Annotated in this window: 48 protein-coding genes and 1 other annotated feature (2 of these 49 only partly in view); of the genes, 31 read left to right on the forward strand and 17 right to left on the reverse strand. The window is 46.6% G+C overall.

What is annotated here, in order from left to right; genetic code table 11:
* The 6 genes from FS373_RS03180 to FS373_RS03205 all read left to right on the forward strand — a co-directional run.
* Positions 1-943, forward strand: the 3' portion of a protein-coding gene (locus FS373_RS03180) for a GMC family oxidoreductase N-terminal domain-containing protein (RefSeq protein ID WP_322619454.1). Its footprint begins 410 nt before the window's first position; 943 of the gene's 1353 nt are visible here — the last part of the coding sequence; the start codon falls outside the window, past its left edge; it ends in the stop codon at positions 941-943.
* A 377-nt stretch (positions 944-1320) separates the two neighbouring features.
* Positions 1321-1836 carry a DUF1097 domain-containing protein gene (locus FS373_RS03185; RefSeq protein ID WP_144047143.1) on the forward strand — a complete coding sequence of 172 codons (516 nt, stop codon included), beginning with the start codon at positions 1321-1323 and terminating at the stop codon, positions 1834-1836.
* Positions 1837-1897: 61 nt separating this feature from the next.
* The gene (locus tag FS373_RS03190; RefSeq protein WP_152829021.1) at positions 1898-3346 is read left to right on the forward strand and encodes a methyl-accepting chemotaxis protein; all 1449 of its coding nucleotides are present in this window, start codon (positions 1898-1900) and stop codon (positions 3344-3346) included.
* A gap of 312 nt (positions 3347-3658) precedes the next feature.
* Positions 3659-4297, forward strand: a complete 639-nt coding sequence (locus tag FS373_RS03195; RefSeq protein WP_144047142.1) for a hypothetical protein — start codon at positions 3659-3661, stop codon at positions 4295-4297.
* Complete coding sequence (locus FS373_RS03200; RefSeq protein ID WP_144047141.1) at positions 4297-6633, forward strand: EAL domain-containing protein; 2337 nt, start codon at positions 4297-4299, stop codon at positions 6631-6633. Before FS373_RS03195 ends, FS373_RS03200 begins: the two co-directional genes overlap by 1 nt.
* 67 nt (positions 6634-6700) lie before the next feature.
* Entirely contained in the window at positions 6701-7927 is a 1227-nt protein-coding gene (locus tag FS373_RS03205) for a hypothetical protein (protein WP_152829022.1), read from the forward strand.
* A 58-nt stretch (positions 7928-7985) separates the two neighbouring features.
* Here the strand turns inward: FS373_RS03205 and FS373_RS03210 are convergent, their stop codons facing one another.
* On the reverse strand, positions 7986-10004 hold the full coding sequence (locus tag FS373_RS03210; RefSeq protein WP_152829023.1) for an NADPH-dependent 2,4-dienoyl-CoA reductase: 2019 nt from the start codon (positions 10002-10004) through the stop codon (positions 7986-7988).
* Between the two features lie 128 nt (positions 10005-10132).
* Between FS373_RS03210 and FS373_RS03215 the strand changes: the two genes are divergently transcribed.
* Positions 10133-11224: an AraC family transcriptional regulator gene (locus tag FS373_RS03215; protein ID WP_144047138.1), complete on the forward strand. Its 1092-nt coding sequence runs from the start codon at positions 10133-10135 to the stop codon at positions 11222-11224.
* Positions 11225-11254: 30 nt separating this feature from the next.
* Here FS373_RS03215 and FS373_RS03220 read toward each other — a convergent pair whose 3' ends face one another.
* The 5 genes from FS373_RS03220 to FS373_RS03240 all read right to left on the reverse strand — a co-directional run bounded on the left by FS373_RS03220 (position 11255) and on the right by FS373_RS03240 (position 15806).
* Positions 11255-12985 (reverse strand): AMP-binding protein, encoded by a 1731-nt coding sequence (locus tag FS373_RS03220; protein ID WP_152829024.1) that lies wholly within the window; start codon positions 12983-12985, stop codon positions 11255-11257.
* A gap of 341 nt (positions 12986-13326) precedes the next feature.
* Entirely contained in the window at positions 13327-14133 is an 807-nt protein-coding gene (gene xthA / locus FS373_RS03225) for an exodeoxyribonuclease III (RefSeq protein WP_144047136.1), read from the reverse strand.
* A 28-nt stretch (positions 14134-14161) separates the two neighbouring features.
* Positions 14162-14461, reverse strand: a complete 300-nt coding sequence (locus FS373_RS03230) for a YciI family protein (protein ID WP_013052083.1) — start codon at positions 14459-14461, stop codon at positions 14162-14164.
* Positions 14462-14533: 72 nt separating this feature from the next.
* Positions 14534-15085 (reverse strand): septation protein A, encoded by a 552-nt coding sequence (locus FS373_RS03235; protein WP_144047135.1) that lies wholly within the window; start codon positions 15083-15085, stop codon positions 14534-14536.
* A gap of 355 nt (positions 15086-15440) precedes the next feature.
* On the reverse strand, positions 15441-15806 hold the full coding sequence (locus FS373_RS03240; RefSeq protein WP_144047134.1) for a hypothetical protein: 366 nt from the start codon (positions 15804-15806) through the stop codon (positions 15441-15443).
* A gap of 255 nt (positions 15807-16061) precedes the next feature.
* Between FS373_RS03240 and FS373_RS03245 the strand changes: the two genes are divergently transcribed.
* Both FS373_RS03245 and FS373_RS03250 read left to right on the forward strand, forming a co-directional pair.
* A complete protein-coding gene (locus FS373_RS03245) occupies positions 16062-18131 on the forward strand; it encodes an alpha/beta hydrolase family protein (protein WP_144047133.1) in 2070 nt (689 codons plus the stop codon).
* 486 nt (positions 18132-18617) lie between these two features.
* Positions 18618-18992 carry a DUF3592 domain-containing protein gene (locus FS373_RS03250; protein ID WP_152829025.1) on the forward strand — a complete coding sequence of 125 codons (375 nt, stop codon included), beginning with the start codon at positions 18618-18620 and terminating at the stop codon, positions 18990-18992.
* 104 nt (positions 18993-19096) lie between these two features.
* On the opposite strand, the gene trpA is transcribed toward FS373_RS03250, so the two are convergent.
* From trpA to FS373_RS03280, 6 genes are all read right to left on the reverse strand, one after another.
* Entirely contained in the window at positions 19097-19915 is an 819-nt protein-coding gene (trpA, locus tag FS373_RS03255) for a tryptophan synthase subunit alpha (RefSeq protein WP_144047131.1), read from the reverse strand.
* Positions 19902-21128: a tryptophan synthase subunit beta gene (gene trpB / locus FS373_RS03260; protein WP_144047130.1), complete on the reverse strand. Its 1227-nt coding sequence runs from the start codon at positions 21126-21128 to the stop codon at positions 19902-19904. The genes trpA and trpB overlap by 14 nt, the downstream gene beginning before the upstream one ends.
* Positions 21129-21234: 106 nt before the next feature.
* A complete protein-coding gene (gene trpCF, locus FS373_RS03265) occupies positions 21235-22725 on the reverse strand; it encodes a bifunctional indole-3-glycerol-phosphate synthase TrpC/phosphoribosylanthranilate isomerase TrpF (protein ID WP_416221746.1) in 1491 nt (496 codons plus the stop codon).
* A gap of 10 nt (positions 22726-22735) precedes the next feature.
* The gene (gene trpD / locus FS373_RS03270) at positions 22736-23791 is read right to left on the reverse strand and encodes an anthranilate phosphoribosyltransferase (RefSeq protein ID WP_144047128.1); all 1056 of its coding nucleotides are present in this window, start codon (positions 23789-23791) and stop codon (positions 22736-22738) included.
* Positions 23788-24405, reverse strand: a complete 618-nt coding sequence (locus FS373_RS03275) for an aminodeoxychorismate/anthranilate synthase component II (protein ID WP_144047127.1) — start codon at positions 24403-24405, stop codon at positions 23788-23790. Before FS373_RS03275 ends, trpD begins: the two co-directional genes overlap by 4 nt.
* Complete coding sequence (locus tag FS373_RS03280; RefSeq protein ID WP_152829027.1) at positions 24402-25958, reverse strand: anthranilate synthase component 1; 1557 nt, start codon at positions 25956-25958, stop codon at positions 24402-24404. The genes FS373_RS03275 and FS373_RS03280 overlap by 4 nt, the downstream gene beginning before the upstream one ends.
* A 92-nt stretch (positions 25959-26050) precedes the next feature.
* Positions 26051-26159, reverse strand: a sequence feature (Trp leader region).
* 299 nt (positions 26160-26458) lie between these two features.
* Between FS373_RS03280 and rnm the strand changes: the two genes are divergently transcribed.
* The 6 genes from rnm (at position 26459) to FS373_RS03310 (ending at position 31888) form a co-directional block, all read left to right on the forward strand.
* A complete protein-coding gene (gene rnm, locus FS373_RS03285) occupies positions 26459-27334 on the forward strand; it encodes an RNase RNM (protein ID WP_144047125.1) in 876 nt (291 codons plus the stop codon).
* Positions 27335-27434: 100 nt separating this feature from the next.
* Positions 27435-28055, forward strand: a complete 621-nt coding sequence (locus tag FS373_RS03290; protein ID WP_144047124.1) for an L-threonylcarbamoyladenylate synthase — start codon at positions 27435-27437, stop codon at positions 28053-28055.
* Positions 28056-28297: 242 nt separating this feature from the next.
* Positions 28298-29086: a segregation and condensation protein A gene (locus FS373_RS03295; RefSeq protein ID WP_144047123.1), complete on the forward strand. Its 789-nt coding sequence runs from the start codon at positions 28298-28300 to the stop codon at positions 29084-29086.
* Between the two features lie 27 nt (positions 29087-29113).
* A complete protein-coding gene (gene scpB, locus FS373_RS03300) occupies positions 29114-29740 on the forward strand; it encodes an SMC-Scp complex subunit ScpB (protein ID WP_144049031.1) in 627 nt (208 codons plus the stop codon).
* Positions 29733-30599, forward strand: coding sequence for a 23S rRNA pseudouridine(2605) synthase RluB (rluB, locus tag FS373_RS03305; protein ID WP_144047122.1), 867 nt, complete (start codon positions 29733-29735; stop codon positions 30597-30599). Before scpB ends, rluB begins: the two co-directional genes overlap by 8 nt.
* A 371-nt stretch (positions 30600-30970) precedes the next feature.
* On the forward strand, positions 30971-31888 hold the full coding sequence (locus tag FS373_RS03310; RefSeq protein ID WP_144049030.1) for an exo-alpha-sialidase: 918 nt from the start codon (positions 30971-30973) through the stop codon (positions 31886-31888).
* Positions 31889-31940: 52 nt separating this feature from the next.
* Here the strand turns inward: FS373_RS03310 and FS373_RS03315 are convergent, their stop codons facing one another.
* On the reverse strand, positions 31941-32678 hold the full coding sequence (locus FS373_RS03315) for a YciK family oxidoreductase (protein ID WP_144047121.1): 738 nt from the start codon (positions 32676-32678) through the stop codon (positions 31941-31943).
* Between the two features lie 265 nt (positions 32679-32943).
* On the opposite strand from FS373_RS03315, the gene FS373_RS03320 reads away from it, so the two are divergent.
* Both FS373_RS03320 and sohB read left to right on the forward strand, forming a co-directional pair.
* Complete coding sequence (locus FS373_RS03320) at positions 32944-35427, forward strand: VolA/Pla-1 family phospholipase (RefSeq protein WP_152829028.1); 2484 nt, start codon at positions 32944-32946, stop codon at positions 35425-35427.
* A gap of 144 nt (positions 35428-35571) precedes the next feature.
* Positions 35572-36603 (forward strand): protease SohB, encoded by a 1032-nt coding sequence (gene sohB, locus FS373_RS03325; RefSeq protein WP_152829029.1) that lies wholly within the window; start codon positions 35572-35574, stop codon positions 36601-36603.
* Positions 36604-36724: 121 nt separating this feature from the next.
* On the opposite strand, the gene FS373_RS03330 is transcribed toward sohB, so the two are convergent.
* Complete coding sequence (locus FS373_RS03330; protein WP_144047118.1) at positions 36725-37081, reverse strand: TraR/DksA family transcriptional regulator; 357 nt, start codon at positions 37079-37081, stop codon at positions 36725-36727.
* 197 nt (positions 37082-37278) lie between these two features.
* On the reverse strand, positions 37279-38211 hold the full coding sequence (gene dusC / locus FS373_RS03335; RefSeq protein ID WP_152829030.1) for a tRNA dihydrouridine(16) synthase DusC: 933 nt from the start codon (positions 38209-38211) through the stop codon (positions 37279-37281).
* A gap of 439 nt (positions 38212-38650) precedes the next feature.
* Between dusC and FS373_RS03340 the strand changes: the two genes are divergently transcribed.
* The 13 genes from FS373_RS03340 (at position 38651) to FS373_RS03400 (ending at position 53105) form a co-directional block, all read left to right on the forward strand.
* Positions 38651-39145 carry a hypothetical protein gene (locus FS373_RS03340; RefSeq protein ID WP_144047117.1) on the forward strand — a complete coding sequence of 165 codons (495 nt, stop codon included), beginning with the start codon at positions 38651-38653 and terminating at the stop codon, positions 39143-39145.
* Between the two features lie 139 nt (positions 39146-39284).
* A complete protein-coding gene (locus FS373_RS03345; protein WP_152829031.1) occupies positions 39285-40121 on the forward strand; it encodes a DUF692 domain-containing protein in 837 nt (278 codons plus the stop codon).
* Positions 40121-40864, forward strand: a complete 744-nt coding sequence (locus FS373_RS03350) for a DNA-binding domain-containing protein (RefSeq protein ID WP_144049029.1) — start codon at positions 40121-40123, stop codon at positions 40862-40864. Before FS373_RS03345 ends, FS373_RS03350 begins: the two co-directional genes overlap by 1 nt.
* Before the next feature lie 512 nt (positions 40865-41376).
* Positions 41377-41745: a YbaN family protein gene (locus FS373_RS03355; protein WP_144047115.1), complete on the forward strand. Its 369-nt coding sequence runs from the start codon at positions 41377-41379 to the stop codon at positions 41743-41745.
* Positions 41746-41946: 201 nt separating this feature from the next.
* Positions 41947-42498, forward strand: a complete 552-nt coding sequence (apt, locus tag FS373_RS03360) for an adenine phosphoribosyltransferase (protein WP_144049028.1) — start codon at positions 41947-41949, stop codon at positions 42496-42498.
* A gap of 143 nt (positions 42499-42641) precedes the next feature.
* Positions 42642-45419 (forward strand): DNA polymerase III subunit gamma/tau, encoded by a 2778-nt coding sequence (gene dnaX / locus FS373_RS03365; protein ID WP_144047114.1) that lies wholly within the window; start codon positions 42642-42644, stop codon positions 45417-45419.
* Positions 45420-45503: 84 nt separating this feature from the next.
* A complete protein-coding gene (locus tag FS373_RS03370) occupies positions 45504-45833 on the forward strand; it encodes a YbaB/EbfC family nucleoid-associated protein (RefSeq protein WP_144047113.1) in 330 nt (109 codons plus the stop codon).
* 18 nt (positions 45834-45851) lie between these two features.
* The gene (gene recR / locus FS373_RS03375; RefSeq protein ID WP_144047112.1) at positions 45852-46451 is read left to right on the forward strand and encodes a recombination mediator RecR; all 600 of its coding nucleotides are present in this window, start codon (positions 45852-45854) and stop codon (positions 46449-46451) included.
* Positions 46452-46671: 220 nt separating this feature from the next.
* On the forward strand, positions 46672-48588 hold the full coding sequence (htpG, locus tag FS373_RS03380; RefSeq protein ID WP_152829032.1) for a molecular chaperone HtpG: 1917 nt from the start codon (positions 46672-46674) through the stop codon (positions 48586-48588).
* A 156-nt stretch (positions 48589-48744) separates the two neighbouring features.
* Positions 48745-49590: a tetratricopeptide repeat protein gene (locus tag FS373_RS03385; RefSeq protein ID WP_144047110.1), complete on the forward strand. Its 846-nt coding sequence runs from the start codon at positions 48745-48747 to the stop codon at positions 49588-49590.
* 196 nt (positions 49591-49786) lie between these two features.
* The gene (gene adk / locus FS373_RS03390; protein WP_152829033.1) at positions 49787-50431 is read left to right on the forward strand and encodes an adenylate kinase; all 645 of its coding nucleotides are present in this window, start codon (positions 49787-49789) and stop codon (positions 50429-50431) included.
* A gap of 121 nt (positions 50432-50552) precedes the next feature.
* Positions 50553-51554 carry a ferrochelatase gene (gene hemH / locus FS373_RS03395; protein ID WP_416221747.1) on the forward strand — a complete coding sequence of 334 codons (1002 nt, stop codon included), beginning with the start codon at positions 50553-50555 and terminating at the stop codon, positions 51552-51554.
* A 246-nt stretch (positions 51555-51800) separates the two neighbouring features.
* Positions 51801-53105, forward strand: a complete 1305-nt coding sequence (locus tag FS373_RS03400; RefSeq protein ID WP_152829035.1) for an inosine/guanosine kinase — start codon at positions 51801-51803, stop codon at positions 53103-53105.
* A 286-nt stretch (positions 53106-53391) separates the two neighbouring features.
* Here FS373_RS03400 and FS373_RS03405 read toward each other — a convergent pair whose 3' ends face one another.
* Positions 53392-54708 carry a dicarboxylate/amino acid:cation symporter gene (locus FS373_RS03405; RefSeq protein WP_144047106.1) on the reverse strand — a complete coding sequence of 439 codons (1317 nt, stop codon included), beginning with the start codon at positions 54706-54708 and terminating at the stop codon, positions 53392-53394.
* A gap of 216 nt (positions 54709-54924) precedes the next feature.
* Between FS373_RS03405 and FS373_RS03410 the strand changes: the two genes are divergently transcribed.
* Positions 54925-57450: a hypothetical protein gene (locus tag FS373_RS03410; protein ID WP_152829036.1), complete on the forward strand. Its 2526-nt coding sequence runs from the start codon at positions 54925-54927 to the stop codon at positions 57448-57450.
* Positions 57451-57554: 104 nt separating this feature from the next.
* On the opposite strand, the gene astB is transcribed toward FS373_RS03410, so the two are convergent.
* Positions 57555-57671: the 3' end of an N-succinylarginine dihydrolase gene (gene astB / locus FS373_RS03415; RefSeq protein WP_152829037.1), read on the reverse strand. 1221 nt of this gene lie beyond the right edge of the window; 117 of the gene's 1338 nt are visible here — the last part of the coding sequence; its start codon lies beyond the right edge, outside the window — the gene reads right to left on this strand; the stop codon is at positions 57555-57557.

Below are 57671 nucleotides of genomic sequence, written 5' to 3' on the forward strand. Positions count from 1 at the left end.
CCGGATCCATCAGGGGGCGTTGTCTCTAGGACACGATTGGCAGAAATTGCAGAAATTTGTCCATATAGATAAATGCCGTGCATCTTGTTATCGCTGTACCTATGGTTGCCCCTTTGATGCCAAATGGACGGCGCGTGAATTTGTCGATTCAGCCATAAAGAGCGCAGCGGCCTTAGTGACGAAAGCTAAGGTGACGCGGGTATTACAAAGAGATGGGCGGGTCCTAGGCGTCGAATATCATCAAGCTGGCAGTGTGCATACTCTGCTTGGGGACAAGGTCATTCTTGCGGCGGGTGGCGTGGGCTCGCCGAGAATATTGCAGAACTCATGTTTAGCATCAGTGGGTTTAGATACATTCGGTTTTGATCAAGCTGGTAAAGATTACTTTGTCGACCCTGTGATTGCCGTGATGGGAACGGTGAATGATCTGGAGTGCAACCCAGATCAGATGGGCGGGCAAGAGATCCCCATGGCCGCAGGCATGCATTTGAGCGATGAAGGTATAACGCTTGCGGATCTCACCTTGCCTAAGCCTTTGTATCTGGCGTTTGCGACGCAAGTGGGTCGCGTAGACAGGCTTATGGCACACGACAAAACCTTAAGTATCATGGTGAAGGTTAAAGATGAGCTGGGCGGGAAAATAAGTCAGAAATGGCTCAATAAATCACTGACCTCAGATGATAAATTCAGGCTGGCTCGTGGTACTGAGCTTGCCCGAAGTATTCTGACTGAGGCGGGGGCGACTAAGATATTTAATAGTCATCACTTTGCTGCACATCCCGGGGGCGGCGCCAAGATAGGTGAACTGGTGGATGAAAATCTGGAGACGGGAGTCAAAGGCTTGTTTGTCTGTGACGCCTCGGTCATTCCTGAGTCCTGGGGGCTTCCTCCGAGTTATACGCTTCTGTGTTTAGGCCATCGTTTAGGTCGATACCTATCATGAAACTAGGAAGCCAGGAACTAATGATAAAATCCTATTTGTCTGTGGTTGCATTGGTGATCCCCGAGCCTAGGGGCTATCGCCTAGTTCTACGTTTTTGTGTTTAGGCAATCGTCTATTTCTTTGAATGCTGCAGCGAATGAAATTTAGTCTTATTACTACAAATTTCATTTTAGTCATGAGTAAAAGCATGCTGTAAAATGGTCTTAATGTTAACTTTATGCTTGATTAGTGCGACATGAGCCCAATTAAACAGCAGTTAATACTGAGTTTATGTCCTAGATCCTATTTTTGTTTTACAAAAGGGAGTAATTTAATCAACAAAATGGTCAATCAAAAATAAGAATTGGCCTTCTTCCTATGTAATGAGGGGTCAATACATGGAAAATCGTTGGCAAGTCGCCATTTCGGCGGGTCTACTTGCGGCTGTTTGGGCCGGCGTCGCCGATTCATTCAGTCTAGTCACTTGGATAGGCTTTCTAGCCTGTAGTACCTATTTCGCTCAACCTAAACCAGGTTTTCAAGGCGTACTCATGAGTTGGGCAACTAACCTGTCGGGTGTGTTTTGGGCCTGGATCGTGATCAGCGGCAGTGGTTATTTTGAGTCGGCTTTTGTGGGGTATTTACTCACAGGTATCGTCACATCTGGCATGTGTCTTCAAGCAAGCTATCATAAACTCGCCTTCATTCCCGGCGCCTTTATCGGTTGCTGTATTACTTTCGCTATGGTTGGTGATATTTCCAATATTTTGCCAGCATTAATACTGGGCGCACTGCTTGGTTACTCCATGGTCTTATTAACCGGACAACTTGTTAGTCTGACTCAGAGATGGCGCGCGTTTATGGGGACATCAACTGCAAATAAAGTCACCGCTCAAACGACCACTAACGATTAACAGCATTAGATATGGTCGCCTATAAAGAGTGATTATCCGAACTAGGACCTAGGTAAAAAACATGAAACAAATTGAATTTAGAAAGATTGACGCCTTGATGATCAAGCTGAGCCTGAACGGTAAGTTTTGGCTGGTTTGTTCTTTGGTAGCACTGATCACTGCCAGTATTGCTCTGGTTAATTTGAATGATGCAAGAGAGCACGCTGTGCAGGCGAGTCAAGCCAAGGCGCAAGCTATGGTGGATACCTTTGCGGCTGTGGCCAATTCACAGGGCATTAAAGGTAATGAGCTGAGTCAATTTGCCACAGAGCAAGGTCTGCAAGTGGTAAGCCGTGTGAACTCATCTCGCCGGGGGGATAATGTCACAGTCACCTCAGCCGTTGGCAATCAGTATCTGCAGCTCAACACTCATGTGGCCGACTGGGAAGCCGAATCTCAGAGTGATGCTAACTTCATGTTCTGGATCGCTCTAGCGGGTCTACTGCCCCTGTTCCAGTTGAGTTACTGGACCTCCACTTCCTTAGGCGGTGGCTTGTGGGATATGTATATCGCGATTAAACGTTTGGCCGATGGCGATCTAACTCAAAGGCTTAATTTCTTCGGTAAAGATGATTTCAGTATAATCGCCACCGAGATAGATCGCAGCGCAGATAATATGAGTGAGATGGTCACTGCGATTGGCAGAAATGCCGCGACTCTGGCTCAAGCTGCCGATGAATTTAATCAGCAAGCAAAACAGAGTGATGAGTTAATAGGTTTCCAGCATCAGTTTTTAGATACTGTGGCTGTGGCCATGGATCAGATGACCGCCGCTATCGAAGAGGTATCAAGTAATGCTGCCAATACTTCTGAGCAGACTAAGGCTAATTCACATCAAGCACAAGAGAGTAAACTGCGGATCACAAATGCGGTTGAGCGTATCTCTGGGCTGGTGGCTAAGATTGGCTCTGCATCAGACTCGGTCTCTCAGTTGTCGCATAATGCCTCTGAGATTGGCGCGGTAGTGACCACCATTAATAGTATATCTGAGCAGACTAATCTACTCGCTCTCAATGCTGCCATTGAGGCTGCCCGTGCAGGTGAACAGGGGCGCGGATTCGCCGTGGTCGCAGATGAGGTGAGAACCCTTGCAGGGCGAACCCAACAGGCCACGGTGGAGATTCAGTCTATGATTGAAGGCTTGCAGTCTGGTTCGACTAAATTGACTCGGGTGACAGAGGAGATAGTCGAACAGGCCGATCAGGGTCGAGGCGCTATCGTCTCAGTGGGGGAAGATGTGGACTCTATGGCGGCATCGACTAATGATGTGTTCGATATGAGTTCACAAATTGCCGCTTCTGCCGAGGAGCAGAGTGTCTCTGCACGCGATATAGCCATGCAACTCAATGATATACGCGAACAGTCGGAAACGATAAAGCAAACAGCGCAGCGTTCGGTGTCATTGGCGGAAGAACTGCGCAACTCATCTACCGAGTTAGAGGGGATTTTGCAGCAGTATCGAACCAGCTAATCTCACCATTGAGCACGAATTTAAAAAGCAAAACCTTGGTTTTGCTTTTTTATTGCCTATTATTTATCTCATAAGCTCGCTATTTCTACATAATCACTATTTGTTAGTGGTATGTGAAATTTATTATTGTTTATTCCGTTCTTTTATAATCGTGGCTCCCCGCGGGCGAAATGAAACCTGGTAGTTTTCTCCTGTTAGCGTTTTTTGGTGATGACTAATTCTGTGATGACTAATTCTGTGATAAGAAGACTTGAGGTAGATGTGAAAAATAGAGGGATAGCATTATTATGCGGGCTGCTTTTAAGCCTGTCGATGACGGTAAGTTTTGCTGTGAGTGCAGAAACAATCAAGCTGGTAAATTCGGCCGGTGAGGCGATGAAAAATATGGTGGTCTATCTGCAACCGAAACTCCTTGTTGGGTCTCAGTCAGAACTTGCTGGGGAGAGTGTTGATAACATGGCTGCGCCGCTAGAAGTCCATCAGAGAAATAAGCAATTTACCCCTTATATTACAGTGGTGCAAAAAGGCTATGAGTTGCAATTTGTCAACGATGACGATATCACTCACCACATCTATTCCGCGGCGGGGCCCAAGCGCTTCTCCTTTAAGTTACGCAAAGATAACGCCACTAAAAGCATGGTGTTTGATCGGGTAGGCCATGTCTCCATGGGATGTAATGTTCATGATTGGATGAGTGGCCATCTGCTGGTGGTTGACACGCCTTACTTTGGTTTAACCGATGAGAAGGGACGGGTTAGCTTCGCCAATACACCTGATGCCGATTATACTTTAGTGATCTGGCACCCTCAGCTATCAAGTCAAGACAACAGCTTGTCACAGGGGGTGACTCTGCCGCTGACACAGGCGTTAACCATCACAGTTTCAGCCCTTATGGGGGATATTCCGTCCCAGAAGAGCCTGGATGACTTTGAGTTTTTGGAAGGTTATTGATGTTCGGTCTATTCAATCGAATACAGACGCGCATATTTGCCTTCTTCGTGATCTTATTGGTCGCGGTACAGGCTATCTCATTCTCCATCACTTTTTACGCCAATAAACGCTTGGAGCAAGAGCAGTTAAAAAATCAACGCTCGGTGGCCGAATTGGTGTTTAAGTCCGAGTACAACGACCGAAATTATTACCTCTCGGCCTTCGCGGAAACTGCGGCCAAAGACTTCGGCCTCAAAGATATCTTTATCGATGGCGACAGACGCAGCTTCCTGGTGGCATTGAATAATCACAGGAAGCGTATCAATGCGGATATTGCTATCGCCGTGGACAAGGAAGGTGAAATTATCGGTGAGCTGATGCTCAACACTAAAGGGATGGAGAAGGGAAAGGTGAGAGTCGGACCCGAGCAAGGCGAGGTATTTCGCTATCAGTTGGGCAGTGAATTTCAGGGAGCCAATCCTTTTTATCCCCTGGAAGATAACATATATCAGATTAAATTCGCCCCGTTAACCAGTGGGGCCAACAATGTCATCGGTTGGGTGGGGTTTGGCTTCATCATTGGCGATGAATTAGCGCGTTCACTACATATGAAAACCGGACTCAATGCCGGTTTTATGGTGACATCTTCGGGGCAAACAAATCAGTTAATCAGCTTGTCAGCCGAACGGTTAAATACCTATGATTATCGGGCCGTGTCTGATTATATTCGAGATGGTCAACTGAATGACGAATATGTGTTGTGGCATCAAGCACTCGGAGAGGTAAACGAAAAACAGCTGCATGCTTTCATGTATCTGACCCGTTATGACGTGCTCGAGTCATTTCAGAAACAATGGCTACAGCAACTTGGCTTAATCGTCTTGATGTTACCCATCTCCTTGTTGCTGGCGTTCGTCATATCCAGTGGTGTGACTAAACCGATTAAATTATTGATTGAGCAGGCGAGATATATTGCCAAGGGTAATTACAACTCTAAGGTGCAGGTGGGCAATAGCATAGAGATGCAAGAGCTAGCCGAAGAGTTTACTGTGATGCAGCGGGCGATTCTCAGCCGGGAAAGCAAGATTGCCTTTCAGGCCTACCACGATCCATTGACTAACTTAGCCAACAAGAACGAGCTAGAACGTGTGACTCAGCCCTGGTTTGACGCTAAATCGGCCGTGGCTATCTGTTTGATCAACATTAAGCGCATGACCGAGGTGAATGGCACCTTAGGACATGTGGTGGGAGATGAGGTGATAAAAGAGATAGGGCGACGCTTGTCTTCTATCGATGATATCAGCCTAGTGTGTCGTATGAGCGGCGATGAATTCGTATTAGCCTTTAAAGACACTTTTCCTAAGGCTCTGCGTAGCTTACTGGCTAAGGTGCAGAAAAATATCGAAGCCGAATATCGCTATCAAGACATCTCCTTGCATCTACAGTTGACCATCGGCGTGAGCTTTGTTCATTATCCCAGTGATTTAGAAACCTTGCTCCGTCAAGCCGATACGGCGATGCAACATGCTAAGAAGAATAAGCTGGAGCAACAGATCTATAATCAACAAATAGATGTGAACACCTTAGAGCGATTGCAGCTGATCAACGAACTCAAATCTGCCATACAGCACGGGGAATTGGTGCTGTTTTACCAGCCTAAGTTAGATTTAACCTTGAATAAGGTGACCCATGTGGAGGCACTGGTGCGTTGGCAGCATCCCGACAGGGGAATGATCCCTCCCGATGAGTTTATTCCTATTGCCGAGCAGATGGGGCAGATGAACGCGTTAACCCGTTGGGTGATGAATGAAGCTATCGATCAATATCTGAGTTGGAAAGCCCAAGGTATAGATTTAGGCATAGCGATAAACATCTCGGCGGAGAACTTAAAAGATGCCAATTTTTGTCAATATGTGCTGGATGTTATCTCAGATAGAAATGTGCCAATAGAAGCGTTAACCTTAGAGATCACCGAAGATGCCGTGGTGTCCGATCCTGAGAATGCCATCAAGCAACTCAAGGTGCTGAAAAAGTATGGTTTGAAGTTATCTATCGATGATTATGGCACGGGTTACTCGTCTCTGGCTCAGCTTAAGCAGTTACCCGTGGATGAGTTAAAGATAGACAAGTCATTTGTGCAAAACCTGATGGTTAACTTAGATGACCAAATCATAGTGAACTCGACCTTACAGTTGGCCCACAGCTTAGGTTTACGTGTCGTCGCCGAAGGCATTGAAGATGAGGGCGCGCTGAAATGGCTCGCCGAGAGAGGTTGTGAAATGGGGCAAGGCTATTATCTCTCTAAGCCAGCCGATGCCGACACCTTAGTCGCTTGGTTGGCAAAGTCAGGTTACTGATCTATTTCCCTGTCGCTAATTAGGGATCGTGTACCAATCGAGAACAAGATAGAACAGAGGAGCATGGATGAAATATTGGGTATGGATACTGGGTTTGTACTCGTCAGTGGGACTCGCTGCCGAGCAGAGTATCTCTGGCATCATAGATGTCAGGGCCAGCTATACCGACGGCATCACCTCCTATGTCGATGGTGGGCTTGGCAAATTTAGATTCAACCCGGACGGCCAACTCTCTCTGGCTCAAATGGGTCTGAGTTATAATATCGATTGGGATAGTCCGCTCTCTGCCCATGTGGTGGCTAATGCCTATTGGGATGGGGTGCGGGATAATATCGGTATTACCGAGGCCTATTTGAAATACAAGGGTCTGCCCTGGGACAATGGATTACGTTTGAGTGGTAAACTGGGGTTCTTGTATCCTGAGATCTCCATGGAAAATATCGCTACCGCCTGGTCTTCTCCCTACACCTTAACTTATTCAGGGATCAACAGCTGGTTAGGTGAAGAGGTGCGCCATATTGGCGCTCAGATGAGTTTGGATTATCTGGGCAAGTTTCATGATTCCCGCCATGACTTTACATTTTCCGCCGAGTTGTTTCAAAATAACGATACCACAGGGGCCATGTTGGCCTGGCACGGCTGGACCAATAGTTCACGTCAGACGCTTGCTCAGGAAAAACTGCCCTTGAGCGAGCTTCCTAGCCTGGACGGCGGCTCATTGAGCTCTCAGGCAAAAGAGTCTGATCCTTTCTTAGAGCTCGATGATCGTATCGGCTACCATGTGAAAACCCAGTGGCGCATGCAGGGGCTGGGGCGACTCGAAGTGGGCTATTACGATAATGATGCCGATACGCGAATAGTGAAAGAGGGTCAATATGCCTGGTTGACTCAGTTTGTGCATATCGGCACTAAGTGGCGTCTGCCCTATAACATAGAGCTGATCGCTCAATACATGAAAGGGAATACCTTGATGCAGTCTCCCTATGGCATGGACATAGTCGATAATGGCTTCGATTCGGCATTTATCTTGTTTAGCCATAGATGGCAGAAACACAGGTTATCGGCTCGATTCGAAGATTTTAGTGTCACAGATAATGACCTTACACTCGATGACGATAACAGCGAGGAGGGTCAAGGGATGACAGTCTCCTATAGCTATCAATTCAGTAAAGGTTGGTTTATGCAAATGGAATATAACCGCATCGACTCAGAGCGAGCCGCTAGGGCCGAACAAGGTTACTCTAAGGACTTAGTCGAGCAGCAGTGGCAGCTGGCGAGCCGCTATTATTTTTAAAGAAGGTGCTAGTTCCTAGGAACTAGCACCTCAATCCTCCAGCACTCATACTTGGCAATTAAAGAGCTGCAGCAACCTCGGTGCCTTGCTTAATCGCCCGTTTCGCGTCTAGCTCTGAGGCGATATCTGCGCCGCCAATCAGGGTGACGTTCACCTTGTGTGCCTCAAGCTTAGTCTGCAGCGCCCTATGTGAGTCTTGTCCGGCGCAGATGATGATGTTATCCACCTCGAGCAGTTGCTCTTCACCATCGACAGAGATATGAAGTCCCGCATGATCAATCTTGTTGTACTGCACACCTTTGAGCATCTTCACGCCCTTGTTTTTCAGCACGGTTCTGTGGATCCAGCCCGTACTCTTACCTAGACCTGCTCCCACTTTCGATGTTTTGCGTTGCAGTAAAAAGATCTCTCGTGGAGAGGGCTCACATTGTGGTTCGATTAAACCACCCGGCGTCGAGCCGCTAAGGTCCACTCCCCACTCTTTCATATAGGCATCTTTATCTAGGCTGGTGGACGGCCCTTGATGTGAGAGGTATTCACCCACATCGAATCCTATGCCGCCAGCGCCTACGATGGCCACGCGCTTGCCTACCGGTTTTTTATCTCTTAGTACATCTAAGTAGTTCAGTACCTTGTTGCTAGTAATTCCTGGAATGTCTAATTGTCGAGGGATGATACCGGTTGCCAGTAATACTTCATTGAATCCAATCAAGTCCTCTTCGCGGGCTCTGGTATTGAGCCTGACATTGACGCCGGTGAGCTCGAGTTGTTTCTTAAAGTACCTGATGGTTTCGCTGAACTCCTCTTTACCCGGTACTTGCATGGCAATATTGAACTGACCGCCAATCTTGTCGTCGGCCTCGAACAGGGTGACATTGTGCCCACGTCTTGCTGCGGTCGTTGCCGCGGCGAGACCCGCGGGTCCTGCGCCAACCACGGCGATTTCCTTGCTTTGCTTGGTGGGCTTTATAATCAGTTCGGTCTCATGGCAGGCCTGGGGGTTCACCAGACAAGACACGAGTTTCATCTGGAAAATATGATCTAAACAGGCCTGATTACAACCGATACAGGTGTTGATCTCATCGGATTTTCCCGCTTGAGCCTTGGCCATGAAGTTAGGATCGGCAAGCATAGGCCGGGCCATGGAGATTATGTCGGCATTACCCCCGGCGAGGATCTCTTCGGCGACTTCCGGGGTATTGATGCGGTTGGTGGTACAAAGCGGAATGCTCACCTCTTTCTTCATGCGTTTGGTGAGTTCGACGAAGGCGCCTCTCGGGACGCTGGTGGCTATGGTGGGAACGCGGGCTTCATGCCAGCCAACACCTGTGTTGATAATCGTCGCGCCAACCTTTTCGATGCCCTTAGCTAGCTTGACTACCTCTTGCCAGGTACTGCCGCCTTCGACTAGGTCGAGCATGGAGAGCCTGAAGATGATGATAAACGCTTCACCGACCGCTTCACGGGTTCTGCGAACTATCTCAAGGGCTAATCGGGTGCGGTTTTCATAGCTGCCACCCCAACGGTCGGTTCTGTGATTGGTGCGCTTACAGATGAATTGATTGATGAAGTAACCTTCAGAACCCATGATCTCGACGCCATCATAACCGGCTTTCTGTGAGTTAAGCGCGCAGTTGACGAAGTCCTGGATCTGCTTTTCTATGCCTGCTTCATCTAGTTCTCTGGGAACAAATTGGTTGATTGGTGCCTGCAAGGGTGAGCAACTCACCAGCTTTGGATGATAGGCGTAACGTCCGGTATGCAAAATTTGCAAACAGATCACGCCATCTTCTTTATGCACGGCTCGGGTGATTAACTTGTGCTTTTCGATATCTTCATCTGTGGCGATCATGGTGGCATTGGGCATGCCGCCGCCTTCGATATTGGGGGCAAAACCACCGGTGACTATCATACCAATGCCGCCAGCGGCCCGCGCGGCGTAGTAGGTTGCCATGCGTTCGAATCCGTTGGGGGCTTCTTCTAAGTTAGTGTGCATCGAGCCCATCAAGCTGCGATTCTTAATTGTACGAAAACCTAAATCTAGTGGTGCCATTAAATGTGGATAGGAGTTGCTCATCTCTCTTCCCTTTTATTATTTATTCTTGGTTAAAGATAGAGCGAATGATAGGATTGGCCAATGACTAAAGATTACAAATTAATGACTGTTGTTTGCATTATGAAAGGTTTTTTACATGGTGAACGAGTATGAAGCTAGGTGACATTTCGGTTTCTTATATTGAGATCATGCTCAAGGCGATGGAGCACCTTAAGGTTGAGTGCGATGAAATATTGGATAAATATTCTATTGATTCAATCTCTTTAGCATCTCCCGATGCCAGGGTGAGTATTCCTAAATTTATGCGTCTGGGTCATGACTGTATACAAGCCTGTGAATTACCTTGGCTTGGGCTGGTTATGGGAGAGGTCACCACGGCGACCAATTTAGGGATTGCAGGCTTATTGGCGCTTAGCGCCCAAGATCTCAGGCAAGCCTGCCATCAGATAGCCACCTTTGAGCTCCTCAATAAATATAACTCCAGAGGTCAATCGCAATTTTTTGTGAGTCAGGCGTTTGGCATGGAGCAGGATAAGTATCTGGCGCTGAGTCGAGAGTATGGTGTTGCGCAAGGCCAAGGGGTGTTGATGTTTTATTCCATCAAGCCCTATAACGATTATAACTATTTCGTGGTCGATTCCGTCTTGTCTGGTTGGTGCCAGATAATTCAAGATTTGAGCGGCAGAGAGGATGGGATTGAGAAAGTCTGCTTCGAGTTTCCTGCTCCGGTTTATGCAGACAAATACCATGAGCTGTTTAATTGTCCGGTACTGTTTGAACAAGCGAGCAACTATATCGTTATCAAAGCCGAAGCATTAGCTTGGTCTTGTATCAATCGAAGTGCGCCAACTTTTGAGTTACTCAGAAGAGGCGCAGATGAAGAGCTGGAAAAAGTGCGTTTGGGATTGAGTTTTCATGAGAAGGTCAGCCGTGTCATTGGCCCTCTGCTAGACGGGAGTACACCGACACTGGAACAAGTCTCGGAGCAGCTGAACATGGCTCCCTGGACCGTCAGGCGCAAACTGGTGGAGGAGGGCGGCAGCTTTCAACAAACCTTGAATGATACTCGCCGTACCTTAGCCATAAGTTATGTACAGGATACGGCGTTAACCTTAGGTGAAATCGCTTACCTGCTAGGTTTTGGCTCACCTACTGCTTTTCAGCGAGCCTTTAAACGTTGGACGGGCGAAGCGCCTGGGCGCTTCAGAACGGCAAATATAAGTCCAAATAAAGAGAAATAGAAGATAGATACGGCTATAGAAACAGACACCCTAAGCGCTCTGTTTGCTCGCTTCCTCTGTTGTTCTATTGTCATCTTTTAGTTTGCGCCGAAGAATTTTTCCCACAGGCGACATGGGCAGTTCACTCCTGAATTCAAATTGACGAGGGATTTTATAACCAGTGAGCTTGTTCTTGCAGAACGCTCTGATCTCTTCTCCTGTCAGTGAGGCATTGTCTTGTATGACAACATAGAGCTTAACCGCCTCACCGGTTTTAGTATCTTCAACACCGATAGCGGCGCAGTTAACCACATCAGGGTGAGTCGCTACCACGCCTTCTATCTCATTGGGAAAGACGTTAAAGCCAGAAACTATGATCATGTCTTTGACCCGGTCGACTATGCTGACGAAACCATCTTCATCGATAATGGCGATATCACCGGTGAGCAGCCATTGCCCGTCTTGAGTGAATGACTCTCGGGTGGCCTTAGGGCGATTCCAGTAGCCTTTCATCACCTGAGGACCTTTGACGCAGAGCTCACCGCGCTCGCCAATAGGTACTTCTTCGCCGAGAGCATTAATACACTTGAGCGCCGTGTGTTGCAGCGCTTGACCCACGGTGCCTAATCGCTCTAAACCATTAATTGGATTCATACATACGGCGGGTGAACATTCGGTCAGGCCATAAGCCTCGGAGATACCAACGCCGGTGAGCGCTTTCCAGCGCTTGGCGGTATCGTCCATCAGCGCTGTGCCACCGGACAGGGTGAATTTCATTTCACTAAAATCGATTTGTTTGAAACTCGGACTTTCCATCAAGGAAACGAAAAGGGTGTTCAGCCCCATCAGGCCATTTATTTTAAAAGGTTTCATCGCCTTGATGAAGGTTTCGGTATCTCTTGGGTTAGCGATAAGTATGCTGTGCTGACCCAGTCTGAAAAATGCCATTAGATGCACAGTAAAAGAGTAGATATGGTACAGGGGCAAAGGAGCGACCATGATCGCTTGTCCATCATCCAGCATAGGCGCGCCGTGTTCATCATGCTGATGTGTCACTACGCCGGCTTGGAGCATATTTGCGATGATGTTGGTATTAGTGAGCTCGGCGCTCTTGGCGACACCTGTAGTGCCTCCTGTGTACTGTAGGACTATGGTGTCGTCTGGTTTATCGAGATGGGCAGGGGTAAATCCCTTGCCTAAATGCTGTTTCAGGACTTTCCTGAATGATACTGCCTGAGGAAGGTGGTAATTGGGGACCATCTTCTTGATGTGTTTGACGGTGGAGTTGATCAATACGCGTTTCACTGGGGGCAGCATATCGGCAAGGCTGGTGGTGATGATCAATTCGAGACTCGTTTCTGTCTGAATGTTCTCAACCGACTTGGCGAAGATATCCATACACAGAAGGGCTTTTGCGCCTGAATCATTAAACTGATGAATCATCTCAGGTTCGGTATACAAGGGATTGGTATTGACGATACGCAGTCCCGCCCGTAATGCACCAAACACGGCGATGGGGTATTGCAGGGTATTGAGCATCTGAATGGCGATAGCATCACCCGGGACGAGTGATGTTTGGTTTTGCAGGTAATGGGCAAACGCGGCGCTGTAATGGTTAATCTCTTGATAACTGAGAGTGTGCCCCAAACTGGTAAATGCCGGATTATCTGCGTATTTGGTAAAGGCTTCTTCGATGGCTTCAATAGCCGAGCCGTATTGTTCTAAGTCTATGGAATCAGAGATCCCCGGGGCGCGTTTACCATTCCAAAACGATGCTTCCATACTTGCCTCAATGCTTGTTCGCGTTCCTGTTTTCTAGTGAGACTAGTTAACACTTCGCGTATTTTAGTTTTTATTAGCGATTATTTAGCCGCTGCCTCTCGACTATTACTTACTTTTTAGAGAATGATAAGTGAACGATAGTGACTAAAGATGACAAACTAGTATCCCTAGGTTGCAAACTCAGCTATTGCTGAGCAAAAACTCTATTACTGTTCAATTGTTAATGGCGAATGGTGAGATATCAAGTGCGGGTTATGAGGGAACAAAAAGCCCATTGCAGCGTAGACTAGCAATGGGCCTTTAAATTTTATAAGTCGGCTCGTCCAGAGCTACCGATAGAGTTAGCTAAACGAACTCCAGATCGGGGCGTGATCCGATGGTTTCTCTATAGCGCGAAGATCGTAATCCACATCTGATTCGACCAGACGTTCATTGAGTGACTTAGTCGCCAGTACCACATCGATGCGCAGGCCACGGTTATCCAAAAAACCCTTGCTACGGTAATCGAACCAGGAGTAACGCTCAGTGCGATCCGAGTGAAGCTCGCGGAAGGTATCGAGTAATCCCCAATCCATCAGAGTCTTCAGCCATTCACGTTCTTCAGGCTGGAAGCTACACTTACCGGTTCTTAGCCAACGTTTAGCGTTTGGCTCGCCTATGCCTATGTCAAGATCCACTGGTGAGATGTTGATGTCACCTATAATTGCGATATCTTCATCTGGCGTGTGGTGCTCGTTCAGGTAAGTCATCAGGTCTTTATAGAACTGACGCTTGGCCGGATACTTAGTCTCGTGGCTGATGTTGTCACCCTGAGGAAAGTAGCCATTGAGCACAGTCAACGGACGGCCATTTTCTTGGGTGAAGCTTGCCATGATCATACGGCGCTGAGCATCTTCGCTATCCGTTGGGAAGCCTTTCTGCACCTTGACAGGTTCGAGCTTAGATAACATGGCAACGCCGTAATGGGCCTTGCCACCGTGGTAATGTACCTTGTAACCCATGGCTTCGACATCGGCAGCCGGAAACACATCATCGTGTGCCTTGGTCTCCTGCAGACCTATGATATCAGGCTGGTGGGCGTCTATTAACGCCTGAAGTTGATGCAGTCTGGCACGAATACCATTGATATTGAAAGAAACTATTTTCATCTATTCAGAGTCCTTTACTAAACGTATGTTATGGCAGTACGCGCTTAAATGGCTTAACGATCACCTTGTCATATACGCCGGCGGCAATATAAGGATCCACATCGGCCCAGGCTTGAGCATCTTCTAACGATGGGAAATCGGCAACCACCAGTGAACCGGTAAAGCCCGCTTCCCCCGGATTTTCGTTGTCGATAGCTGGATGAGGACCAGCCACTAGCAGACGACCTTCATCGGCCAATTGTTGTAGGCGTGCCAGATGTTCTGGGCGAGCGGCAAGGCGTTTCTCTAAACTGTTTTCAACATCTTGTGATGAGATCATATACCACATGGTTTTAGTTCCTTTTATTAGGCTAGCTAAGCGCCCAGACCTGATGTCTTGTGACTCATTATCAGTGCCGGACTACTTCTTAGTTAACTCTTTCTTATGCTCTTCAGGCATGTGTTTGAATAGATAAAATACGGTAATTACGGTGTTCAATAGGGTAAGCGCGGTTAAGCCAAATACCTTGAAATTAACCCAAGTCTCCTGAGACAAACTGAAGGCCACATAAATATTGATAAGGCCGCAGGCGATGAAGAAGGTGACCCAATACCAAGTGACATGGGCCCAAATTCTGTCTTCGACGATTAATTCTTTGCCTAGCATGCTCTTTAGGATCGGCTTGTTGATGAACTGGCTGACTGCGAGAGCGATAGCAAATAGTGCGTAAACGACGGTTACTTTCCATTTGATGAAAGTGTCATCATGAAACACTAAGGTGAGGGTACCGAAAAAGGTGACCATCACGAAGGTGACCAGATGCATTTTCTCTATCTTCTTGTAGAGGGCATAAGTGACTATCAATTGTAGCGCTGTTGCGGCGATCAAGGCACCACTGGCTACATAGATATCGAAGAACTTATAGACAGCAAAAAAGATGACTAGAGGCAGAAAATCGAGCAGTTGTTTCATAGGAATATTATCAAAATGGCTATTCAAAAATGAGAGCCCGAGTGTAACACGAGCGGCGGGTTAAACAAGTAGCATTGGCGGCTTGGCCTAGCTGGAATAAAGCATAGATGATGTACATGAAATAAGGCTGAAGTCGGTAATATCTATTGCATCTAAGGTGATTTTTAACACCATCAAGCGGTTCCCTGCTTCCTCATTGAGTGGGTGCATTAGGTCTTGATGAAGAGTTAGCCTTAGATGACGCTGTGAAGTGAGTTGCAGCTAGCTATTTGCTGCTAGTCAAAGTGCGCCAACTCTTAGGCAAGTTGGAAAAAGGTATCGATTAAATAATCAGATGACAGCCAAGAGGCTTGAGCTACTCAAATAAAAAACGTTTGAGGTCTGTTATTTTTATCTCTCTTAGTATCATTACAGCAAAATAGACTATATAGCTGCCAATCACCAGGGAGAACATGAGTGATGATGTCTGTTTTTGCTGCAGGTAATAGCCCAACATAGTGCCAAAGTAAGCAAGCATCAATAAGTTAATTTTCGACCCATCCTTAAATACCGGATGTTTGGAGGCGATATCTTTAGTGATACGAACTTGACCAAGCCAGCCAGAGAGTTTGAAGGTTATTTCTCGAATGTCACCACTGCTGTCTTTCCTCGTAGAGTAATTCGTATGGTCAAAGCCATTTTTCTCTTGATACTGCTCAAGCTTTTTTATTATGGTTTCCATTTGTAACATCCTGTCACTACTCATCTCATCCAGCTGAAATTCTGCTGCAAACTGTATTTTTCTCTTTAAGTCTCTCGCTTTTCAGGCTCAATTCATAGTGAAAGTTTATAAGGTTAATGCTCATTGAGGTTTGTTTCCGTTTTACTGTCAATGAATCTATAATGCTGCGCCAATGCAATGCGAGAGCAGCAAAATAACAATAACAATAACAATAACAATAACAACATAATTATTAGATTGGAGTTTTTACAAAATATGAAGAGACAGTTGAATGCAGTTAAACATGCTATTGCTTTATCTCTTGGCCTGTTTAGCTTTACTGCGAGCGCTAGTGATACCTTAACTGCAGAAGAGGTGATCGGCTTACAACAAGTCGCTCAGGCGCAAGTTAGCCCATCGGGTGATAATGTTGCCTTTACCCGTTATGTTCCCCGTGGGCTTTACAAAGAAGAGAATGGCCTGCACTGGGCTGAGCTTTATCTCGTCGATGACAAAGGCGTCGAGCGTCCTTATATCACGGGCCAAGTGACGGTGAATAACATTCAGTGGTCTGCCGATGGTAGCTTGATCTATTTCCTTGCCAAGATGGGCGAAGATAAGCACACCTCGCTGTACCAAATTCCCTTTAACGGTGGTCAGGCGCAAAAGACCTTAGGGCTGAAAGAGACGGATCTTGCTAGCTATGCCTTAAGTAATGACGGTAAGCAGATCGCCATCATTGCCAAGCCTGCTAAAGATAAAAGTGTTAAAGACCTTAAAAAACTCGGTTTTATGGCCGAAGTTTACGAAGAGAATCTTGAGAACAAGCAGCTGTTCGTCATCGATCTGGCGATGAGCGATAAACCACTCACGCCAGTTGCCTGGAACATCGAAGATTACGTCTCGGATGTGCAGTGGTCAGCTAATGACTCGCAGCTGTTAGTGAAAACTCAGCCAACGGCCTTGATCGATGATAAGTACATGAAGTCACAGTGGCATATCGTCAATGTGGCGAGCCAAAAGATGGTTACCTCATTTATTACTCAAGGTAAGTTAGGTGGTGCCGAGTTTTCTCATGATGGTCAGTATGTCGCCATTCTAGGTGCAGAAGATATGCACGACCCAGCTGCTGGCCGACTATATCTTGCGGAAACTAAAACTGGCAAGATCAGTGAGTGGCTGCCAAATCACTTAGGCCATGTGAGTGATTTTGAGTGGAAAAATGATAAAAATGAACTCTATTTTATCACTAATATCGATACCGACTCTGTGCTTGGCTTAATCAAGCCTGGCAGCAATGATTACAAGGTGGTGGTTAAAGCGGGTAAGTTTATCGCTTCACAGCTGAGCATCTCAGATTCTGACAAGACCATTGCACTAAGAGCTAATACGGCACAGCATCCGAACGAAGTCTACATGCTCAGAGGCAGTAAGCTTAAGGCGACGCGCTTGAGTAACTCAAATACCTGGCTCGATGACAAGCGTCTCGGTAAACAAGAATCTATCTCCTTCAAGGCCAAAGATGGCGTCGAGATCGCGGGTGTACTTATCTACCCACTCGACTATAAAAAGGGTCAACGTTATCCGCTTGTCATGTCCGTTCACGGCGGCCCTGAAAGCCATGATAAAGACGGTTGGTTGACTAATTACTCACGTCCTGGTCAGCTGGGTGCGACTCAAGGGTACGCCGTCTTCTATCCGAACTACCGTGGTAGCACAGGTAAGGGGGTCGATTATTCTAAGCTTGGTCAGAATGATTATGCGGGTAAAGAGTTCGATGACTTGGTCGAGTTTAAAGATCACCTTGTCGATATGGGTTTAGTCGATAGCAAAAAGGTCGGTATTACCGGTGGTTCATACGGTGGTTATGCCTCGGCTTGGGCGGCGACTAAACTGACTAAGCATTTCGCTGCCAGCGTGATGTTTGTCGGTGTGACCAACCAGCTATCTAAGTTTGGTACGACCGACATCTCAAACGAGATGCATCTGGTTCATGCACGCTCTTACCCTTGGGATAAGTGGCAGTGGTACCTGGAACGCAGCCCAATCTACTGGGCGGGTCAGTCTGAAACGCCACTGCTTATTATGCATGGTAAGGATGACCCTAGGGTTCACCCGGCTCAGTCCATGGAGCTATACCGCTACATGAAAGTGCAGGGCAAGGTTGTACGTCTGGTGTATTACCCGGGTGAAGGCCATGGTAACCGCAAGGCTGCCGCTCAGTACGATTATCACCTGCGCCTAATGCGTTGGATGGACCATTACCTGAAGAATGACGGTAAAGAGATGCCAGCGAATGAGCTAGATCATAAAGCTAATCTCGAGGCTGTTAAGAAGGACGCTTAATACCATTCCATATAAGTATCTGGTCAGTTCAGAGGCTCTCAGTTTTTTCAATTTAAGGCGCATTGATGAGGAAATGGTTATTCCCTTTTAAGTCAATGCAACACAGAAGTGGAAACACTGAGAGCCTCACGCAGTGCGGGTTTCAAAGCCCTTTATGCTACGTTGAATGTTCTCGATATAGAATAACTATTAGCTTCAAACATTCGCCTTGCCTACAGTGCTTTGAACTCCCGCTGAATGATCAGATACTTACTCGGAATGGTATAATTCAGTCATTTCTTACCGCTAACAAATAAAAACGCCTGAGCATGCTCGGGCGTTTTTATTTGTCGTTATTACATTCTTAAATAGATTGGGATGACTAATCTCAACTATATGGTTTAGTTTTCTACATAGACATACATAAGAACAGATTTCAGTTAACAAATCAGTATCAAGTTTGCTAAAATATTAGGGGGTTCAATTCGTTGTAATATAAAGGGATTTATGAAAAATATTCTTGTGCTTTTTTTCGCCATTATTTTTGGTGTGGTCTTGATAAAAGGTTGTATGCGCGGTCAGGAGGTTTCTAAATGGCCGTCTGTTGAGGGGCATGTCACATCATCTGAAATTATTAAAAAGGTTGAGCAAAAGACTAAAACACAAAATGATAGAAAAGTTAGGTATACCGAGACTAAATACGTTTTAAAATTAACTTATGAGTATGAAGTCAATGGCACGCCTTATTCTGGAAGAGACTCATCGTTTGGTGAAAGTTCAAGCTTGAGCGCTAAGCAAAAACAGCAACGTTATCCGGATGGAAAATCGGTAAACGTTAAGTTTGACCCAGAAAATCCTTACGATAGCGTAGTAAAAATATAGTTGTTGGAGTTGTGTACCAGTAAATAAGAACGCCAACTCACAGAGTTGGCGTTCTGGTGTTTATTGATTTAATACCGATAGGTATAAGTCCTACAGTTTCAGCCTTAGGTTGCGGCCTTCATATTGCGGGTAAATTCACCAAGCTTAGCTAACAATGCAGTTTCATCATCTTTATTGGCTGCAATGATCTTCACTATTGCCGACCCAGAAATGACGCCAGCAGCGCCTGCTTCAATAGCTTCTTTTACTTGCGCCGGCTCTGCAATACCGAATCCTAGCAGTGGCGGCGCACCGTTAAATTCTTTGAGGCGAGATAAGATCTCACCGATTGGCATACCCGCTTTCGATTCTGTACCTGTGACGCCGGCGCGTGAAAGTAAGTAAGTGTAGCCTTCGCCTTTCTCACTCACCATCTTTAGTGTGTCACTATCGGCATTGGGTGGCGCGATAAAGATAGGCGCGACATCATGAGCCTTGGCCGAAGCGATAAAGGGCTCGGCTTCCTCTACCGGCACATCGGCGATAAGTACCGAGTCCACGCCAGCAGCTTGGGCCTTAGCGTAGAAGGTATCGATACTCTTGGTATAAACCAAGTTAGCATAGAGCAAGAGGCCGATGGGCAGATCTGGGTATTTGGAGCGAATTGCGGTGAGCATCTCAAAACACTGAGTCGGGGTAGTGCCAGCGGCGAGTGAGCGCAGGTTAGCGGCTTGGATGACCGGGCCATCTGCCAGTGGATCAGAGAAGGGGAAACCCAGCTCAAGGGCATCGGCGCCATTTTCGACTAAACAGTCGATGATCTTCAGTGATAATTCAGGGCTTGGATCGCCTAAGGTCACGAATGGCACAAACGCGCCCTGATTTTTTTCTTTCAATGCGGCAAATACTGCCTGGTAACGGCCTGCTTGTTTAGATTCGGTCATCGCCGCTCTCCTTATCTGCTGTTAGTTGCGCTTTTTCTCGCTCTTCCAGAATATCAGCGACGGTGAAGATATCTTTATCACCTCGGCCCGATAGGTTTACCACTAATATGGTTTCCTTGGTGGCTTTTTCTGCCAGCTTGAGTGCATACGCTATGGCGTGTGATGACTCCAGCGCCGGGATAATCCCTTCACAACGAGCCAGTAACTGGAAGGCGTCCAGCGCCTCATCATCGGTTGCCGACTCGTAAGTAGCGCGGCCAGTAGCGGCAAGGTGAGCATGCTGTGGACCTACAGATGGGAAGTCGAGCCCCGCCGAGATAGAATAAGATTCCTGAATCTGCCCTTCGCTGTCTTGCATCAAGGGCGCTTTCATGCCGAAGAAAATGCCTGTCTTGCCGTGTTTAAGTGGCGCGCCATGCATGGGAGTATGGAGGCCAAGACCCGCAGGTTCGACACCGATAAGTTGTACACTTTCTTCGTCGATGAAGTCGGCGAACATGCCGATGGCGTTCGAGCCGCCACCGACACAGGCGATAACCGCGTCGGGCAGACGACCTTCACGTTCAAACAGCTGCTTCTTGGTCTCTTCGCCGATCATGCGTTGAAATTCACGCACGATAGTGGGAAAGGGATGTGGACCGGCAGCCGTGCCCAGCAGATAGTGGGCCTTTTCATAGCTACCTGACCAGTCGCGCATGGCTTCGTTACAGGCATCTTTAAGAGTGGATGAGCCTGAGGTGACCGGAATCACTTCCGCGCCCATCAACTTCATTCTAAAGACGTTAGGAGATTGGCGTTCTATGTCTTTAGCACCCATGTATACCTTACATTTAAGGCCTAATAGGGCGCAGGCGAGAGCGGTTGCTACGCCGTGCTGACCCGCGCCAGTTTCGGCGATGATCTCTTTTTTACCCATGCGCTTGGCAAGCAGGGCCTGACCCAAAACCTGGTTGGTCTTGTGGGCACCGCCGTGAAGTAGGTCTTCGCGCTTAAGGTAGATTTTTACCAGAGGATTGGGACTCAGGTTGCGGGTCAAGGTTAGCGCCGTCGGGCGACCGGCATAGTTTTTCAAAAGATCGCTGAATTCGGCTTGAAAGGCTTCATCTTCTTGCGCTTCAATAAACGCCGCTTCGAGCTGTTTCAGTGCCGGCACCAATATCTGTGGTACGTACATACCGCCATATTCGCCGAAGTAGGGGTCGAGTTTGGTCATAGTGTTATTCCTTAAATAGATCTGCTGCGCATCTCTATTAATGCCACTGCGTGGCGTAAATTAACTGTGGTTAAAGGCTTAGAGCCTTTTATCAATATTATGATGTTTAGTACTGTCTAAGAGCTGCAAAGGTTGATTGGATCAGTTGATGATCTTTCTGCCCCGGTGCGCTCTCTAAGCCTGAATTGAAATCCAGGCCGTAAAATCCTTGTTTGCTCGCGTCACTGGCATTGTCTGCATCTAAGCCGCCGGCGAGCATGGCGTCTTGTTTGTTAGGCAGAGACTGTTGCCAGTCGAAGCTAAGGCCGGTGCCACCAAATTGTTCGCCTTTTTCTTTGCTGCGCTTGCTGTCGAACAAAATGCGATCGGCATTAGTTGGCATCGATAATTCGGCATTAGCTTCGCTTATATCGACTGCGACATTAACCGCCACGGCTTTCCAGATCTGTGCCTTGCTGCCCGCGGCTGCTAAGGCGCTACGCACTTGGGCGATATCATACTCAGATTCACTGCCGTGAAGTTGAACCGCAAAAAGCTCGAGGGACGACACGAGTTCGGCGATAACCTTGGCTGACTCGTTAACAAAGACGCCGACAAAATTGAGCTGCTTGCCCGAGGCTCGATGAGCAGCGAGCAGAGACTTAGCCTTGTCTGGCGTGATATGGCGAGGTGACTTTTCGGCGAAGATGAGTCCGCCATAGATGGCGCCTGCATCGGCGACGGCGTTTGCATCTTCAACCGATGTCAGGCCGCAGACCTTGTTGTGGCCGAGTGTGAGTGTACGACAAGCGAGATCTAAGTCATCAGCTGCCATCAATGAGCTGCCGACCAGGAAGCCATCGACCAGTGGACTCAGGCGGCGAACTTGCGCCTGATTGTAGATCCCTGATTCGCTGATCACCACGCGATCCGCCGGGATACGAGGTGCGAGCTTCTCCGTCGTGGCCAAGTCGGTAGATAAGTCTCGCAGGTTGCGGTTATTGATGCCGATGATGTTGGCATCGAGTGCAATGGCGCGCTCAAGTTCGGCTTCATTACTCACTTCTGTGAGTATGTCGAGCTGGTATTTGTCAGCTTCGCTGGCTAGCGCACGATATTTGTCATCATCGAGCACAGACAGCATCAATAGAATGGCATCCGCGCCTTGGTGAGCGGCGAGCTTAACTTGATAGCTATCGACGAAGAAGTCTTTACAGAGAATAGGCTGCTTAACCCGGGCACGAACCTTAGGGATATAGTCCATGTCGCCCTGAAAAAACTGCTCGTCGGTGAGCACTGAGATCCCGGCGGCATAGTTATTGTAGACATCGGCAATGGCTTCGACATCGAAATCCGCGCGGATAAGGCCCTTGGATGGACTGGCTTTCTTGCACTCGAAGATGAAACCGGCATTTGGCGCGCGTAATGCCTTGAACAAGCTGCGATCTGATATTTGGGGCTTTAGGCTAGCTTCCGGGAAACGCAGTTTCAGTGCATCCATATGTGCAGCCTTAGTATCGACGATTCTGGTCAATACATTACTGGTTTCTGAAGGACTCTGCTGGCTGTCGCTGTTTTCTCTAACATTTGTTTTAATATCTGCTATTGAACTGCTCACGCTATTACTCCTAATTCTGTTTTTGATCTGGCTTTGCCGCTGCACTGGCGCTGGCAAGCTGCTCGAGTAAGTTGTAGGCCTTGCCACTGGCAAGGGTCTCGAGTGCTAAGGCTGTGCCCGATTTGACTGAGTCACACATGCCTGAGATGTAAAGCGCACAACCTGCGTTGGCCGCAACCGCGTGACTGTGGGCGGTTTGACCTTGTCCTTGTAAGATAGCGCGAGTGAATTTTGCATTCTGCTCGGGTGTGCCACCTTCGAGATCGTTAAGCTCGGCTGGGGTTATGCCTAACTCATCCGGGGTGAGCTGATATTGCTTTATTTCGCCGTCAACTAGCTCACAGACTAAGGTGTTACCGTGAATGGCCACTTCGTCCAGACCACTGCCATGGACCACCATGGCGCGCTTCATTCCTAGTACCTTCAATACCTCGGCGATGGGCTTAACCAGTTCACTGCTGTATACGCCGAGCAAGATGAAATCAGGATGAGATGGATTGATAAGTGGACCAAGTACATTAAACAGGGTGCGGGTCTTCAGTGCTTGGCGCACAGGTACCGCGTGACGCACTCCACCATGGTAATGAGGCGCGAACAAGAAGCAAAGGCCGAATTCATCGAGACAATCTCGTGCGGTTTCCGGCGCCATTGTCAAGTCGATACCGAACTGGGCAAGCAGATCCGATGACCCGGATTTGCTCGAGACACTACGATTACCATGCTTGGCCACCTTGGCGCCCGCTGCTGCGGCTACGAAGGCTGCGGTAGTGGAGATATTGATAGTGTTGTGGCCATCGCCGCCGGTACCGACAATGTCGACTATGCCTTGAGCGCGTGTCGCATCACTCGGGGAAGGAAATGGTTTCGCCGCTGCGCGCAGAGCATCTGCTGCACCCGAAATTTCATCGATAGTCTCGCCGCGCATCTTCATGGCGATAAGCATACCGGCCATGGCGACTTGGCTCATCTCACCTTGAATTATGGCGCCAACCAAAGACTTTGCCTCGGCACGCGTTGCACTTTGGCCGGCATAGAGCTTATCTAACAGAGGTTGAAGCTGGCTCATTGTGCATCTCCTGTCATTGTTGAGGCTCTGGTACCTTCATCGGTTAAGTAGCTCAGGGTTTGCGTGAGCAGTTGGCTGCCGAGCGTGGTTAAAATCGATTCCGGATGAAATTGAAAACCTACCGCCTTATGGCTCTTATGGGAGATAGCCATGGGCATCTCTTCGGTTGTGGCTATCACCTCGAGGCAATCGGGCACTCGGGTTGCCACTAAACTGTGATAACGGGCTACAGGCAGCGGCGAGGGCAGACCAGAAAAAATACCGACTCCTTCGTGGAAGGTCGGGCTGGCTTTGCCGTGAACCACCTGGGGAGCACGCTCTATTTTTCCGCCGTAGTGCTCAACCATGGCTTGATGACCGAGACAAATGCCCAGCATAGGCACCTTACCGGCAAGTTTGGCGATAAGCGCCATCAGGCAGCCCGCTTCATGGGGGGCGCCGGGGCCGGGCGAGAGTACCAGGGCTGCCTTGTCTGCTTCGTTTAGCAGTTTTTCTGCGATGAAGTCTGCGCTGAGATCGTTACGATAGATAACCACCTCGAAACCTAAGCTTCTGAATTGATCCACCAGGTTGTAGGTGAACGAATCGAAATTGTCTAACAGGTAAATTTTCATAGTCCGCCTCCAATTTTTATTGCACTTATCACGGCCTGCGCCTTTTGACGGGTCTCGTCGGCTTCGGACTGTGGATCTGAGTCAAATACGACGCCAGCCCCGGCCTGGATATGGGCGATGCCCTCTTTAACGAAGGCTGAGCGGATGACGATACAGGTATCCATGTCGCCAAGGCCATTGAGGTAACCAGCCGCGCCGCCATAGCTGCCGCGTCGGGTTTGCTCGACACCGCGAATGAGTTGCGATGCGCTCACCTTAGGTGCGCCGGTCAATGTGCCCATGTTCATACAGGCCTGGTAGGCGTGCAGGGCATCGAGATCGGTACGTAGTTGACCTGTGACGCGACTGACTAAGTGCATGACATGGGAGTATCTGTCGACTTTCAATAATTCAGGGATCTTGCGGGTGCCGCTTTGGCTGATACGCGCCACATCATTACGGGCCAAGTCGACCAACATCAAGTGTTCAGATAACTCTTTCTTATCTAGTCTAAGTTCTAGCTCTATACGGCCATCTAGATCGGCATCTATCTGGCCATCGGCTGTCTTACCCCGTTGACGGGTGCCGGCAATGGGATAAATCTCCACCTGATTGGACTGGGTCTCATATTTAAGTGCGCTCTCAGGTGATGCACCAAACAGGGTGAAATCATCGCCCCTGAAATAGAACATATAAGGGCTAGGGTTCGTCAGGCGAAGGGCGCGGTAAGCCCCGAGTGTGTTGGGACATGGCAAGCTGAAACTGCGTGATGGTACCACCTGAAAGATATCACCGGCCACAATATGAGACTTAAGCGCGTTGACCGTGTCTTTAAACGTCTCATCGGAGATATCCACCGAGACTTGTGCGGTAACCGGGATGAGTTCGGCTGCGGACGCGACCCGTTCAATTTGTGCCTTGACTGAATCGACGCGTTTGGTGAGTACCTTGGCATATTCACCCTTGAGCGCCGGCTCTGATATAAAGTTATGGGTGACGATATTGGCGGTTTCTTGCTGACGGTCGACTGTGATAAGGGTTTCGGCCAGATAAAACAGATAGTCCGGGCAAGTGTTAGCACCATAGGGCACCTGGGGCAGAGGCTCGACGGTATCGATAAGATCGTAGGCCAGTACGCCACCTAAGAAGAGATCTTCAAATGCTGGACTCGTCCCGCAATCAATCTCCTTTACTAAGGCGCGCAGACCATCTAAGGGAGAAGTGGATTTGAGTCTGGTATCTTCATCTAGCTGCGCGGTTTGTTTTGCTAATGTCAGCTTAAGTATATTTTTTTCTAAGTTTGAACTGGCACCCTGAAAGAAAGTTTGAATCGGTGACAGCAGAGATTGGCCATTGTCGGTCAAGGCGGTGAAGGTCAGTTGATAACCTTCACAACGTATCATCAGGGCGGCATCGGTGAGGATCAGGCTCTTAATATTATCCTTGCTCTCAATTTCTGCAGATTCAAGCAACATGGTGTGAGGCGCATCTTGGGTGAGATGCTGATATAAACTTAAAGGATCATCCGGGTAGGAGATCTGCTCCTTACTCGTGGTGACTTGAGCTAGTTTCATCTGTTGTCTCTCTTCTCTATTCAATTCTTTATATAAGCGTTTAAATATCAGCTTGTTTCTAATCGGTTATTTTACTTTATTCAAAATCGGGTACAAAAAAGCCCGCATCTTGTGCGGGCTTCTTGTTGAATCTAGTCTCTTTTACATGAGCACAGAATTTCACACCACCCGCTAAGTTGGGAAGTGCCACCACCAATTGATGTTTTGTGCTTGAAAAAGTGTCTTCATCTGGAAATTGTTTCCGTTGTTAGAGTGAGAACATGTAAAAGTTAAATGCCATCAGTTATTAGATAAAAGTGCATTCGATGACTATATAAAAGCATTAGCGAGTCAATGATGTCAATTGAATATTTCTATATTTGACCTTATCTGACCAGAAGAGGGTAAATATGGTTTTTTTAGCGCTTAAATCATGAAAATTTAACAAGAGTTTTCTAGGCTATTTAACTCTTATTTATGTTTATTCCCCTTTTGCTAACAAACTCAAGTAGAATAAGCCCATGACAGATGAAATATTATTAATCGATCTCCATAGCCACACAAACGCTTCAGATGGTCAACTCAGTCCCTCCGAGCTAATTGAACGAGCGATTGGAAATGGTGTGCAGATGTTTGCGATCACCGACCACGATACCACCGCAGGATTAGCCGAAGCTCACGCCTATAATCAAAATCATGAGTCCCCCTTAACCTTAGTCAATGGTGTCGAAATCTCGACGCGCTGGCATAACCACGATATTCATATCGTGGGCCTCAATGTGAGTCTACAAGATGAAGGGTTCGAAGCTTTTCTGGCAAACCAGAGAGAGCTGCGTGAACTAAGAGCAAAAGAGATAGGCATAAGGTTAGCTAAAGCTGGCATTGAAGGGGCCTACGAAGGGGCGAAAGCTCTGGCTGGAGACGCCGCATTGAGTCGAGGGCATTATGCCCGTTGGCTTGCCAATAATGAATATGCTACCAGCATGGCAAATGTATTTAAGAAATATCTGGCTCGTGGTAAAACGGGCTATGTGCCTAATAACTGGTCAGATATGGCCACGGCTATCGAGAAGATACACCAGGCTGGCGGTGTCGCAATTTTGGCTCATCCCAGTGGCTATAAGCTGTCGGCTAAATGGGTGAAACGTCTGGTGCGGGAATTTAAAGAGGCCGGCGGTGATGCCATGGAAGTGGTTGGAAGTCGCCAGACCATAGAAGACCGTAATAATTTAATCGCATTAAGCCTGCAAAATGAGCTAGCCGCATCTCTTGGCAGTGATTTTCATTTTCCAGGCAGCTTTATTGAGCTTGGCAAGAGTATGTTTCAGCCCAAAGGCGTTAATTGGGTGTGGCAGATGGATCGTTGGAATGGTGAGCGAATCGTTTCTCAAGTATAAGCTCCTTTGGCACCGGCGGTTGCGAAAACTTGTTTGAGAGCGTTCCCCAGAACCAGCCGAGCTAAAACCCCACAGATTTGAAGTATTGGAAATAGAGTATATGAGTCAGTTTTTTTACGTACACGAAGAAAATCCCCAACCGCGTTTGATTAACCAGGCTGTCAATGCCCTTAAGAATGGCGGAGTCATAGTTTACCCAACAGATTCAGGCTATGCCCTTGGTTGCATGCTGGGTGACAAAGATGCCATGAGCCGTATGGCGCGCATTCGTCAGATTGATAACGATCATAATTTCTCCCTCATGTGTCGCGATCAGTCTGAGTTGTCGGCCTATGCCAAGGTTGATAATCAGGCATATCGAGTGCTTAAACATCATACGCCAGGACCTTACACCTTTATTTTTAAGGCCAGTAAAGAGGTGCCCAAGCGTCTGCAGAATCCTAAAAAGAAGACGATTGGTATCCGAGTGCCGGATAATGTCATCGCGCTAGCCCTGCTTGAAGCCTTGGATGAGCCTTTGATGTCGACCAGTTTGATTCTACCTGGTGAAGAGTTTACCGAGTCAGATCCTGAGCATATTCGCGATATTTTGGAGCATCAGGTCGATGCGATCATACATGGCGGCTACCTAGGTGAGAAGCCGACGACAGTGATCGACATGTCTGATGGTGATATGGAAGTTATCCGTGAAGGCGCCGGAGATATCAGCCCCTTTATCTAGCGCTAATCCCCTCAGCCGACGCCCGTTATGGTTATGGGCGTGTCACTCTCGTCATATCTGCAAGCCATATCGGCTAATTATCTGTGCAACTCATGGTGAACAAGGTATAATCGCGCGCTGGTTTGTTTGCTCGCCTTTATTTAAGGGCTCAATGAGCCTCCGAGGGTTTGTTTTATACGGTTGTGACTGGCTATAAACAAGAATATAATCAAGTATTAGAGTAGTTTAAGCTGAGGATCGCGATGCAAGGGACTCAAAAGATTTTGCCCTTGGCCATTGTCAGAGGCGAGCCGATAAAACAGCTTCCCGCCGATCTTTTTATTCCGCCAGAAGCACTGGAAGTGTTTCTTGAGTCGTTTGAAGGCCCGCTAGATTTACTCTTATATCTGATCCGTAAGCAGAAACTCGATGTTGTAGAGCTGCCAATATGGCCTGTGACTAAGCAGTATCTTGAGTATATTGAACTACTGCAAGGCGCACGAGTCGAGCTTGCCGCAGATTATTTAGTCATGGCGGCCACCCTTGCCGAGATTAAGTCTCGTTTGTTATTGCCTAGACCTGTGACCGAAGATGAAGAGGAGGAAGATCCTCGTGCTCGGCTAATACGTCAGCTTAAGGCCTATGAGGTGATTAGAGAGGCGCAGCAGCAACTCGATAATTTACCCAGACTCGAGAGAGATGTGTTTCAGGCGAAGGTCACACCGGCAGCGGATATCAAGCCTGTGCTAGTACCACCTCAAGTGTCCCTGACTGAGATAGCCTTGGCATTTGGTGCTGTCATGAAACGAATCGAGGCGACAGAGCATCACCATGTCAGGCGTGAAGTCTTGTCGACGCGAGAACGAATGACACAGATTTTGGCCAAGCTCGATGGTGAGGAATACTTGCCATTTGAAGCACTTTTTGATGCCAAAGAGGGGCGCAGTGGTGTGGTAGTCAGTTTTTTAGCCTTGATGGAACTGGTTAAAGAGTTATTGGTCGAGCTTGTGCAGAGTGACCCATTTTCAACCATACATGTTAGGGCGTATTGATTGTCTAGCCAGAAGAAGCAGCCAAAACTGCAGATAAATCCCGACCAACTTAAGCAGTTGATTGAGGCGAGCCTGTTTGTTTTAGGAAAAACGGTCAGCATAAAGAGCCTAAAAGAGACTGTGCTAGTGAGCTTTAGTGTCACTCGGGTTAAGATCAAAGCTGCGATAGAAGAGTTACAACAAGATTATCAGGGGCGAGGTGTTGAGCTAGTCAGCGTCGCCGGCGGCTATCGATTTCAAACTATCGAGGCCTTAAGTCCTTATCTTCAGCCCTTATGGCAGGAGAAGGCACCAAAATATTCACGGGCAACCTTAGAAACCTTGGCCGTAATTGCATACCGTCAACCTGTGACTCGAGGTGATATCGAGTTTGTCAGGGGCGTAGCAGTCAGTAGTCACACCATAAAAAGTTTGACTGACAGACAATGGATTAAAACGGTGGGGCATAAAGAAGTACCGGGTAGACCGGCGCTGTATGCGACTACCACCGATTTTTTAGCCTATTTTGGCTTAGAACGTCTAGCGGACTTACCGCCGCTAACCGATACTGAGTCCTTAGAGGCCCTCTTTTCAAATGTGAATTCAAGTGCGGATTCAAATGAAGAGACAGGGTCTGAAAATACATTAAACACAGAAGAGTCTACTAATGAGTGAAAAGTTGCAGAAAGTCTTGGCCCGTGCAGGCCATGGCTCCCGTCGTGAGATGGAGGCATGGATTGCTGCAGGTCGAATTAGTATAGATGGTGAGATAGCAAGTCTTGGTGATCGCATCGAAGCCGATGTAAAGATCCGTATCGATGGTCGAGCCGTTTCGATTAAATCTGAAGAAGATCTTATCTGTCGAGTGATTGCCTATCATAAGCCTGAGGGCGAGATTTGTAGTCGCAAAGACCCGGAAGGTCGTCCTACGGTGTTCGAGCGTTTGCCAAAGACACGTGATTCACGTTGGGTTGCTGTCGGTCGTCTCGATATCAACACCTCTGGTCTATTGCTGTTTACCTCCGATGGTGAGCTGGCAAACCGCTTGATGCATCCATCTAATGAAGTCGAACGTGAGTACGCAGTACGTACCTTCGGCGAAGTCAGTGATGCCTGTATTCAACGCTTGAGAACGGGCGTTACCTTAGAAGATGGCCCGGCGAGTTTCGATAAAGTGAAAGCGGCTGGCGGTGAAGGCATGAACAAGTGGTGGCATGTATCGCTTGCCGAAGGCCGTAACCGTGAAGTTCGCCGTTTATGGGAATCTCAAGAAGTACAGGTGAGTCGTCTTATCCGTATTCGTTACGGCATGATTGAGCTGCCTAAGTCACTGCCTCGTGGTGGTTGGGTTGAGCTGACCATGGAGCAGGTTAATTACCTGAGAAAAACGGCTGGCTTGAAGGAAGAGACTCGTACTGTCCTAGGTACCGATAAGCACAGTGTCGCTCGCTCGAAAGTGAAGGGCTCTAAGATCCGTCGTGCAGTGCGTAAGCATAAAGCGGTAGCAAGTAAGCCAGCACGTAAAAGAACCTAGTTAAAAATGGTTAAATAAGTTACTAGATTACTAGATTACTAGGATTTAGTGCCTAGGAACCTATCTAGTATGAATGAGAAAAGGCTGCTGATGCAGCCTTTTTTGTGTCAGGAACACTTATGAAATATTTCCAGGGACGGTAAAAATATTGCTTTGTGTCTGGCTCTCTCTAATAAAAAGTCTTATGCAATATTTCCAGGGCCCATGATGTTCCCGATATCAACAGGGCACTTCTTACAGACCTAATAGCTTAAGGTTTAAACCGTTTCCCACACCTGAACCATTACTGTTTTAGACTTGCTGTCTTCGCGTTAACTTATTAGATTATATACTTTCTAAGTAGGATTTAAGATTTTGTGTGGAGCTAAATGATGGAACTAATATCGGTTGAGAAAGTTTGGGATAAGGCGCAACACAACGCTTTTACCGATCTGACATGCTTTAATAATGATCTCTATATGGTATTTCGTGAAGGAGTTGACCATGTGTCAGCTGAGGGGAAACTGCGTTTATTACGTTCTGATGATGGAGGAAAGGCCTGGGTTTCTGCTGGACTTTTTGAGCTTAATAAAAGAGATTTACGTGATGGCAAACTCGCTGTATTTAACGATGAGTTGCTCGTATTTGGGGCTGGTCCAATAAGGGAGCCCGAGCCCAAAGCGCTCAGATCTTATGTTTGGCGTAGCTCTGACGGCAGGCAATGGTCTGCTCCAGTTAAGATTGTTAAAGATAACGAATGGTTATGGCGTATAACTCCATTTCAAAATAGCCTCTACGGCGTGGCGTACTTTCCTCATGAGCAGGACGGTTATGTCGCGCTTTATCAAAGCCTAAATGGCATAGATTACCAAGCTATAGTACCCAAATTAAGCCAAGCAGGTTTTGTTAATGAATCAGGTTTGATTTTCGATAAAGATAATCATGCTCATTGTCTACTCAGACGAGACCCTCTTTTTGGACCAGAACAAAATGCACTACTGGGAATTGCTAAACCGCCATATCAAGATTGGAGTTGGTGTGAACTGGATTCGCGCATAGGTGGGCCTGTTAGTTTCTTGTATAAAGACAGGCACCTTGCTGTGGTTCGATTGTATGATGAAAATGTAAGAACATCTTTAGTTGAAATACATGAAGTGACTGGCGAGATTGAAGAGCTATTGTCATTACCATCCGGAGGTGACACTAGTTATGCAGGTGTGGTGCTTGAAAAGAATATCTTGAAGGTGAGTTATTACTCATCTCATGAAGGAAAAACAGCTATTTATTTTGCGGTGATTAATCTTGAATAAGTTAGCTTCCAGACTCTCAATTTTATGATAAAGAGTCTGGAAGCTTCAGTGATTATTGGGCGTTAAACTGTTGACCATTTTCTTTAGCCGAATCATCACCCATCAGATAAAGATAAGTCGCCATGATATCTTCCGGTTCTTTGAGTGTGCTTGGGTTTTCAGCCGGGTAAGCATTAGCGCGCATTCCGGTGCGAGTCGCACCAGGGTTTATGCTGTTGACTCTCAAGCTTGAACCTTCATATTCATCGGCAATAGATTGCATCATGCCTTCGGTTGCAAATTTAGAGATGGCGTACTCACCCCAGAATGCGCGGCCCTGACGTCCGACGCCGCTCGAGGTAAACACCAGTGATGCCTTAGGCGCCTTCTTCATGATAGGTAATAGTGCTCTGGTCATCATGATTTCGGCAATGACATTGACCTGCATGACCTCTTTCACCGAATCCATTGAGATGTGTTCAAATGGGCCTAAAACACCTAGCAGACTCGCATTATGCAGGGCACCATCCAGGTGACCAAACTGATCTTCGATAGTCTCAGCCATGTCGACATAGTTTTGCTCGCTAGCCCCTTTTAAGTCCAAAGGAATAATCGCAGGCTTAGGATAACCGGCTTCTATTATTTGGTCATATACGGCTTCTAATTTCTTAACTGTCTTTCCAAGAAGAATAACGGTGGCGCCATGCTTAGCGAAACTGATGGCAGCCGCACGTCCAATCCCGTCGCCAGCGCCTGTTACGAGTATAGTTTTGTTAATAAGTAGATCTTTTGCAGCTTGATATTCCAACATGAGTCAATTTTTCCTGTCGGCGGAAAACCCCGCCACCTCTAGAGTCACTGATGTGATGAACACTTGTTTTAAACAAATGATTAATTATTGTGCGTATATTCATTGGTTGTATGTGACAAAAATGTAGCTAAGTCAATATTTTTACGTTAACTTGAGCTCAGGTAAGGACTGGTAAAAGTCCTACTTTGGTCACACGGTATTGCCTATTGTGACCAAATTTTTTGGGGAAAACAAAAATTATTACAACAAGATTTGGGGAACAAAGATGAAAAGACTCTTTTTGGGTGTTGCGATTGCATCTGCGCTAGGACTCACGGCCTGTAGTGAAGATAGTGTCGATGAGTTAAAAGATAAGGTTGAGCCTCTGATCCCTGAGTCTCATCTGGTGTTCGACCCAGCTAATGGTAAAGTGCCTTTGCCAAACGATTTACTGTTTAGCGGCACTTTAGATGGCACGATTAATATTCCTGGCGAAGCGGCCAATGGCTCCAGTGATTACACCGATCCTTCAATGGCGCTTGGCGCACTAGATGGGTGGTCGACCACGGCGCCTATCTCAATCACAGTTGACCCTGCAACCGATCACGATGGCACTGTACTGAATTTAGATCTTGCATCCGTTTTTCAACCTGGTGCGGTGAGAGTATTTGAGGCCACTGTTGGTGGCGCACTATCATCCGATCCCGAATGTAAAGCCAGCCCATCCGTTTCCGCCTGTAAAGTCGGTGATGAGCTGCAATTCGGTGTCGATTTTGTCTCAAAAGGCTCAGGCAATACCATTGCCATCGTGCCTCTCAAGCCTCTTAAGGCTGGTCAGTCATATATCTATACGACGACAAATTTAATACAGGATTCTGCCGGTCGACCTATCGCGCCGTCGAGCACATACGGTCTACTCAAACTCGATATTGACACTCATCCGCTGGAGACCGAAGATCAACTGATGCTACAAACATTGGTCAATAGCTATGAGAAAGGCATTGCTGATGCACACGGAGTGGATGCCGAGACTATCAGCTACTCGGGTCTGTTTACCACTCAATCAGTTTCAGACGTATATGAAACACTGAAACTCTTGATGGCTCAACCTGGCTCGCCTTATGCGCCACAATTCTCAGCAGCACCTGCTCCACTTGGGTATACGGTAGCCACAGCTGCTGGTCTAACAGAAGCCGATGGTTTTGCGTTTGTCCTAGCTGATATGGCCAATGTATATACTGCTGAATTAACACTGCCTATTTTCGGCGACTGCTCTTCTGCGGGCTGTTTAGACGAAAACATGCAGCCTACGATAAATGGCAGTTGGAAAGCCTTAGGTGATAGTCCCGTTTCTGTTTTGTTAGCACTTCAAGCGGGCACCATGAGTCAGCAAAATTACGGCATGCAAGCCATGGCCTATGACATTGACCCTGCGGCCGGCATTGCTAACCCTGCGCTTTTAGCTGGCAAAACCTGGTTACTCGACGATGGCACAGCAGCCGATAAAGCCAAGCATCTGACCAAGTTTAATCCTATTCCAGCCATTAAAGACTACGAGAAGGTTCCGGTATTTATTACCTTGCCCGACGCGGCTAAGTTAGCAGCCTTCAATGATGCTCAAGGTCTTCCTTTCGTGGCGCCGACATCGGGTTGGCCGACTAATATCGCACTTCATGGTCTGGGCGGCGGTAAAGAGACTGCGATGACTTTTGCCGGCACCTATGCGGCTATGGGTATCGCAACCGTTGCAATCGATCATCCATTGCACGGTGAACGTTCGTTTGATGCTAATGACGATGGTGTCTACGAAGTGTCGGCTTCTGCTCCTGAGTTCGGCGTTGCAATCGGACAACCTGAAGCTTTTGTAAATGGTGATCCTTTGGCTTTCATCAATATCGCCAGCACTTTATCTGTGCGTGATAATTTCCGTCAGAGTGTTGTCGATCATCTTGGTGTGCGTCTGGCTCTGACTGGCCTATCTATGCAGCTGGCTCAGATGGAGCTTCCTCAGGTATTTGATATTGGCAAGATCAGCTCACAAGGGCTGAGCCTTGGTGCTATAGTGGGGACTAACTTCTCTACCTATGCCAGTACTGGGCTCGTTCATCCTGAAACTGGCACTGCACTGCCAAATGTCTATGCGTTGAATGCATCCTCACTGGTTGCGCCTACGGGGGGATTCGCCGGGACCTTTATTGGCTCGCCAACTTTTGGCCCTATGTTGTTCGAAAATATCGTAACGACTGATGCCTTCCAAGCTTTGGTTGATGAGGCTAATGCTGCGGGCTATGAACCTGGTACGGATGAATATGCAGCGCTTGTTCAAGCTGTCTATGAAGGTTTCTTACCTGCATTTGCCTTTGCGGTTCAGACAGCTGTAGATAGTGCCGATCCAATCAACCATGCTGCTATGCTTAAAGCAACTGCTCTTCCCGTACACTTGATTGAAATAGTGGGTGACGGAACCGAAGAGAATAAACCTGATCAGGTATTGCCAAATAGCGTCGAAGGTTTCCCTACTGCCGGTACTGAGCCACTTATCGCCGCCTTGGGTTTAGAGTGTATCGATACTACAACGGCTGGTTCAGGTGCAGTTCGGTTTGTTGAAGGCCATCATAGTTCCCTTACTGATACTTCCGGCACTGCTGCAACAGCAGAGATGCAGCAAGAAGTTGTTGTTTTTGCACTGACTGCAGCTAAAGGCTCAGCGACTATTTTGATTGAGGAGGATGATGATGTTATTCAGCCATGTGCGGTCCCTGCTGGCTAATATCCGTTAACGCTTAACCTTCTAAACCCAGCATTTGCTGGGTTTTTTATTGACTGATTTACCTGATAGCACATTTGTTATTGAGCTTATTCTGATAGAATGAGCTCAATTTTGCATTCAAGATAAAATAAGTCGGAGCATACTTTGGAATTTTTGTACGAATATGGATTGTTTTTTGCCAAAGCGATCACCATAGTGATATCGATAATTGCTGTCATCCTTGTGGTGCTTGCTTCTGCGATAAAGCAGAAAGGGGAGAAGGGAGAGCTATTGTTGATAAACCTCTCTGAAGATCTCAAAAACCTTAAGCATGATCTTAAAGAGGAGTTGCTGACTAAGAAGCAGTTCAAAGCTTATGAAAAACAGCTGAAAGCCGATGAGAAGGCCAAAGAGAAAGCCGAGAAAGAGCAAGATGAAGAGATATTAGACCCTAGAGTGTTTGTGGTCGACTTTAAGGGCAGCATAGATGCCAGTGAAGTGGCTTCTCTACGTGAAGAGATCAGTGCCATCTTGGCTATCGCCGAGAAAGGCGATGAAGTGATCGTTAACGTTGAGAGTGGCGGCGGCATGGTTCATGGGTATGGCTTAGCATCGAGTCAGCTGGACCGTCTGCGTCAGGCAGATATTCATTTGACTATTTGTGTCGACAAAGTGGCGGCTAGTGGCGGCTACATGATGGCATGTGTGGCGAATAAGGTATATGCGGCTCCATTTGCGATTGTTGGCTCGATTGGGGTTGTAGCTCAGATACCTAACTTCAATAAACTGCTTAAGAAGCACAACATCGATTATGAGCAGCATACTGCAGGAGATTTTAAGCGTACCTTGACCCTATTTGGTGAGAACACTGACGAGGGACGTGCGAAGTTTCAGACTGAGCTCGAAGAAACTCATGTGCTATTTAAACAGTTTATCGCTAAATATCGTCCTGAATTAGATCTTGAAAAAGTCGCTACGGGTGAACATTGGTATGGTCAACAGGCCATCGAATTAGGTCTTGTCGATGCCATATCGACCAGTGATGATGTGGTGATGAAGCTAGCGAAAGAGAGAACCGTGATCAAGGTGCGCTATCAGTTGAAGAAAAAGTTTGCCGATAAAATTGCGCATGGGGCATCACTATCATTTAACGCAATATTCAATAAACTTGCCGAGAAAAATCAGCGCTTAAACTAGTCGATATTATTTGAATTACACCAGAGAAGCCTGCATATGCAGGCTTTTTTATTGGTCGCTTTTGAGTGAATAGATTGGGCATAGATTGGAAAGTGAAGTCAGCTGTTTAGGTCAGGTTAGCCTAATGTGTCAGTCTTAACTCTTGTCTGTGCTCATGTTCATGATTTTCGGCGCATTGGGTGCATCTCTGTTCAACGGGATTGATGCCTAAGCGTTCGGCTTCTATCTCATTCTCACAATCAGAGCAAAGACCGTATAGGCCTATATCCAGCTGACATACTGCGGCATCGACTTGGGTTATTTGGCTAAATAATGGGTGATCACATAAGCCTGCCTGGGTTAACAGGGCTATTAGCTCGCAAAGCGAACTCGATTGAGTATCTAGGCTGATATTTTTACTCTGTGCAAGTTTACCTATCTCTATCCTTAGATTAGATTCTAGCTGTGACAATTCATGTCTGATATGGGATCTGCTCACGAGTATATGCCTGAAAAAGTTATTTCGGATATTAAGTCTAAACTGGTGAGGCATTTTGACTATGACTAAGATCAACTCTAGGTCATATTTAGTGCTTACATCAGTAAGATCTAAGCGGGATGTGGGAAGTTTTGTCTACTTCCCATCATAGGTATGACCAGACAGGAGACTCTTGCTGATTTGAACGTACTTTAGATTTACACGAGTGCTCTCAGTAAAGAGAGAATTTCTGGCGTTTTTTTCAATACTCTCACTTGGGTAAACAGCTCATCGGCTTCACTGTATTGTTTTGCGATGAATTTCAGCCATTGTTTTATTCGAGCGGGATAATATTTCTCTTTCTCGCTGACGATTTCGTAGTCCGAGTATTGCAAGAGTAACAGTAATACTTCAGGCCATGGCATTTTAGCTTGGGATCCTTTGATCACATGAGCCAAATTAGGCACGGCCAATGCGCCTCGGCCTATCATGACATCATCACACTGACTCACTTGTTGGCATTTGTGATAATCTTCCCGGCTCCACACCTCACCGTTTGCGATCACTGGTATTGAGATAGCCTGCTTTATTTGTTGAATATATTCCCAGTGAGCGGGAGGCTTGTAACCTTCTTTCTTGGTTCTGGCATGCACGGTCAGTTCTGTGGCTCCAGCAGCCTCAATCGCTTGAGCTATTTCGACGCAGCGACTCTTATCATCCCAACCAAGACGTATCTTTGCGGTTGCCGGGAGCTGGTCAGGAACGGCTTCCCTGACAGCTTTAACCACGCGGTAGATGGTTTCAGGCTCTTTTAGCAGCGCCGCTCCGCCATTACTACGATTGACCATAGGGGCTGGACAGCCAAAGTTAAGGTCTACACCGAGGGAGCCAAGTTCTATGGCACGCAGGGCATTCTCTGCCATCCACTGGGGGTGTTGACCGAGCAGCTGTAATCTCACAGGGGTGCCAGATTTAGTCTTACTCTCGTTAGCCAATTCGGCGCATAGGCGATAGAAGACTTTTTCCGGCAGGAGTTGATCCACTACGCGAATAAACTCACTGATCACCAGGTCGTATCCTCCCACACCAGTTAGCAGTGCTCTCATTGGCGCATCGGCAACGCCTTCCATTGGGGCGAGTATTACACGCATTTTTTAGCTCTTGTTAGGTTCATTCTTGTTTGAGTCATAGTGTTAGTTTAATTATCGGCTAGCAGCCTAGCATGGCTGAGGTATTAAAAATATTTATGAGTGGCACACAGCTGGGTGAAATCTCGTTAGCTTGGTTTACGAGTATTGAAATATCAGTCCTATAACTAGCGCGGCCAGCATTTTAGCTTATGATTAGATGGGATTCAAAAAATGTTTCTATTACTTAATTTTAACTTGGTAATGATAGCCTTATTTATTGAATTTGTTACATTATTTATTATGGTTAGATTTGCGATTTACTGAAATATGCGTCATAAATGTGATCTTGTTAAAAATTTTGAAATAAGTTTGAGTTACATCAGGTCTATTTATGCAAGCCAGCTGACATGCAGTTTAGTTGGTAACCTAAACTACTTTACTGATTTTAAAGGAATACATTATGAATTTAGTTAAAAAAACTGCTGTTGCTGCTGCCCTTGGTACTATTGTTATGGGTTCAGCATTTGCTGGTGAGGCTCAAGCTAACCCATTTGGTTTTAGCCAGATGGAAGCGGGTTACCAGCTTGTCGATGGAGAAGGCAAATGTGGCGGTGACATGAAGAAGGGCAAAGAAGGCAAGTGTGGTGAAGGAAAATGTGGCGGCGACATGAAGAAAGCCCATGAAGGCAAGTGTGGCGGTGACATGAAGAAGGGTAAAGAGGGCAAATGTGGTGAAGGAAAATGTGGCGGCGACATGAAGAAGGCCTCAGAAGGCAAGTGTGGCGGTGACATGAAGAAGGGCAAAGAGGGCAAATGTGGTGAAGGAAAATGTGGCGGCGACATGAAGAAAGCCAAAGAAGGCAAGTGTGGCGGCGACATGAAGAAAGCCAAAGAAGGCAAGTGTGGCGGTGATATGAAGAAAGCCAAAGAAGGTAAGTGTGGCGGCGACATGTAAGTGACATTTATTGTCTGTTGAGGCGCAGCCTCTACGATAGTGAATAGACATTTAAGGCCAGTGTATACTGGCCTTAATTGTTTTTATCCAAGTATAAAACTGAAATATTCTATAGTCAGCAAAGTTTTTTGGAGTGAATATGACTGAGCGAGCCAAGGTGGGATTAGGCTTAAGGCGTGAGATGTTGGATGAATTTTGTGACTCTATTCCAGATGCTATCGATTTTTTCGAGGTTGCCCCGGAAAACTGGATGACATTAGGAGGAAAGTACGGTCGACAACTTAGGCAACTTACTGAGAGCAAACCTTTCTTCTGTCATGGTTTATCTTTGTCTATCGGTGGGCCAGCTCCCTTAGATATTGAGTTCATTAAGAATGTGAAAGCCTTTTTGGACGAGCACAAGATCCAGGTTTACTCTGAGCATCTTAGCTACTGTTCGGGTGCCGGACACATGTATGATCTTATGCCAATCCCCTTTACCGAGGAGGCGGTCAAGCATGTCGTTAAGCGTGTAAAGCAAGTTGAAGATATTATAGAGAGGCCGCTTATCCTGGAGAATGTTTCTTTTTACACGGCGCCAGGTGCCGAGATGAGTGAGCTCGAATTTGTCACTGCTGTGCTCGGTGAAGCTGACTGTAAAATGCTGCTCGATGTGAATAACATCTATGTGAACTCAATTAATCATCAATACGATGCCGATGAGTTTTTAAGAGCCATGCCGACGGAGCGCGTCGCCTATCTCCATATCGCTGGCCATTTTGAAGAAGCAAAAGATATCATAGTTGACACCCATGGGGCCGATATTGTGTCGCCTGTATGGCAGTTACTTCAAACTTGCTATCGAGTGCACGGAGTACATCCTACCTTGTTAGAGCGAGATTTTAATATTCCTGAGACACAGGTGTTGCTTAAGGAGATAGATAAAATTCATCGATACCAAGAGACAGGTTTGTCTCAGTTTTCAAGGAGCGCATGATGAATTTTGATATGATTCAACAGTCATTTATCGATTATATCAAGGAACCTTCACGGCCATTACCTGAGGGCACAGAAGCCCGGCGGATGAAGATATATCGGGATTTGTTTTTCAATAATATCAATGGCTTTGTTACCAGTGCATTCCCCGTGTTGAACAGTTTATATTCTGAAGATGACTGGCTCGCGCTGATCCAAGACTTTTTTGTGACCCATGACTGTCAGACACCGATATTTATTGAGATAGCCTATGAATTTGTCATTTTTCTTCAGTCTGAATACCAGTTAACAGAGAGTGACCCCGTATTTATTATCGAGCTGGCCCATTATGAATATATGGAGTTGGTCGTGGCAGTCGCTAAAGATAATCCATTGCATCAGGATATCCAAGGGCCGATAGCGCAAGTGGCACTGTGTTTGTCTGATACGGCTAAAGTGTTGCAATATCGCTTCGATGTTCAGCGAGTGAGTGAAGATTATCGACCCGATACACCCGCCGAGAGTCCGCAGCAATTCTGCCTATATCGCGATGTGCAAGATGAAGTGATTTTTTTGCAACTCAACCCCTTAACAGCACAAGTACTGGGTTACTTGTCCCAATATGAGGCTGTCAGTTTCGACCATCTGTTGACTTGGCTAAAACAAACCTATCCACAGATGGCTGATGACGCATTAATTCAAGGTTGTGAGCAGATGTTGGCAGCTCTCGCCGCCAAGGGAGTGGTGAAACAATACTTGGCTTAATGATTTTGATGAGTCGATTTGGTTTGGTTCATTAGGCCACACAAGATGATCTAGGTTAACAGCTATCATTTTCTTAATAAAATCATAATCAAAGACACTAAAGCCGGTAAAAGGTTAAATGCACGCTTCCTAAACTATGGGCAAGTCTCTATAATGTTGCCAAAAATTGATCTAGATCAATAAAATTACCCAAGTGATTGAGCGAGGAAGTTATGAGTCAGCCATTTAAAGATCCATTTAACATCATCTATTTCATTGGTTTCATCTTAGTCATGATGATCCCCACTTTACCGGCGACCTTATCTTGGTTGAAATTTTCCGGACTCATTTAATCAACGTAATACAAGTCTAGATACCCAGCACTTGTTTGGGTAAACTAACCACTCTTTGGAGTGGTTTTTTTTGACTTTTTTGATGCCAGCAAACTGAGTTAGCTAATGAATTAAGAACTAAATAGCTAAGTAAATAAAGCAAAGTTGGGTAAGTAGTTAAGTAATGAGGTAAGGGAAATAGTGGCTTTTAAACGTGGTTTTTATTTGATTTGTGGATTATGCAGTTTGGCGCTTGGCTTGCTGGGGATCCCGCTTCCAATACTGCCGACCGTGCCGTTTATCTTACTCGCCGCCTTCTGTTTTGCTCGCTCTAGCGACCGGCTTCACAATTGGCTGATGACTCATCCTTGGTTTTCAGAAGGTTTGAATGATTGGGCGCAGAATAGAGGGATCCGTAAAGGGCTAAAGAAGAAGGCCTATATTGTCAGTGGACTCAGTTTTGCCGTTAGCATAGCCATCGTGCCATTAATATGGGTAAAAGTGATGCTGCTTTGCTTCGCCCTAGGCCTAGGTTTTTTCCTCAAGCAGATCCCCGAACTAGACGATTAAGTCTACAATATTCTTCACTCGTCATCTTTATGCAGAAAACTCAGTATTGGCTTTTTTTTAGAAAATATCGCTAAATTGTGACCCAATGCCGTAATTCTTGTCCTATTAGTATGGGAGATTGTTGCAAGTGTGCTAAAAGACACATAAGCTTTATCCGGATTTTTTAAAGCTGGCGAGATTCGCCGGCCAAACCAAAAGATGATGGTCATGAACAAAGACAGCTTAGCATTGATAAAACAGAGCATAAAAACAATTCCTGATTACCCGAAAGCCGGGATTCTTTTCAGAGATGTGACGAGTTTGCTTGAAGAGCCTGCAGCTTATAGAGCAAGCATTGAACTCCTGGCTGAGGAGTACAAAGATCAAGGCTTTACCAAGATCGTGGGTACCGAAGCTCGCGGCTTCCTGTTTGGGGCGCCTTTAGCCTTGGCATTAGGTGTCGGTTTTGTGCCTGTGCGTAAGCCGGGTAAATTACCACGTGAGACGATTTCTCAGAGCTATGATCTCGAGTATGGTCAGGATGTGCTGGAATTGCATATTGATGCCATCTCTGCTGACGATAAAGTGTTAGTGGTCGATGACTTGCTTGCAACGGGCGGTACGATCGAAGCGACGGTTAAGTTGATCCGTAAGCTCGGTGGTCAAGTTAACCATGCTGCCTTTGTTATCTCTCTGCCCGAGATTGGTGGTGAGAAGCGTCTCGAAGCCATGGATTTAAAAATTGTTACCTTGTGTGAATTTGAAGGCGACTAATTCAACGTAAATGTTGAGAATTTGACGGCGAATAATTCAACGTACAAATGCTCCTCAGTAGCGCCTTTAAACATGGCATGTTATGGTGCAGATTACTGAGGAGCGTGCTCCCAAAATTACTAAATGACACTTTGGGGAGTTCCATGTCATATCAGGTGTTGGCCAGAAAATGGCGCCCTGCCACATTTGAACAAATGGTTGGTCAGTCTCACGTTTTACTTGCATTAACCAATGCGCTCACTCAGCAAAGATTGCATCATGCTTACCTGTTTTCCGGCACTCGAGGTGTGGGTAAAACCAGTTTAGCTCGGCTATTCGCTAAAGGGTTAAATTGTGAACAGGGAATCACAGCCTCTCCATGTGGTCAATGTTCCAGCTGTGTTGAAATTGCCGAAGGGCGTTTTGTCGATCTTATCGAAGTCGATGCGGCTTCGCGAACTAAAGTCGATGATACCAGGGAACTGCTCGATAATGTGCAGTACCGCCCTAGCCGAGGCCGATTCAAGGTGTACCTTATCGATGAGGTGCACATGTTATCGCGCAGCAGTTTCAATGCTTTGTTGAAGACGCTTGAAGAGCCACCTGAGCATGTAAAGTTTCTGCTGGCGACCACTGATCCTCAGCGTCTGCCTGTGACGGTACTGTCTCGTTGTCTGCAATTTAACTTAAAAAGCCTGACTCAGGATGAAATTTCATCGCAACTGTCCCATGTGCTTACTCTGGAGCAGCTCACCTTCGATCAAGCTGCATTGACCCTGTTGGCTAAAGCGGCCAATGGCAGCATGCGTGATGCACTGAGTCTTACGGACCAGGCGATCGCTTTCGGTGCAGGTTCTGTGCAGCTGACTCAGGTACAGACGATGCTTGGCAGTATCGATGAGAAACATGTACTTTCCTTGCTTAACGCCTTGGTCCAAGGTGATATCGAGAACTTGATGCGGGTAATCGGCCAGATTTTATCCTTTGGCGCCGACCCTCAGGAAGTGCTCAGAAGCCTACTGGAATTATTACATCAAATAACCTTAAGTCAGTTCGCCCCCGCAGCGGCTCAACTTTCCATTTATAGTGAGCAGATTAAGGCTTTCGCACAGCAGCTCAGTCCCGAACAAGTACAACTCTATTATCAGTTGTTACTGACGGGGAGAAAAGATCTCCCCCATGCGCCAGATCCTAAATCAGGATTAGAGATGGCGCTGCTTAGGGCCGTCTCCTTCGTGCCTGAAACGCCGGTGACCCGTTGGGTCGTAGATAAGCCTGCTAAAGTGGCCATACCCGAAATGGTAAAGACAGAAACCGGACTGGTTAATCCCGAACAGCTGGAAGCTAAAGACCAGCTTGTGAGTCATGTTAGCCAAGAGAATTCAAATAGCCAGTTAGCAGAAGTTAAAAAAGAGTCCGTCTCTGAGCCTGTTTCTAAGCCTAAGGCCGCAGTAACTCCTCAAGCTGAGCAAGATGATGAAACCGATGATTTACTTGCGCTTAATAGCGAGCAAGCCCTCATTTTAAGTCAGGCATCGAGCCAGGGGATGGAGCAGAGCAGCCTTAACACTGCCGATCAAAGCTTTGAGAAAGCTGTAGAGCTAAGTGCTGCACCTATGAATGAGACATCGGCAGATGTCATTGAGTCCGCTCCTGCTGCGACTAGCAAAGCCGTGACTAGCCCGGCTAGTGCCGAGCCCGATAACCAAGCCGAGACGACTTGCTTAGACGATGGCGAAGCAGAAACGCTAAGTCCGCCTGAGAAAGACCCTAGTGAGGTAAATTCACTTAGCACCAACCAGTCTAATTTATCTCAGCCTCAGTTGAGCCCTGAGCAGCTAGCCCAAGATGCAGCCTTCGATGCTCAATATGGTTTTCAACAAGATGAACAAGAGCAGGGGGATTACCAGGCTTTTGACAGTCTACCGGCAGCCGACTACGCACAGCCTCAGTTAGATGTAGGCTCTGAGATGATTGCTCAAGGGACAGATTCTCAAGCTGGAACTGAGTTGGAAGACGATATCTTAGACGCCGTCTTGGCGGCGCGAGATTCATTGCTCACCGATCTGGCAAAAACGCCTGAGGAGAGTGCTGGAAAAAAGCCTGAAGCCCAGCGCAAGGACTTTGCCCCTCCTAAGCGCAAACCCCAAGCCGATAATGACGATGAAGCACCGTCTTCGTTAGACGGTCAGGCTATATTAGAAGTTAAATCAGAGCTTCAGTCAGAAGCTAAACCTGAACGTCGGCCACAGCCTGTTTTAGCCACAGGCATTGAAGACAGGCCTCCCTGGGAGGAACCTGTCGAAGCCGCAGCTACTGAGAATGTCACCTCTTCAGGTGGCAATGAGCAAGGCACAGATACTCATCCAATGGTATCGACTCAAGTAGAAGCGCCTGTACCTGTACAAGAGCAAGTTCAAAGCGGAATACAAGCTCAGTCATGTGATCCGCTTCCCCCTCTGGGTGAAGCGGAGGTGACAGGCCATGAGGTCGATCTCAAGTGGTATCGATTGATGTCTGCTATCGATGTCGGCGGAAGGGTGCGTCAATTAGCGGTGAACTCAGTATGTCATGAGTTTACCGAGCCCTTGTCTCTGTTATTAAAACCTATCCAGAAGCACTTGGCCGCAGATATTGCCATTGTGCAGTTAGAGGAAGCCTTAGGCAAAGCGTTAGGCGCCGAGAGTAAGGTCAGCATATCTGTTGGAGTTGATGGCGACAGAGAGACACCACTGGAAGTGCGACAGCGTTTTCATCGGGAGATCCAAGCTCAGGCGCACCAAGGCTTGTTAACCGACACCAATGTTCAATGGCTAATGAGCCAGATGGGAGCAGAGCTTGAAAACGATAGTTTAAGTTATGCACCTGAGCTATTGAGTTTAAAAGGAAATACCATTGAGCTCATCGATAAGTCGAACTTTAAGGCGTTACCTCAGTCATAAGTTTGTACGGCTTTGATTGATTATCGACATTATTTAAGTAAGATGAGCCAACTTTATTCGCCCCTTAATTGAAGAGAAATAGATATGTTTGGAAAAGGCGGTATGGGTAACCTGATGAAGCAGGCCCAGCAGATGCAAGACAAAATGGCCAAAGCGCAAGAAGAGATCGCGCGTATGGAAGTGATCGGTGAAGCCGGTGCGGGTCTTGTGAAAATCACCATGACAGGTTCTCACAGTGTACGTAAAGTGGATATCGATCCTAGCCTGTTAGAAGACGACAAAGAGATGCTAGAAGATCTTATCGCTGCAGCATGCAATGATGCAGCACGCCGTGTTGAAGAGAGCCAAAAAGAGAGAATGGCTGAGGTGACTGGCGGTATGCAGTTACCACCAGGCATGAAGATGCCGTTTTAATTTGAGTATTATTAGATAATGAAATTTAGTCCTCTGGTTGATGAGTTGATCCAAGCTTTGAAGTGTTTACCTGGCGTCGGCCCTAAATCTGCTCAGCGTATGGCGTTTCAGTTACTCGAGCGGGATCGAAAAGCGGGTCAATCTCTGGCTCAAGCATTAGAAAAAGCCATGAGTGATGTGGGGCATTGCCAATCCTGCCGCACCTTCACCGAAGAGGTTCATTGTCCGATTTGTGCCAGTCACAAGCGCGGGCTATCTCAGGTGATTTGTGTGGTTGAAACCCCTGCCGATGTATTGGCTATCGAAGCCGGTGGGCATTTCTCCGGGCGTTACTTTGTTCTGCTTGGGCATCTGTCCCCTTTAGACGGTGTCGGGCCAGATGAGCTTGGGTTAGCTTTGTTAGAAGAACATTTAGCTTCTGGTGAGGTAGCCGAGTTGATCTTAGCCACCAATCCTACGGTGGAAGGGGATGCAACGGCGCACTTTATTGCCGATATGGCCAAGAGCCATGAAGTGATAGTGAGTCGTATCGCTCACGGTGTACCTGTCGGCGGTGAGCTTGAGTATGTCGATAGCACCACGTTAGCGCTTTCTTTTAATGGTCGTCTCCCGCTGTAAGTTTTACGCTATTGCACGGCTCTGTTTTCCCGAGTTGAGATAATCCAGTATTTGTTACGGCAATACTGGATTTTTTTTAGCCATTTAAACGCCAGTTACCTCTTTCCCCTTGAAATGTAAAATTCCAGCCCCATCTCTATTTTCATAAAGCACTTTGCGTCGTATAAAGCTTAAGTCCATAAAGAGTTAGGCTTTGTGAAATACAATAAAGGAACAATCCATGTCACAACAAGAAACTCATGGCTTTCAAACTGAAGTCAAGCAACTACTAAATTTGATGATTCACTCTTTATATTCCAATAAAGAGATTTTCTTGCGTGAATTGGTCTCCAACGCTGCCGATGCTGCCGATAAGTTGCGTTATGAAGCCCTGACTAACGATGCCCTATACGAAGGCGATGGTGAGCTGAGTGTGCGTATCAGTGCCGATAAAGACAAAGGCACCATCACTATCAGTGATAACGGCATAGGCATGACCCGCGACAGTGTGATTGAGCATTTAGGCACTATCGCTAAATCGGGTACTGCGGAATTTTTCAATAACCTATCCGGTGATGACACCAAGGATTCACAACTCATAGGTCAGTTCGGCGTGGGTTTCTATTCTTCATTTATCGTTGCCGATAAGGTCACTGTACGTACTCGTGCCGCTGGCCACAGTGCCGATGAAGGCGTGTTATGGGAGTCAGCGGGTGAAGGTGATTTTACCGTAGAAAATATCACTAAAGAGACTCGCGGAACCGAAATTGTCTTACACCTTCGCAAAGATGAACAAGAGTTTGCCGATGACTATCGTCTACGCTCTATTATCACTAAATACTCAGATCATATCTCAGTTCCTGTTGAAATGTTCGAAGAGGGTACGCCTGCGATTGAAGCTTCAGATGATCAAGAAGCTGTGGCGGCAGTCGAAGGTTCATGGAAGCCTATGAACAAGGCTACTGCGCTTTGGACCCGTAACAAGAGCGATATCTCTAAAGAGGAGTATGAAGAGTTTTATAAGCATATTTCCCACGATTTTACCGATCCATTGTTGTGGAGCCACAACCGAGTCGAAGGTAAGCAAGAATACACTAGCCTGCTGTATATCCCAGCCAAAGCGCCTTGGGACATGTGGAACCGCGACCGTAAGCATGGCCTGAAGCTTTTTGTTCAGCGTGTGTTCGTCATGGACGATGCTGAGCAGTTTATGCCTAGCTACCTGCGTTTTGTTCAAGGACTTATCGACTCAAACGACCTGCCGTTGAACGTGTCTCGTGAAATCTTACAAGACAATAAGGTGACGACAGCACTGAGAACCGCTGTGACTAAGCGCGTACTTGGCATGTTAGAGAAGCTGGCTAAGAATGATGCTGAGAAGTACCAGACATTCTGGGCTGAATTTGGTCAAGTGCTAAAAGAAGGCCCAGCCGAAGATATGGTCAACAAGGAGCGAATTGCTGGCTTGTTGCGCTTCGCATCGACTCATACTGAAGATGCGGCACCGACGGTTTCTCTCGCCGATTACATCGGCCGTATGCAGGAAGGTCAAAGTAAGATCTACTACATAGTCGCCGATAGCCATGACGCGGCTGCAAATAGCCCGCATCTTGAGCTGCTACGCAAGAAAGGTATCGAAGTCCTCTTGATGTCTGAGCGCATCGATGAGTGGTTGATTAACCACCTTACCGATTTCGACGGCAAGCAGTTACACTCGGTGACTCGTGGCGATCTTGAGCTTGGTGATCTCGAAGATGCTGCAGAAAAAGAAGCTCAGGAGAAGTTAGAAACTGAATCTGAAGGTTTGGTGAAACGGGTTAAAGATTCACTGGGTGACAAGGTGTCAGCAGTGAAAGTGACCACACGTCTTACCGATACCCCTGCGTGTGTTGTGGCGGGTGAAGGCGAGATGTCGACTCAGATGATTAAATTGATGGAAGCTGCCGGACAAGCTGTACCGGAAAGTAAGCCTACATTTGAGATTAACCCTGAGCATCCTCTGGTTGCGCGTCTTAATGATGAACAAGATGAAGCAGTATTCACTCAGTGGACCGAGTTATTGCTGCAACAGGCCCAGCTATCAGAGAAAGGTAGCCTGGCAGATCCTTCAGCCTTCATTAAGCTGATGAATCAGATGCTGTTGGCTAAACTTAGCTAATAAATTATTGTAATTGGAAGGCAGAGCATCTAGTACCCTTGTAGTATTAGGGTTCTGCCTTTTTTATATCTGCGGTATTTATCACGCGTTCCCCTGTAGGCCCAAGTCTTATGGAGACGAGAATGAGTGATCGTATAAACAGATAACAGGATTGTTATGGAAACTGTTCTAGATCTAACGAAAGATAATATTCAGCAAATCGTCGATGCCTCGGCAGAGCAAGTTGTTGTGCTTTGTTTCTGGTCGAATCAAAGTCCGGAAAGTATCAGCTTAAGTCAGACATTGGTCTCTATGGCCCAGAAACAAGCTGGCCGTTTTGTGTTAGCAAAAGTTGATTGTGACAACGAGATGGAGATTGCCAATTATTTTCAAATTCAGAATCTCCCTACAACTTTAGTGCTCAGCGAAGGCAAGCCTATCGATGGTTTTGCAGGTGTGCAGGAAGAGAGGCAAATCACTGAGATGTTAGATAAGCATCTTCCGGCCCAGTGGCAACTTAAGCTAAACCGGGCTAAGGCATTACTCGTTGATGAAGATGTTCAAGCGGCGCTTCACTTGTTAAGGGAAGCGTATAGCGAATCGCCAAATGCTGAAATTGCTTTAGTGTACGCCGATGCTGAGCTGATGACCGGTGATCTTACCTTAGCGGGTGAGCTGTTAGACAGTGTGGGCTTAGCAGATCAGGATAGCTACTATCAAACCCTGAAAGCTAAACTAGCACTGGCTTTGGATGCTGCCGATACCCCAGAGATCCGTCAATTACAGCAGGCTTGTGACAGTGAGCCTGATAATGTCTCTCTATTGTTAGACCTAGTTAAGGCGCTTCATCAGGCGAAAAGAGATGAAGAAGCGCTAGCACTGCTGTTTGCTCCTCTATCTAAAGATATTTCGATTGAGAATGGTGATGTCAAAAAGCTGTTTCTGGAAATTTTGACTGCATTAGGTCAGGGAAATCAGCTGGCGAATCAGTATCGTCGTAAGTTGTACAGTTTATTGTATTGATATTGAGTTCAAATTCAGTACGAAAATCAAACATAATAAACCGATCCTATTTGGTCTGATTAAACATGATTGTCTATCAGGCCAATGTCTAATGACTAACTAGGCTAAAACTGTTTCTACCCCCTTCAAAATAGCGGCTAATTATGCGAAAATCGCCGCTAATGATAAAACTATGTGAAATAAGAGGAATCTCGAGATGCGCATCATGTTATTAGGTGCCCCAGGTGCCGGCAAAGGTACCCAGGCCCAGTTCATCATGGAAAAGTACGGTATTCCACAAATTTCTACCGGTGATATGTTACGTGCAGCAGTTAAAGCTGGAACGCCACTTGGCTTGGAAGCCAAGAAAGTGATGGATGCTGGTCAGTTGGTCTCAGATGAGCTAATTATCGGTTTAGTAAAAGAGCGTGTCGCTCAAGATGATTGTGCCAAAGGTTTCTTGCTCGATGGTTTCCCTCGTACTATCCCACAAGCCGATGCTATGGCAGCCAGTGGCATCAATATCGATCACGTGGTAGAGATCGATGTGCCCGACGAAGATATTGTTAAGCGTATGGCTGGTCGTCGTGTTCATCCTGGTTCTGGCCGTGTTTATCATATTGTTTTCAACCAGCCAAAGGTTGAAGGTAAGGATGATGTTACCGGTGAAGACCTAGCTATTCGTCCAGACGATGAAGAGTCTACGGTACGCAAGCGCCTGGAGATCTACCATGAGCAGACTAAGCCTCTGGTAGAATATTACGGTAAGGTAGCAGCCTCTGGCCAGGCGACATACAACAAGTTTGACGGTACACAGACAGTGGCAGCTGTCAGTAAAGAGATCGTCGCTGCGATAGGTTAAAGGTATCTGATCCTTATCAGTATATGAGCTAGTTCTCATATTTTGAAAAGCTCACTTAGGTGGGCTTTTTTTATATGATTTTGAATGTTAGCCTAATATAGAGTATCGACATTATAAGAGAGTGATTTTGAGCAAAACTACCCCGGCATTCGGTGTGCTTCTGGTTAACTTAGGGACGCCTGATACACCCACGACAAAAGATGTACGTTCATTTCTAAAACAGTTCTTGAGTGATCCAAGAGTCGTCGACCTTAACCCCCTTATTTGGAAGCCTATTCTTAACGGCGTCATACTTAATTTTCGCCCGTCTAAGGTAGCAAAACTCTATCAAGCCATATGGTGGGATGAAGGGTCGCCCTTGATGGTGGTGAGTCAACGCCAGAGAGAGCAACTTGCAGGCATGTTAGCCCAAGAGTTTGGACAGAGCATACCCGTCGAACTGGGTATGACCTATGGTAACCCTTCATTGGCTCTGGGGCTGGATAAGCTCAAGTCTCAAGGGGTTGAAAGAATTATTGTTCTGCCTCTTTACCCTCAATACTCATGCTCGACCGTGGCGGCTGTTTCAGATGCCATTGCCTCTGAGTACAAGGGATGGAGAGAAGTCCCTGAAACCCGCATAAACAAAGAATATTATCAGCACCCTGGCTATATTTCGGCCCTGGCCAGTTCGGTAAAAGCCCATTGGGAACGACATGGCCAAGCTGACAAGCTGTTGATGTCGTTTCATGGGATCCCAGTCAGATATGTGACCGAAGGCGATCCTTATCAAGGGCATTGCGAGAAAACATCTGAACTCCTGGCCAAAGAGCTGGGATTAAACCATGACCAATGGCAGCTTTGTTACCAGTCAATATTTGGCAAGGAGGAGTGGCTCACGCCTCAGACCGACAAGACTCTAACCTCTTTACCGGCTCAAGGGGTGAAGTCTGTGGATATTATCAGCCCGGCTTTTGCGGCTGATTGTCTGGAAACACTCGAAGAGCTTTCTATCGGTGGCAAAGAGATGTTCATTGAAGCTGGGGGAGAGAGATATGAGTTTATCCCCTGTCTCAATACCAACCCAGCCCATATAGCGCTTTTAGTGGAATTGGTGAAGCAGCAGAGTCAAGGCTGGTGCTAACTTTGTGCTAAAGGCTGGTATAAATTAGTGCTAGAAGTGAGCAATCTGCATTAGACGCTCAACATCTGTCCCTAAAAAGGATAAAATACGTTACTAGATACTGGCGTATATCACTGCGTGTGGTAGGATCTGCCGCCGTTTATATTGGCCCTGATTTGATAGGGCCAATTGTTTTGAACTATATTCCCATATGGCTGATTTGATTTAATCGGCCTCCAGTATGTTGCCAAAGGTTGAGAGCACACAATGAAGTTTCCAGGTCAACGAAAGTCCAAGCACTATTTCCCCGTCCAAAACCGTGACCCGCTATTGGCTCAACTCACTCAGCAACCGCTTCGTTTTCCAACTTATATCACCGGGATTGATCAGACCTTGGTAGACATAGAAGCTAAGGTAGCCGATGAACTACTCGAGCGATATAAACTTCCCAAAGGCAACTCGACTCTAATTGATGATGCCAGTGCCCACGCCTTGTATTCAGAATTGAAGCAGCATGGCTTAATCAGTGATGAATTCGCCGGTGGCACCATAGGCAATACGGTGCACAATTATTCGATTCTTGCCGATGACAGATCTGTCTTGTTTGGCGTAATGAGTAATAATATCGAAGTAGGCAGCTACGCTTATCGTTATCTGTGTAACACATCTTCAAAAGTCGATCTTAACTATCTACAGCCGGTAGAAGGTGCCATAGGTCGTTGCTTCACCCTGATATCTGAGTGCGGCGAGCGTACTTTTGCCATTAGTAAGGGATCGATGGATAAGTTGACCCCTGAATATATTGATAAAGATCTGGTACAAGGAGCGTCGGCATTGGTGTTAACGGCTTACTTGATGAGAGCCAGCGGCGGCGATCAGATGACAAAGGCGGCATTAACAGCAATAGAATATGCTAAAGAGGTCGGAGTCCCTGTGGTACTGACGTTAGGCACTCGTTTCTTGATTGAAGAAGATCCAAGCTGGTGGAGAGCATTCATCGAAGAGAATGTGACGATTCTGGCAATGAATGAGGATGAAGGCGAAGCCCTTACTGGTTTTAAAGATCCACTTCAGGCCAGTGAAGCCGCCCTTGAACTGTGTGATATGGTATTGACCACAGCTGGTCCTATCGGACTCTATACCGCAGGCTATACCGAAAATGCAGAGAAACGTGAGACCAGCAATACCCTGTTACCCGGCTCTATTCCTGAGTTTAACCGCTATGAATTCTCACGTCCTAAGCTGAAATCTGCCTGTGATGAGCCGATCAAGGTCTATGCTCACATCTCACCTTACATGGGCGGTCCGGAGAAGATCCGTAACACCAATGGTGCCGGTGATGGTGCACTGTCTGCACTATTGCACGATCTCGCATCGAACACCTTCCATAAGGCCAATGTGCCAGGTTCGAGCAAACACAAGCGTGATGGCTTATGTTATTCCTCATTCTCACAGATCTGTAAGTATGCTAATCGCGTGGCCTATGAAGTGCTTGCACAGCACAGCCCGCGTCTTTCTCGTGGTTTACCAGAACGTGAAGATAGCTTAGAAGAGTCGTACTGGGAGAGATAACTTTCGTACAATGAGATAAAGCTCTTAACAAGCAAACATAAGAAAGGCGTCCAATTGGACGCCTTTTTGTGTCTGGAACACTTATGTAAGTTTGCCAAGGATGGCAAAAAACTTACGTTGTGTCTGGAACACTTATGCACTCTTTCTTAAATAGGCCATGTGCCGACGATGCTCCCGGCATCGTTTCGGCATTTCCTACTTCCATGTAGGTCACGGTTTAAAACTTACCTTGTGTCTGGAACACTTATGCGCTCCAGAAGGAGCGCATATTCTTGTGCACCTATGGCTAGGCTTCTTGTCCCTTCACCTGGTCTCTGAAGCTACCCGCTGTCTTGCCTGCTTGGGTATCGTTGAAGATCTCTTCATTGAATTCACCCTCAGACTTAGCGATGACCACAGTGGCAACCGTGTCACCGGTAACATTAACTGCGGTGCGGACCATGTCGAGTAGTCTGTCGACGCCTATGATCAGCGCTATGCCTTCGACAGGAAGACCCACCTGGTTAAGTACCATGGCCAACATGATAAGACCAACACCTGGTACGCCAGCGGTACCGATAGATGCAAGTGTCGCAGTAATAACCACCATGGCATAATCTGTGATGCTTAAGTCAACACCATAAACCTGAGCGATAAATACCGTGGCAACACCTTGCATGATGGCCGTACCATCCATGTTGATGGTAGCGCCAAGAGGCAAGGTGAATGAAGCGACTTTATTATCGACACCTAGTCTGTGCTCAGCTGTTTCTATGGTGACAGGCAGAGTCGCGTTTGAACTGGCTGTGCTAAAAGCAAACAGTTGCACATCACGCATCTTACGGATGAAGGTTATCGGATTTAATCCTGAGAACACTTTAAGCAAAGTGGGATAGACAACGAACCCATGAAGCAGTAGAACACCAAGGACGACGAAGAAATATTTTACTACGCTGCCGAAGGTCTCGAGACCCAAAGTGAGTGCCAATTTTGCCATCAAGGCAAACACACCATATGGCGCAAGCTGCATTATTAGTGTAACTACACGCATAATCACTTCGTTAAGGTCGTTAAACAGCGCTGCAACGCGTTTACCGCGCTCGCCGATATGCGAGATAGCAAAACCAAAAATAACCGCAAATAGGATGATTTGAAGCATATTGCCTTCACTCATCGCATGCAGTGGGTTGGTTGGGACTATGTTGATGATCACTTCTGCTAGGCTTGGGGCTTCTTTTGCATTGAAGGTGAGGCCTTCACTGACCAAGGAAGCGTTACCTGGATGGACCATGATGGCAATCAAGATTGCCATAGACAGAGCAATAGCAGTGGTGAATAGATAGAAGGCGATGGTCTTACCGCCGAGTCTGCCTAATTTCGATGGGTCACTCAACGAACATGTGCCGCACACCAATGAAATAAACACCAAAGGCACGACCAACATTTTCAGCCCGGATACAAATATGGTGCCGATAACATGCAAGAAACCTTCGGTGATGTATTCGTCGATAAATGTACTTTCGGGGAAAAGGTTTCTGAGTAGCAATCCCAAAAGGATACCGCTACCCATACCAATAAGAATTTTACTCGTGAGTCCGAGTTTTTTTGCTTGAGTTAAAGCCATAGTGCTTCCTGTATAATTATTATGCTTTTCAATTTGCGATGTAAGCCTAGCAAGAAACGAAGATTGATGAAACTGCGCAATAGTTAAACCTTTTCGTTGTTTTAGTAAAATAAATCAAGATAGTTATGGATAAGTAGCAGGAAAATTATGTAATGTTGGCCTATAAGTAATAAGCGCCTCGCTTAAAATTACATATTGAGTAACAGGGAGTCTGGCATGAAGTCAGTTTACAAGTTTTTTATCGTATTTTTATGGTCGTTTTTCATGGTCGCCTGTAGTGGAGGGGGGGATATTGCGGACCCATTAGATCCTGATCCAACTCCGGATGAAATTACAGTTAGCTTAAGTATATCTAATACTCAAATTGCCGCAGCTGATCCTGCGGTTGTCACGGCAACAGTTAAGGATGCAAAAGGTAATGCCGTTAGTACCTTAGTCTCTTTCTCATTAAATAACGATAAATACGGAACGTTTGATCCCAGTACTGGTGAAGTTGCTACCGTTAACGGTGTTGCTACTATCAAGGTCAATACAGCCGAGATCAATACCGGTGCGACTATCACTGCGTCAATTACTTCAGGTGAAACCGCTTCAATCAATGCCACTATGGTTGGTGACGGTGGTCAAGCCGGCGGCGGCGCTCAAGTCTCTTTAGCGCTGACTGACGCCGCGGGTAATCCAATTCAATCAATCAGTACATTATCTCCAGGAAAGCTGACAGCGACAGTGACAGGAATTAATAAGTCAGTGATTGTTACCTTCGACAGCCCGATTGGTGATTTACCGATTAAGAGTGCTGTTACTGATTCTGAAGGTAAAGCTACGGTTGATATCTATGCTGGCAGTTCGTTAGGTGCTGGTGAAGTTACTGCGACATTATCTACCAATGAAGTTGGTACAACTATCATAGTTGTTGGTGCAACAAACGTGGTGATGGGAAGTGGCAGCCCACTGGTAGAAGGTGTAGCAGAGGTCAGTACCACTAATTTATCTGCTGGAGGTACAGCTACAATTTCGGTGCTTATTCAAGATGATAAAGGTAATCCATTTACTCAACCTGTCGATGTGAAGTTCTCTTCTACCTGTGCAACCAAAAACCCAGCTCAAGCACAGATCAGTTCACCTGTTTCTTCAAGTAACGGTGTTGCTACCAGCACTTATTTGGCCCAAGGCTGTGTAGGAGAGGATCAAATCAATGTAACCGCCGATGCTGGCGGTATCAGTCTTTCTGCAATAGGCACCATCAATGTACTTCAGGCTAATGTGGGAAGTATTGTTTTTATAACGGCTGAGCCTGAAAATATTGGTATCTTAGGTACAGGTGGTATCGAATCGTCGATAGTTAAATTTAAGGTACTAGATAGAAATAGTAACCCAGTGAGTAATCAAAACGTATTGTTTGAGCTCAATACTAATATCGGTGGTGTCGACCTTAGTCCCGATGAAGCTACAACTAACAATGAAGGTATTGTGCAGACAGTGGTGACCACAGGCACAGTGGCTACTTCAGTCAGAGTCACAGCTACCGTCGATGATAATTCAACGCCGGTTATATCGAGTCAGTCTAAACAGTTAATCATCTCGACGGGTATCCCAGATCAAGATAGCTTCTCATTATCCGCTGTAATGTTAAATGCTGAAGGCTGGGATCGTGATGGTACTGAAGTAGCAGTTACAGCCCGTATGGCTGACGCATTTAATAACCCGGTTCCCGATGGAACAACTGTGTCTTTTACTACTGAAGGCGGGGCTATTGAAGATGCTTGTCAAACTGTAAACGGCGTCTGTTCTGTGAAATGGATCAGCCAATTGCCAAGGCCAGAAGGACAATCATTATTTGATGAGGCTGGTCTACAAATACATAATCCAACAGCTTTGCGGAAGTGTCATGTATTGAAAGTGAATGAAACAGACTTAGAAGAAGTTTGTGATCTTCTTGATGACAATCAAACTCGGGTTTACGGTAACTTTTACGAGCAACAATATGGTGGTCGAGCAACCATTTCCGCAATAGCAATTGGTGAAGAGTCTTTCCCTGATCTTAATGGTAATGGTCGTTTTGATGAAAATGAGGTTAATGAGTTTTTAACTGGAACCAATGTTACTGGTGAGCCTTTTGATCTCAATGATGCTTTTAATGATTACAACGAAGACACAATCTTTAACCCTCAGCCTGATGACCAATTAATCGGTCTCGAAGGTGGGGCTCTTGAGGAGCTTATCGATTTTAATTCAAATGAGGTCTTTGATCTAAAAGATGGCTTATACAATGGTGTTCTCTGCGCGTTTATTCCTGGAACTATTGAACCTGCTCATGATGCTTGTGCCCCTGATGGCTCTAAATCTTTATATGTCCGTAGAAGTTTGACTATGGTCATGTCTGGAAGTACTGCTGTTGCGACTAAGCATGCAGATATCGGTATTATTGATAAAGATGGGATCCATAATCCAGGTGTGATCACCATAGTGGGCAAAGGCGCTGCAAGTGTTTATTTTACAATTTCAGATCTTCATAATCAGCAGATGCCAGCAGGAAGCAAGGTAACTTTCACTGCGACGGCTGGTTCTGTTGTGAGTGGTAGTGAATATATCTGGCCAAGCAGTAATTATAATGGTGGTCGAGAGTTTGCTGTAACGATTAAAGGCGAGGATGAACCTAACTCAGGAACATTTATGGTTCATGTAGAGTCTCCAAATGGTCTAGTTACTCAAGTGGTGGCTGTAGGTATCATCATTGAGTAAGAAGTAAGAAGTAAGAAGTAAGAAGTAAGAAGTACCAAAAAACCCAAGATGGCATCTTGGGTTTTTTATTATCTGCAATTATCACACTAGCTAACTATATTTATCTATTTCTGAAATTGATACACACTGCCCAAATTCATCAACTGGGTCAGTTCATCCAGTGCGGTGCGTGATTCGATCAATACCTGTGGATCGGCCAGGTCTTCGACGCTGAGGCGATC

This window comes from Shewanella sp. YLB-07 (genome assembly GCF_009377275.1).

Excerpts from the sequence above, each read along its gene's own strand:
- FS373_RS03185 (WP_144047143.1), top strand. The coding sequence starts at position 1,321 with ATGGAAAATCGTTGGCAAGTCGCCATTTCGGCGGGTCTACTTGCGGCT.
- FS373_RS03190 (WP_152829021.1), top strand. The coding sequence starts at position 1,898 with ATGAAACAAATTGAATTTAGAAAGATTGACGCCTTGATGATCAAGCTG.
- FS373_RS03195 (WP_144047142.1), top strand. The coding sequence starts at position 3,659 with ATGACGGTAAGTTTTGCTGTGAGTGCAGAAACAATCAAGCTGGTAAAT.
- FS373_RS03200 (WP_144047141.1), top strand. The coding sequence starts at position 4,297 with ATGTTCGGTCTATTCAATCGAATACAGACGCGCATATTTGCCTTCTTC.
- FS373_RS03205 (WP_152829022.1), top strand. The coding sequence starts at position 6,701 with ATGAAATATTGGGTATGGATACTGGGTTTGTACTCGTCAGTGGGACTC.
- FS373_RS03210 (WP_152829023.1), bottom strand. The coding sequence starts at position 10,004 with ATGAGCAACTCCTATCCACATTTAATGGCACCACTAGATTTAGGTTTT.
- FS373_RS03215 (WP_144047138.1), top strand. The coding sequence starts at position 10,133 with ATGAAGCTAGGTGACATTTCGGTTTCTTATATTGAGATCATGCTCAAG.
- FS373_RS03220 (WP_152829024.1), bottom strand. The coding sequence starts at position 12,985 with ATGGAAGCATCGTTTTGGAATGGTAAACGCGCCCCGGGGATCTCTGAT.
- xthA (WP_144047136.1), bottom strand. The coding sequence starts at position 14,133 with ATGAAAATAGTTTCTTTCAATATCAATGGTATTCGTGCCAGACTGCAT.
- FS373_RS03230 (WP_013052083.1), bottom strand. The coding sequence starts at position 14,461 with ATGTGGTATATGATCTCATCACAAGATGTTGAAAACAGTTTAGAGAAA.
- FS373_RS03235 (WP_144047135.1), bottom strand. The coding sequence starts at position 15,085 with ATGAAACAACTGCTCGATTTTCTGCCTCTAGTCATCTTTTTTGCTGTC.
- FS373_RS03240 (WP_144047134.1), bottom strand. The coding sequence starts at position 15,806 with ATGGAAACCATAATAAAAAAGCTTGAGCAGTATCAAGAGAAAAATGGC.
- FS373_RS03245 (WP_144047133.1), top strand. The coding sequence starts at position 16,062 with ATGAAGAGACAGTTGAATGCAGTTAAACATGCTATTGCTTTATCTCTT.
- FS373_RS03250 (WP_152829025.1), top strand. The coding sequence starts at position 18,618 with ATGAAAAATATTCTTGTGCTTTTTTTCGCCATTATTTTTGGTGTGGTC.
- trpA (WP_144047131.1), bottom strand. The coding sequence starts at position 19,915 with ATGACCGAATCTAAACAAGCAGGCCGTTACCAGGCAGTATTTGCCGCA.
- trpB (WP_144047130.1), bottom strand. The coding sequence starts at position 21,128 with ATGACCAAACTCGACCCCTACTTCGGCGAATATGGCGGTATGTACGTA.
- trpD (WP_144047128.1), bottom strand. The coding sequence starts at position 23,791 with ATGAGCCAGCTTCAACCTCTGTTAGATAAGCTCTATGCCGGCCAAAGT.
- FS373_RS03275 (WP_144047127.1), bottom strand. The coding sequence starts at position 24,405 with ATGAAAATTTACCTGTTAGACAATTTCGATTCGTTCACCTACAACCTG.
- FS373_RS03280 (WP_152829027.1), bottom strand. The coding sequence starts at position 25,958 with ATGAAACTAGCTCAAGTCACCACGAGTAAGGAGCAGATCTCCTACCCG.
- rnm (WP_144047125.1), top strand. The coding sequence starts at position 26,459 with ATGACAGATGAAATATTATTAATCGATCTCCATAGCCACACAAACGCT.
- FS373_RS03290 (WP_144047124.1), top strand. The coding sequence starts at position 27,435 with ATGAGTCAGTTTTTTTACGTACACGAAGAAAATCCCCAACCGCGTTTG.
- FS373_RS03295 (WP_144047123.1), top strand. The coding sequence starts at position 28,298 with ATGCAAGGGACTCAAAAGATTTTGCCCTTGGCCATTGTCAGAGGCGAG.
- rluB (WP_144047122.1), top strand. The coding sequence starts at position 29,733 with ATGAGTGAAAAGTTGCAGAAAGTCTTGGCCCGTGCAGGCCATGGCTCC.
- FS373_RS03310 (WP_144049030.1), top strand. The coding sequence starts at position 30,971 with ATGGAACTAATATCGGTTGAGAAAGTTTGGGATAAGGCGCAACACAAC.
- FS373_RS03315 (WP_144047121.1), bottom strand. The coding sequence starts at position 32,678 with ATGTTGGAATATCAAGCTGCAAAAGATCTACTTATTAACAAAACTATA.
- FS373_RS03320 (WP_152829028.1), top strand. The coding sequence starts at position 32,944 with ATGAAAAGACTCTTTTTGGGTGTTGCGATTGCATCTGCGCTAGGACTC.
- dusC (WP_152829030.1), bottom strand. The coding sequence starts at position 38,211 with ATGCGTGTAATACTCGCCCCAATGGAAGGCGTTGCCGATGCGCCAATG.
- FS373_RS03340 (WP_144047117.1), top strand. The coding sequence starts at position 38,651 with ATGAATTTAGTTAAAAAAACTGCTGTTGCTGCTGCCCTTGGTACTATT.
- FS373_RS03345 (WP_152829031.1), top strand. The coding sequence starts at position 39,285 with ATGACTGAGCGAGCCAAGGTGGGATTAGGCTTAAGGCGTGAGATGTTG.
- FS373_RS03350 (WP_144049029.1), top strand. The coding sequence starts at position 40,121 with ATGAATTTTGATATGATTCAACAGTCATTTATCGATTATATCAAGGAA.
- apt (WP_144049028.1), top strand. The coding sequence starts at position 41,947 with ATGGTCATGAACAAAGACAGCTTAGCATTGATAAAACAGAGCATAAAA.
- dnaX (WP_144047114.1), top strand. The coding sequence starts at position 42,642 with ATGTCATATCAGGTGTTGGCCAGAAAATGGCGCCCTGCCACATTTGAA.
- FS373_RS03370 (WP_144047113.1), top strand. The coding sequence starts at position 45,504 with ATGTTTGGAAAAGGCGGTATGGGTAACCTGATGAAGCAGGCCCAGCAG.
- recR (WP_144047112.1), top strand. The coding sequence starts at position 45,852 with ATGAAATTTAGTCCTCTGGTTGATGAGTTGATCCAAGCTTTGAAGTGT.
- htpG (WP_152829032.1), top strand. The coding sequence starts at position 46,672 with ATGTCACAACAAGAAACTCATGGCTTTCAAACTGAAGTCAAGCAACTA.
- FS373_RS03385 (WP_144047110.1), top strand. The coding sequence starts at position 48,745 with ATGGAAACTGTTCTAGATCTAACGAAAGATAATATTCAGCAAATCGTC.
- adk (WP_152829033.1), top strand. The coding sequence starts at position 49,787 with ATGCGCATCATGTTATTAGGTGCCCCAGGTGCCGGCAAAGGTACCCAG.
- FS373_RS03400 (WP_152829035.1), top strand. The coding sequence starts at position 51,801 with ATGAAGTTTCCAGGTCAACGAAAGTCCAAGCACTATTTCCCCGTCCAA.
- FS373_RS03405 (WP_144047106.1), bottom strand. The coding sequence starts at position 54,708 with ATGGCTTTAACTCAAGCAAAAAAACTCGGACTCACGAGTAAAATTCTT.
- FS373_RS03410 (WP_152829036.1), top strand. The coding sequence starts at position 54,925 with ATGAAGTCAGTTTACAAGTTTTTTATCGTATTTTTATGGTCGTTTTTC.